This is a genomic window from Bacillus sp. 05T21, assembly GCF_056396785.1.
In genome coordinates, this window is record NZ_JBFTMD010000003.1 from 286,632 (window position 1) to 344,302 (window position 57,671).

64 protein-coding genes and 4 pseudogenes (1 of these 68 only partly in view) are annotated in these 57,671 nt (G+C 34.4%); 49 read left to right on the forward strand and 19 right to left on the reverse strand.

Annotated features, from left to right (window positions below; genetic code table 11):
• Positions 1–84 precede the first annotated feature (84 nt).
• From AC1DKZ_RS10055 to ltaS, 8 genes are all read left to right on the forward strand, one after another.
• Positions 85–1,248 (forward strand): GNAT family N-acetyltransferase, encoded by a 1,164-nt coding sequence (locus AC1DKZ_RS10055; RefSeq protein WP_431181840.1) that lies wholly within the window; start codon positions 85–87, stop codon positions 1,246–1,248.
• A gap of 110 nt (positions 1,249–1,358) precedes the next feature.
• Entirely contained in the window at positions 1,359–1,814 is a 456-nt protein-coding gene (locus tag AC1DKZ_RS10060) for an NUDIX domain-containing protein (RefSeq protein WP_476996130.1), read from the forward strand.
• Between the two features lie 126 nt (positions 1,815–1,940).
• Positions 1,941–2,507 carry a TetR/AcrR family transcriptional regulator gene (locus tag AC1DKZ_RS10065; protein WP_002084903.1) on the forward strand — a complete coding sequence of 189 codons (567 nt, stop codon included), beginning with the start codon at positions 1,941–1,943 and terminating at the stop codon, positions 2,505–2,507.
• Positions 2,508–2,666: 159 nt separating this feature from the next.
• Entirely contained in the window at positions 2,667–5,783 is a 3,117-nt protein-coding gene (locus AC1DKZ_RS10070) for an MMPL family transporter (RefSeq protein ID WP_476996131.1), read from the forward strand.
• A 312-nt stretch (positions 5,784–6,095) separates the two neighbouring features.
• On the forward strand, positions 6,096–7,721 hold the full coding sequence (locus tag AC1DKZ_RS10075) for an ABC-F family ATP-binding cassette domain-containing protein (RefSeq protein ID WP_002013447.1): 1,626 nt from the start codon (positions 6,096–6,098) through the stop codon (positions 7,719–7,721).
• Positions 7,722–7,881: 160 nt separating this feature from the next.
• Positions 7,882–8,040: an SRPBCC family protein gene (locus tag AC1DKZ_RS10080; protein WP_235661806.1), complete on the forward strand. Its 159-nt coding sequence runs from the start codon at positions 7,882–7,884 to the stop codon at positions 8,038–8,040.
• Between the two features lie 83 nt (positions 8,041–8,123).
• On the forward strand, positions 8,124–8,291 hold the full coding sequence (locus tag AC1DKZ_RS10085; RefSeq protein ID WP_242309510.1) for an ATPase: 168 nt from the start codon (positions 8,124–8,126) through the stop codon (positions 8,289–8,291).
• 383 nt (positions 8,292–8,674) lie between these two features.
• Entirely contained in the window at positions 8,675–10,648 is a 1,974-nt protein-coding gene (gene ltaS, locus AC1DKZ_RS10090) for a lipoteichoic acid synthase (RefSeq protein ID WP_476996132.1), read from the forward strand.
• 47 nt (positions 10,649–10,695) lie between these two features.
• Here ltaS and AC1DKZ_RS10095 read toward each other — a convergent pair whose 3' ends face one another.
• Positions 10,696–12,144 carry a DHA2 family efflux MFS transporter permease subunit gene (locus tag AC1DKZ_RS10095; RefSeq protein ID WP_113937536.1) on the reverse strand — a complete coding sequence of 483 codons (1,449 nt, stop codon included), beginning with the start codon at positions 12,142–12,144 and terminating at the stop codon, positions 10,696–10,698.
• 173 nt (positions 12,145–12,317) lie between these two features.
• Between AC1DKZ_RS10095 and AC1DKZ_RS10100 the strand changes: the two genes are divergently transcribed.
• The 5 genes from AC1DKZ_RS10100 to AC1DKZ_RS10120 all read left to right on the forward strand — a co-directional run bounded on the left by AC1DKZ_RS10100 (position 12,318) and on the right by AC1DKZ_RS10120 (position 17,601).
• Complete coding sequence (locus AC1DKZ_RS10100; protein WP_476996133.1) at positions 12,318–12,863, forward strand: TetR/AcrR family transcriptional regulator; 546 nt, start codon at positions 12,318–12,320, stop codon at positions 12,861–12,863.
• A gap of 405 nt (positions 12,864–13,268) precedes the next feature.
• Positions 13,269–15,374 (forward strand): BglG family transcription antiterminator, encoded by a 2,106-nt coding sequence (locus AC1DKZ_RS10105; protein ID WP_476996134.1) that lies wholly within the window; start codon positions 13,269–13,271, stop codon positions 15,372–15,374.
• Positions 15,375–15,387: 13 nt separating this feature from the next.
• Positions 15,388–15,657, forward strand: a complete 270-nt coding sequence (locus AC1DKZ_RS10110) for a PTS sugar transporter subunit IIB (protein ID WP_000757313.1) — start codon at positions 15,388–15,390, stop codon at positions 15,655–15,657.
• Positions 15,658–15,681: 24 nt separating this feature from the next.
• Entirely contained in the window at positions 15,682–16,953 is a 1,272-nt protein-coding gene (locus AC1DKZ_RS10115; RefSeq protein WP_000459912.1) for a PTS ascorbate transporter subunit IIC, read from the forward strand.
• Between the two features lie 222 nt (positions 16,954–17,175).
• Positions 17,176–17,601, forward strand: coding sequence for a WapI family immunity protein (locus tag AC1DKZ_RS10120; RefSeq protein ID WP_002084914.1), 426 nt, complete (start codon positions 17,176–17,178; stop codon positions 17,599–17,601).
• Positions 17,602–17,643: 42 nt separating this feature from the next.
• Here the strand turns inward: AC1DKZ_RS10120 and AC1DKZ_RS10125 are convergent, their stop codons facing one another.
• On the reverse strand, positions 17,644–18,471 hold the full coding sequence (locus AC1DKZ_RS10125; protein ID WP_002084916.1) for a peptidoglycan-N-acetylglucosamine deacetylase: 828 nt from the start codon (positions 18,469–18,471) through the stop codon (positions 17,644–17,646).
• Positions 18,472–18,689: 218 nt separating this feature from the next.
• On the opposite strand from AC1DKZ_RS10125, the gene AC1DKZ_RS10130 reads away from it, so the two are divergent.
• The 9 genes from AC1DKZ_RS10130 (at position 18,690) to AC1DKZ_RS10170 (ending at position 25,477) form a co-directional block, all read left to right on the forward strand.
• The gene (locus tag AC1DKZ_RS10130) at positions 18,690–19,346 is read left to right on the forward strand and encodes a hypothetical protein (RefSeq protein ID WP_476996135.1); all 657 of its coding nucleotides are present in this window, start codon (positions 18,690–18,692) and stop codon (positions 19,344–19,346) included.
• Between the two features lie 147 nt (positions 19,347–19,493).
• Entirely contained in the window at positions 19,494–20,177 is a 684-nt protein-coding gene (locus tag AC1DKZ_RS10135) for a DNA alkylation repair protein (protein WP_476996136.1), read from the forward strand.
• A 14-nt stretch (positions 20,178–20,191) separates the two neighbouring features.
• On the forward strand, positions 20,192–20,893 hold the full coding sequence (locus tag AC1DKZ_RS10140; protein ID WP_476996137.1) for a nucleotidyltransferase domain-containing protein: 702 nt from the start codon (positions 20,192–20,194) through the stop codon (positions 20,891–20,893).
• A gap of 15 nt (positions 20,894–20,908) precedes the next feature.
• Positions 20,909–21,454: a GNAT family N-acetyltransferase gene (locus AC1DKZ_RS10145; protein WP_476996138.1), complete on the forward strand. Its 546-nt coding sequence runs from the start codon at positions 20,909–20,911 to the stop codon at positions 21,452–21,454.
• Positions 21,455–21,488: 34 nt separating this feature from the next.
• A complete protein-coding gene (locus AC1DKZ_RS10150) occupies positions 21,489–21,989 on the forward strand; it encodes an N-acetyltransferase family protein (protein ID WP_476996139.1) in 501 nt (166 codons plus the stop codon).
• 87 nt (positions 21,990–22,076) lie between these two features.
• Entirely contained in the window at positions 22,077–23,015 is a 939-nt protein-coding gene (locus tag AC1DKZ_RS10155) for a DMT family transporter (RefSeq protein ID WP_002084924.1), read from the forward strand.
• A 61-nt stretch (positions 23,016–23,076) separates the two neighbouring features.
• Positions 23,077–23,493 (forward strand): GNAT family N-acetyltransferase, encoded by a 417-nt coding sequence (locus tag AC1DKZ_RS10160; RefSeq protein ID WP_476996140.1) that lies wholly within the window; start codon positions 23,077–23,079, stop codon positions 23,491–23,493.
• Between the two features lie 107 nt (positions 23,494–23,600).
• Positions 23,601–24,209, forward strand: coding sequence for a hypothetical protein (locus AC1DKZ_RS10165; RefSeq protein WP_219375856.1), 609 nt, complete (start codon positions 23,601–23,603; stop codon positions 24,207–24,209).
• A 20-nt stretch (positions 24,210–24,229) separates the two neighbouring features.
• A complete protein-coding gene (locus AC1DKZ_RS10170; RefSeq protein WP_476996141.1) occupies positions 24,230–25,477 on the forward strand; it encodes a glutathionylspermidine synthase family protein in 1,248 nt (415 codons plus the stop codon).
• Between the two features lie 96 nt (positions 25,478–25,573).
• Here the strand turns inward: AC1DKZ_RS10170 and AC1DKZ_RS10175 are convergent.
• A pseudogene (locus AC1DKZ_RS10175) lies at positions 25,574–26,024 on the reverse strand (hypothetical protein).
• A gap of 172 nt (positions 26,025–26,196) precedes the next feature.
• Between AC1DKZ_RS10175 and AC1DKZ_RS10180 the strand changes: the two are divergent.
• The 14 genes and pseudogenes from AC1DKZ_RS10180 to AC1DKZ_RS10245 all read left to right on the forward strand — a co-directional run bounded on the left by AC1DKZ_RS10180 (position 26,197) and on the right by AC1DKZ_RS10245 (position 39,924).
• Entirely contained in the window at positions 26,197–26,997 is an 801-nt protein-coding gene (locus AC1DKZ_RS10180; protein WP_427328276.1) for an AAC(3) family N-acetyltransferase, read from the forward strand.
• A 12-nt stretch (positions 26,998–27,009) separates the two neighbouring features.
• Positions 27,010–27,699 (forward strand): phosphopantothenoylcysteine decarboxylase domain-containing protein, encoded by a 690-nt coding sequence (locus AC1DKZ_RS10185; protein ID WP_476996142.1) that lies wholly within the window; start codon positions 27,010–27,012, stop codon positions 27,697–27,699.
• A gap of 183 nt (positions 27,700–27,882) precedes the next feature.
• Positions 27,883–28,356, forward strand: coding sequence for a tetratricopeptide repeat protein (locus tag AC1DKZ_RS10190; RefSeq protein ID WP_002013416.1), 474 nt, complete (start codon positions 27,883–27,885; stop codon positions 28,354–28,356).
• Between the two features lie 12 nt (positions 28,357–28,368).
• A pseudogene (locus tag AC1DKZ_RS10195) lies at positions 28,369–29,424 on the forward strand (hypothetical protein).
• Complete coding sequence (locus AC1DKZ_RS10200; RefSeq protein WP_476996143.1) at positions 29,417–29,914, forward strand: NUDIX hydrolase; 498 nt, start codon at positions 29,417–29,419, stop codon at positions 29,912–29,914. Before AC1DKZ_RS10195 ends, AC1DKZ_RS10200 begins: the two are co-directional and overlap by 8 nt.
• Before the next feature lie 846 nt (positions 29,915–30,760).
• Entirely contained in the window at positions 30,761–31,543 is a 783-nt protein-coding gene (gene rfbF / locus AC1DKZ_RS10205; protein ID WP_219302745.1) for a glucose-1-phosphate cytidylyltransferase, read from the forward strand.
• A gap of 317 nt (positions 31,544–31,860) precedes the next feature.
• Positions 31,861–33,099 carry a UDP-glucose dehydrogenase family protein gene (locus tag AC1DKZ_RS10210; RefSeq protein WP_476996144.1) on the forward strand — a complete coding sequence of 413 codons (1,239 nt, stop codon included), beginning with the start codon at positions 31,861–31,863 and terminating at the stop codon, positions 33,097–33,099.
• Between the two features lie 57 nt (positions 33,100–33,156).
• Entirely contained in the window at positions 33,157–34,257 is a 1,101-nt protein-coding gene (locus AC1DKZ_RS10215) for an NAD-dependent epimerase/dehydratase family protein (RefSeq protein ID WP_219302741.1), read from the forward strand.
• Positions 34,258–34,259: 2 nt separating this feature from the next.
• On the forward strand, positions 34,260–35,603 hold the full coding sequence (locus AC1DKZ_RS10220; RefSeq protein WP_476996145.1) for a glycosyltransferase family 2 protein: 1,344 nt from the start codon (positions 34,260–34,262) through the stop codon (positions 35,601–35,603).
• Positions 35,604–35,620: 17 nt separating this feature from the next.
• Entirely contained in the window at positions 35,621–36,493 is an 873-nt protein-coding gene (locus AC1DKZ_RS10225; protein ID WP_219302737.1) for a glycosyltransferase family 2 protein, read from the forward strand.
• Positions 36,494–36,714: 221 nt separating this feature from the next.
• A complete protein-coding gene (locus AC1DKZ_RS10230) occupies positions 36,715–38,250 on the forward strand; it encodes a glycosyltransferase family 2 protein (RefSeq protein ID WP_476996146.1) in 1,536 nt (511 codons plus the stop codon).
• A gap of 320 nt (positions 38,251–38,570) precedes the next feature.
• A complete protein-coding gene (locus tag AC1DKZ_RS10235) occupies positions 38,571–39,350 on the forward strand; it encodes an exosporium leader peptide-containing protein (protein WP_476996147.1) in 780 nt (259 codons plus the stop codon).
• 41 nt (positions 39,351–39,391) lie between these two features.
• Positions 39,392–39,565: pseudogene (locus AC1DKZ_RS10240) on the forward strand (alkanesulfonate monooxygenase); the annotation flags it as partial.
• A gap of 266 nt (positions 39,566–39,831) precedes the next feature.
• Positions 39,832–39,924, forward strand: a complete 93-nt coding sequence (locus tag AC1DKZ_RS10245) for a putative holin-like toxin (protein WP_087942988.1) — start codon at positions 39,832–39,834, stop codon at positions 39,922–39,924.
• A 228-nt stretch (positions 39,925–40,152) separates the two neighbouring features.
• On the opposite strand, the gene AC1DKZ_RS10250 is transcribed toward AC1DKZ_RS10245, so the two are convergent.
• Entirely contained in the window at positions 40,153–40,974 is an 822-nt protein-coding gene (locus AC1DKZ_RS10250) for an HNH endonuclease (protein ID WP_000189680.1), read from the reverse strand.
• Between the two features lie 149 nt (positions 40,975–41,123).
• On the opposite strand from AC1DKZ_RS10250, the gene AC1DKZ_RS10255 reads away from it, so the two are divergent.
• Positions 41,124–42,209 carry an AI-2E family transporter gene (locus AC1DKZ_RS10255; protein ID WP_002136851.1) on the forward strand — a complete coding sequence of 362 codons (1,086 nt, stop codon included), beginning with the start codon at positions 41,124–41,126 and terminating at the stop codon, positions 42,207–42,209.
• A gap of 222 nt (positions 42,210–42,431) precedes the next feature.
• On the opposite strand, the gene AC1DKZ_RS10260 is transcribed toward AC1DKZ_RS10255, so the two are convergent.
• Genes AC1DKZ_RS10260 through AC1DKZ_RS10290 form a run of 7 tightly spaced genes read right to left on the reverse strand, consistent with a single transcriptional unit; the run spans position 42,432 to position 43,589 of the window.
• On the reverse strand, positions 42,432–42,572 hold the full coding sequence (locus AC1DKZ_RS10260; protein WP_002013395.1) for a YrzI family small protein: 141 nt from the start codon (positions 42,570–42,572) through the stop codon (positions 42,432–42,434).
• Positions 42,573–42,599: 27 nt separating this feature from the next.
• Positions 42,600–42,740 carry a YrzI family small protein gene (locus tag AC1DKZ_RS10265; RefSeq protein ID WP_000672237.1) on the reverse strand — a complete coding sequence of 47 codons (141 nt, stop codon included), beginning with the start codon at positions 42,738–42,740 and terminating at the stop codon, positions 42,600–42,602.
• A gap of 25 nt (positions 42,741–42,765) precedes the next feature.
• Positions 42,766–42,909: a YrzI family small protein gene (locus tag AC1DKZ_RS10270; protein WP_476996148.1), complete on the reverse strand. Its 144-nt coding sequence runs from the start codon at positions 42,907–42,909 to the stop codon at positions 42,766–42,768.
• Between the two features lie 26 nt (positions 42,910–42,935).
• Positions 42,936–43,079 carry a YrzI family small protein gene (locus tag AC1DKZ_RS10275; protein WP_476996149.1) on the reverse strand — a complete coding sequence of 48 codons (144 nt, stop codon included), beginning with the start codon at positions 43,077–43,079 and terminating at the stop codon, positions 42,936–42,938.
• Positions 43,080–43,105: 26 nt separating this feature from the next.
• The gene (locus AC1DKZ_RS10280; protein WP_000668987.1) at positions 43,106–43,249 is read right to left on the reverse strand and encodes a YrzI family small protein; all 144 of its coding nucleotides are present in this window, start codon (positions 43,247–43,249) and stop codon (positions 43,106–43,108) included.
• Between the two features lie 28 nt (positions 43,250–43,277).
• Positions 43,278–43,421, reverse strand: a complete 144-nt coding sequence (locus AC1DKZ_RS10285; protein WP_000142704.1) for a YrzI family small protein — start codon at positions 43,419–43,421, stop codon at positions 43,278–43,280.
• Between the two features lie 27 nt (positions 43,422–43,448).
• Positions 43,449–43,589, reverse strand: coding sequence for a YrzI family small protein (locus tag AC1DKZ_RS10290; RefSeq protein ID WP_002065958.1), 141 nt, complete (start codon positions 43,587–43,589; stop codon positions 43,449–43,451).
• Between the two features lie 441 nt (positions 43,590–44,030).
• Between AC1DKZ_RS10290 and AC1DKZ_RS10295 the strand changes: the two genes are divergently transcribed.
• The 6 genes from AC1DKZ_RS10295 to AC1DKZ_RS10320 all read left to right on the forward strand — a co-directional run bounded on the left by AC1DKZ_RS10295 (position 44,031) and on the right by AC1DKZ_RS10320 (position 47,850).
• Positions 44,031–44,624 (forward strand): DUF4825 domain-containing protein, encoded by a 594-nt coding sequence (locus tag AC1DKZ_RS10295; protein ID WP_476996150.1) that lies wholly within the window; start codon positions 44,031–44,033, stop codon positions 44,622–44,624.
• Between the two features lie 169 nt (positions 44,625–44,793).
• Complete coding sequence (locus tag AC1DKZ_RS10300) at positions 44,794–45,174, forward strand: GntR family transcriptional regulator (protein ID WP_000805182.1); 381 nt, start codon at positions 44,794–44,796, stop codon at positions 45,172–45,174.
• Complete coding sequence (locus tag AC1DKZ_RS10305) at positions 45,171–46,043, forward strand: ATP-binding cassette domain-containing protein (protein WP_012261132.1); 873 nt, start codon at positions 45,171–45,173, stop codon at positions 46,041–46,043. The genes AC1DKZ_RS10300 and AC1DKZ_RS10305 overlap by 4 nt, the downstream gene beginning before the upstream one ends.
• A 2-nt stretch (positions 46,044–46,045) precedes the next feature.
• Positions 46,046–46,711 carry a DUF4052 family protein gene (locus AC1DKZ_RS10310; protein ID WP_476996151.1) on the forward strand — a complete coding sequence of 222 codons (666 nt, stop codon included), beginning with the start codon at positions 46,046–46,048 and terminating at the stop codon, positions 46,709–46,711.
• A gap of 32 nt (positions 46,712–46,743) precedes the next feature.
• Positions 46,744–47,223: a CcdC family protein gene (locus tag AC1DKZ_RS10315; RefSeq protein ID WP_476996152.1), complete on the forward strand. Its 480-nt coding sequence runs from the start codon at positions 46,744–46,746 to the stop codon at positions 47,221–47,223.
• A 117-nt stretch (positions 47,224–47,340) separates the two neighbouring features.
• Positions 47,341–47,850 (forward strand): 2'-5' RNA ligase family protein, encoded by a 510-nt coding sequence (locus AC1DKZ_RS10320; protein ID WP_476996153.1) that lies wholly within the window; start codon positions 47,341–47,343, stop codon positions 47,848–47,850.
• Positions 47,851–47,865: 15 nt separating this feature from the next.
• Here the strand turns inward: AC1DKZ_RS10320 and coaW are convergent, their stop codons facing one another.
• The 8 genes from coaW to AC1DKZ_RS10360 form a co-directional block, all read right to left on the reverse strand.
• Positions 47,866–48,687 carry a type II pantothenate kinase gene (coaW, locus tag AC1DKZ_RS10325; protein ID WP_476996154.1) on the reverse strand — a complete coding sequence of 274 codons (822 nt, stop codon included), beginning with the start codon at positions 48,685–48,687 and terminating at the stop codon, positions 47,866–47,868.
• A gap of 27 nt (positions 48,688–48,714) precedes the next feature.
• On the reverse strand, positions 48,715–49,113 hold the full coding sequence (locus tag AC1DKZ_RS10330) for a 3-hydroxyacyl-ACP dehydratase FabZ family protein (protein WP_429688363.1): 399 nt from the start codon (positions 49,111–49,113) through the stop codon (positions 48,715–48,717).
• 55 nt (positions 49,114–49,168) lie between these two features.
• Positions 49,169–50,368: an LL-diaminopimelate aminotransferase gene (locus AC1DKZ_RS10335; protein WP_476996155.1), complete on the reverse strand. Its 1,200-nt coding sequence runs from the start codon at positions 50,366–50,368 to the stop codon at positions 49,169–49,171.
• Positions 50,369–50,544: 176 nt separating this feature from the next.
• The gene (locus AC1DKZ_RS10340; protein WP_113937515.1) at positions 50,545–50,913 is read right to left on the reverse strand and encodes a hypothetical protein; all 369 of its coding nucleotides are present in this window, start codon (positions 50,911–50,913) and stop codon (positions 50,545–50,547) included.
• A 178-nt stretch (positions 50,914–51,091) separates the two neighbouring features.
• Positions 51,092–51,394 (reverse strand): hypothetical protein, encoded by a 303-nt coding sequence (locus AC1DKZ_RS10345; RefSeq protein WP_214933168.1) that lies wholly within the window; start codon positions 51,392–51,394, stop codon positions 51,092–51,094.
• Positions 51,395–51,559: 165 nt separating this feature from the next.
• Complete coding sequence (locus AC1DKZ_RS10350; RefSeq protein ID WP_219302716.1) at positions 51,560–52,762, reverse strand: MFS transporter; 1,203 nt, start codon at positions 52,760–52,762, stop codon at positions 51,560–51,562.
• 293 nt (positions 52,763–53,055) lie between these two features.
• Positions 53,056–53,490, reverse strand: a complete 435-nt coding sequence (gene exsC, locus AC1DKZ_RS10355; protein ID WP_002165595.1) for an exosporium protein ExsC — start codon at positions 53,488–53,490, stop codon at positions 53,056–53,058.
• A gap of 170 nt (positions 53,491–53,660) precedes the next feature.
• Positions 53,661–53,813, reverse strand: a complete 153-nt coding sequence (locus tag AC1DKZ_RS10360; RefSeq protein ID WP_078179002.1) for a YqbF domain-containing protein — start codon at positions 53,811–53,813, stop codon at positions 53,661–53,663.
• A gap of 484 nt (positions 53,814–54,297) precedes the next feature.
• On the opposite strand from AC1DKZ_RS10360, the pseudogene AC1DKZ_RS10365 reads away from it, so the two are divergent.
• The 6 genes and pseudogenes from AC1DKZ_RS10365 to AC1DKZ_RS10390 form a co-directional block, all read left to right on the forward strand.
• Positions 54,298–54,625: pseudogene (locus AC1DKZ_RS10365) on the forward strand (hypothetical protein).
• Between the two features lie 227 nt (positions 54,626–54,852).
• Positions 54,853–55,638 carry a class I SAM-dependent methyltransferase gene (locus tag AC1DKZ_RS10370; protein ID WP_476996156.1) on the forward strand — a complete coding sequence of 262 codons (786 nt, stop codon included), beginning with the start codon at positions 54,853–54,855 and terminating at the stop codon, positions 55,636–55,638.
• Positions 55,639–55,707: 69 nt separating this feature from the next.
• Complete coding sequence (locus AC1DKZ_RS10375) at positions 55,708–55,896, forward strand: DUF3970 family protein (protein WP_429688359.1); 189 nt, start codon at positions 55,708–55,710, stop codon at positions 55,894–55,896.
• A 77-nt stretch (positions 55,897–55,973) separates the two neighbouring features.
• A complete protein-coding gene (locus AC1DKZ_RS10380) occupies positions 55,974–56,939 on the forward strand; it encodes a nucleoside hydrolase (protein ID WP_476996157.1) in 966 nt (321 codons plus the stop codon).
• A gap of 124 nt (positions 56,940–57,063) precedes the next feature.
• Positions 57,064–57,306 (forward strand): GlsB/YeaQ/YmgE family stress response membrane protein, encoded by a 243-nt coding sequence (locus AC1DKZ_RS10385; protein ID WP_002013368.1) that lies wholly within the window; start codon positions 57,064–57,066, stop codon positions 57,304–57,306.
• Positions 57,307–57,398: 92 nt separating this feature from the next.
• Positions 57,399–57,671, forward strand: the 5' portion of a protein-coding gene (locus tag AC1DKZ_RS10390; protein WP_002084959.1) for a hypothetical protein. Its footprint extends 123 nt past the window's final position; only the first 273 of its 396 coding nucleotides appear in the window; it begins with the start codon at positions 57,399–57,401; its stop codon lies off the right edge, out of view.

A 57,671-nucleotide genomic window follows, 5' to 3' on the forward strand; every position in this document is an offset into this window, starting at 1 on the left:
TTGAAACATCCTCGTAATTTCACTTACCGAACTATAATAGTTTGAATTATGATATAATTCAAACGAGGAATGGAGGAGAAATATATGAACGTTATACAATTAAAAGAAGATAAGTTTAGAGAAGCATTACGTTTATCAGAATATGCTTTTCAATATAAAGCAAATGAAGAATGGATAGAGCAGAAAATTGCAAGAATGAAGGAAAGCCATCAAATATACGGTATTATGGAAGGAGAAGAGTTAGCTGCAAAGTTGCACTTAATTCCTTTTCATATTTACATAGGAAAAGAAAAGTTTAAAATGGGCGGCGTTGCGGGGGTAGCGACGTATCCGGAATATAGAAGAAGTGGATATGTAAAAGAGTTACTTCAGCATTCACTACAAACTATGAAAAGAGATGGATATAGTGTATCGATGTTACATCCATTTGCCGTTTCATTTTATCGTAAATATGGCTGGGAACTTTGTGCGAATCGAATCGTATGTCAGATGACAAAGAGCGATTTAATAATAAAAAAACAAGTGAATGGTACAGTGAAACGTTTTAGTAAAGATAATCATCCAGAAGAAGTAGAGAATCTATATGAAACATTTGCAGAACGATTTTCTGGTATGTTAGTTCGCGGACGTAAATGGTGGCTACAAGCGGTGTATCATGATTTAACATTGGCAGTTTACTATGATGAAAATAAAACGGCGGCTGGTTACATTTTATACAAAATAGAGAATTCTAAAATGAAAGTAGAAGAATTTGTCCCATTACATAATGAAGCAAGAATTGGTCTTTGGAACTTCATCTGCCAACATGATTCTATGATTAAAGATCTAGAAATGATACTAAGTGAGACAGAACCACTTCTTTACACATTACAAGAACCACGAGTAAAAGCAGAAGTAACTCCATATTTCATGGGAAGAATTGTAGATGTAGAACAGTTTTTCAAACAATATGAATGGAACTGGAACAACGAAGAGCAAGAAGTAATTTTACATATTACAGATTCATTTGCACCGTGGAATAACGTAACGGTTCAACTTAAAAATAATGAAATAACAATCGTTAAAGAAGAAACAGCAAAAGAAAATGGAATTCAAATCGATATTAATGCGTTATCTACTATTATGTTTGGTTACAAGCGACCGCTAGAATTAAATGAAATAGGCTTAATAAGCGGTAGCGAAGAGGAGATACGTGCATTTGAGAATGTAGTGCCGGTGCGTAAGCCGTTTATTTATGATTTCTTTTAATTAATGTCATGTGCTATGTATGAGTAACAAAGTACTATAATGATAAACTTTTTATTATAGTACTTTTCTATTTAATAGAGTGAAATCATTGTTTTAGGAGGAAAAGTAAAATGATTAGGCAAGCCGTAGGTGCGGTCGTATTCCAACACAGTGAATTTTTATTGGTACATAAGGTGAAAATTAGCGACATAGATGGAGAATATGCTATGTCAAAGGGGGAATGGGATTTTCCTAAAGGTGGAGTGAAACATACAGATAATGATTTAGAGAGTGCTATTTTGAGAGAGCTGGAAGAAGAAACTGGATCTACAAAGTTTAAAGTTATAAAACAATTTGAAGATAAAATTTACTTTGGCTTTCCTGAAGAACTCAAAATGAAAATTGGATATGAAGAGCAAGAAACTACTATGTTTTATGTAGAATATATAGGTGACAGAATAGATTTACATCCAAAAGATAATGAAATAAGTCAAGTTCAATTTTTTAAGATACAAGATGTATTGAGGGTTTTAAGTCATGATGATACAAAGAAATTTTTTGATGGGATAACGCAAAAAATGTATTAATATCTTAATTGAGTGTGTTATTTGATAAATGTTTCAATAGCGTATTTACACACTTGACTTTTAATTCATGTAATTTATAATTAAAAACGGAATGAATTTTCATTCCTGGAAATTGAGGTGAGAAAAATGGCTAAAAATAAACAAGAAGACATTTTTGAAGCGGCTATACAATTATTCGCAGAGCGTGGTTACGATGGTACGACAATTCCGATGATCGCTGAAAAAGCAAAAGTTGGCGCGGGTACTATTTATCGCTATTTTGAAAATAAAGAGGCACTCGTTAACTCATTATTTACCAAAAGTATGCTACAGCTATCTGAAACAATAAAAACTGATTTTCCTGTTGAAGCAAATATTCGTGAACAGTTTAGTCATACGTATAACCGTTTATTTGAATTTGCGAGAAACAATGTGAATGCTTTTCTTTTTACAAATTCTCACTGTGATAGTTATTTTCTTGATGAACAGAGTAAGAAAATATTTGATGATTTTATAGGCTTCTTTATGAATATTATTGAAGATGGAATCGAAAAAGGTTTTCTTCGTCCATTGCCTATAATTGCTTTAATTATTATTGTATATCAACCGCTTGAAAAATTAATAAAAGTAATGGCGACAGGGCAATTAGAATACTCAAAAGAATTAGTAAAAGAATTGGAAGAGAGCTCTTGGAATGCTATTAGAATCATTTGATTCTATAGCTTTATAAGGACAGGAATGAACATTCATTCCGCAGGGAGTGATTTGATAGAATTGAAAAATAATTTAATAGGATAATAGGAATGAACGTTCATTCCTAAATGATATTTTCAAAAATAGGGAATGAAACTCTAATAACAGGAGATGATTCAAATGAGCAAGCTAAAAAGTTGGAGAAGTTTATCTTTTCTATTATGGATAGTTATTACTATTGCAATGGTCGTAACGATGCCTAATATGGATCAGTTAGTGAAGGAAAAAGGGCAAATCACGATTCCAAAAACAGAACAAAGCAGTATTGCTGACAAGATGATAAAAGAAATGGATAAAGAAGGGGCTGAAAAGTATGAAATTATAGCCGTCTTTAATAGTGGAGATAAAAACGCATTAACGAATGAACAGAAAGAGGAAATAACAAAAACGATCAACGCGCTGCAAAATGGAAAAGAGCAATTAGGAATTAAGGAAGTCGTTTCACATTTAGATAATAAAGAACTGGAGAAACAATTAGTTTCTAAAGATAATACGACTATTTTAACGCAAATATCGGTAGATAAAAAACATGGTAAAATATCAAAAATTGCAAATAATCTTCATAAAAAAGTACAAACGAAAGGAGTTACAACGTACTTAACAGGAAGTGATTTAATAGCGGGTGATTTTCTTACATCCTCTCAAGAGGGCGTGAAAAAGACAGAAGTTATTTCGATCATTTTCATTCTTGTAGTATTAATCATTGTATTCCGTTCACCAGTTGTTCCGATTATTTCTCTTCTTACAGTTGGTGTTTCGTATTTAATTTCAATGGGGATTATTGCCCATCTTGTAGATCAATTTAATTTTCCGTTTTCAAACTTTACGCAAGTGTTTGTAGTAGTCGTCCTGTTTGGAGTGGGAACAGACTATAACATTTTATTATATACAAGATTTAAAGAAGAATTAAGTAAACAAGAAAATGCATTTTTGGCTACGAAAGAAACGTTTAAATCGGCAGGTAAAACCGTTTTATATAGCGGGATAGCAGTACTAATTGGCTTTGCATCTCTTGCTTTAGCGAGTTTTAAATTATATCAATCTACTTCAGCAGTAGCAATTGGTGTTGCAGTATTACTACTCGTATTAACTACTTTAAATCCATTTTTCATGGTGCTATTAGGAAAAGGAATGTTTTATCCAGTTAAAACATTTAAAGGACATGAGGATAGTCGTTTATGGGGATTCTTTGCGAAAAATTCAGTAGCAAGACCATTTATCGCTTTAATTATCGTATTCGTGATATCGATTCCATTCGTATTAAAATATTCTAACACGCTTAATTACAATGATTTATTTGAAGTGGATAATAAATATGAATCAAAAATGGGGATTAACGTAATAGAAGAGCATTTTCCGCCTGGTTTTTCTTCACCAAGTACGTTAGTTATTCAATCGGATAAAAAGTTAGATGAGGCGACTTCTTTACAAACTTTAGATGAACTTACTGATAAAATCTCGAAAGTTAAAGGAGTCTCAGAAGTATATTCACCGACGCGTCCAACTGGAGATAAGATTAAAGAATTATATATAAATAAACAAGCCGGAGAATTGAATACAGGCTTAGGAGATGCAAATGGTGGCATAAAAGAAATTAATGAAGGATTAACTGATGCGAAAGATAAAATGGGTAGTAATGACTCAAATAGTCTTGCAAATGTTCAAAAGTTAATTGATGGAACAAATGAAGCGAAAAATGGCGTATCAGCATTAGGGACAGCTTTAAATCAATTATCGAATGGAATAAACAATGGAGCACAAGGAGCGAAGCAAATAGAGGATGGGCTAGCATCATTAAACGGAAATATCAATGCCCTGTCAAATGCAACTTCACAGCTTCATGCTGGTTATGAGCAGTTAGAAAAAGGTTTAAGTTCTTACGATCAATATTTCGGAAGCATTTCTCAAGCAATTGATGGTGCGAAAAAAGGATATGAACAAATTGAAGTGTTAATGACTAATTTCATTCAAACGAAACCAGAATTAGCAAATGACCCGAACATACAGCAAACATTAGGAATTGCTAAAGAAGCTCAAAAACAATTAACTGGACTTTCAAAAGAATTAAATCAATTGGCGGTGCAGCATAAAGCAGCGATGAATTCGTTTAAAGAAGCAAATCAATCGTTACTGAAAGTAGATAACGGTTTAAAAGAAATGAACAATGGAGTTACCAAGTTACAAAAAGGAGCTGCTGAGCTGAACAAAGGATTGAGCGAAGGGGCTACAGGTTCAAAACAAATTGCGAACAAATCAACTGAGTTACAATCCGGATTAACGAAAATAAACGATGGGCAAGGGCAACTTTTAACAGGGCTTAAAGATTTGCAAGAAAAGATGGGGCAATTACAATCAGGCTTATCTAAAAGTACAGAAGGGCTTGGAAAGGTAAGTAACGGCCTAGGGGATGCTCAGAAATATTTAGGCGAGCTTAATGAATCAAAAAACTCTGAGAAATTTTATATTCCAAAAGAAGTTTTAGCGGGAGAAGATTTCCAAAAAGCATTGAATACGTACATGTCACATGATAGAAAAATTGCTAAAATGACAATTATTTTAGACGTAAATCCGTATTCAAAAGAAGCGATGCCAATCATACAAGAGATTAATAAAACGATAGATGGTACGTTAAATGGTACAGAATTAAAATCGGTGAAAAAAGCGATCGGCGGGACAACAGCTAGAAACGTTGATTTAAAAGAAGTAACCGGGCAAGATTTCTTACGTACTGCTACGATTATGTTATTAGGGATTTCGCTTGTATTAATCGTGATTACACGCTCATTCTTAAATTCAATCTTTATTATTGGATCATTAATATTAGCTTACTTTGCTTCACTTGGTATAAGTGAACAAATTAGTTCACACTTATTAAACGTAGAGTCATTAAGCTGGAATGTTCCATTCTTTAGCTTTATAATGATTGTCGCTCTAGGTGTGGATTATAGCATTTTCGTAATGATGCGATACAATGAGCTAGAAGGGGATTCAGTAACGAAAATTGTAAATGCATCTCGTCACATAGGGGGAGTCGTATTATCAGCGGCACTTATTTTAGGCGGAACATTTGCTGCATTAATCCCTTCAGGAGTATTGACGCTAATACAAGTGGCATTAGTTGTTGGCATTGCCCTTATACTATTAGCTTTAATTGTAATGCCGATATTGTTACCAGCTTTAATAGGATTGGCGAGTAAATTGAAGAGTTATAAAGAGAAAATAATAAATACGAAATAAGAAAAACCTGTAGGGAATGTTTTCTCTACAGGTTTTTTGTATATAAAATATGAAATGAAAAAATGATCTAATGTATTACAGAATGAGAAGCGAATGGGGATATTAGAAAGAGATCGATGATATACAAAAAATAACTAGGGGAATGGATAAAAACTATTCGATTTCATTGTAGAAAGCTAATCAACCGTTGCTATTCATCCAGCTTCTACTATATAATAGCTATAGTCTACAATAATTGAGTCGTAATATGCGATTTTTTAAGACAATCGGTGAGAAAACGCTGAAATAAGCGGTATTAGTAGGAGGACACAAATGATTACAGTAAGTAACGTTAGTTTGCGTTTCGCAGATCGCAAATTATTTGAAGATGTTAACATAAAATTCACGCCAGGTAATTGCTATGGTTTAATTGGAGCAAACGGTGCTGGTAAATCAACATTTCTAAAGATTTTATCTGGAGAAATTGACCAATCAACAGGTGACATACATATTACGCCAGGTGAGCGTCTAGCAGTATTAAAACAGAATCACTTCGAATATGAAGAGTTCCCTGCACTAGAAACAGTAATGATGGGTCACACACGTCTTTATAAAGTAATGCAAGAGAAAAATGCAATTTACATGAAAGAAGACTTTAGTGATGAAGATGGCATGCGTGCTGCAGAACTTGAAGGTGAGTTCGCTGAGCTAAACGGTTGGGAAGCTGAGTCAGAAGCTGCAATCCTTCTAAAAGGATTAGGTATCGGCGAAGATATTCATGATAAAAAGATGTCTGAATTAACAGGGGCAGAGAAAGTAAAAGTATTACTTGCTCAAGCTTTATTCGGTCAACCTGACATTCTATTACTAGATGAGCCTACCAACCATTTGGACTTAAAAGCGATTCAATGGTTAGAAAACTTCTTAATGAACTTTGATAATACAGTTATCGTTGTATCCCATGACCGTCACTTCTTAAATAAAGTATGTACGCACATGGCTGATCTTGATTTCGGTAAAATTCAATTATACGTTGGTAACTATGACTTCTGGTATGAGTCAAGCCAATTAGCATTAAAACTAACGCAAGATTCTAACAAGAAAAAAGAAGAGAAAGTAAAAGAGTTACAAAACTTTATTGCGCGCTTTAGCTCAAACGCATCTAAAGCGAAGCAAGCAACTTCTCGTAAAAAATTATTAGATAAAATTACATTAGATGATATTAGACCGTCATCACGTCGTTATCCGTTCGTTGGTTTCACACCAGAGCGTGAAGTAGGAAATGACTTATTAACGGTTGAAGGTATTTCTAAAACAATCGACGGAGAAAAAGTATTAGATAATGTGAACTTCACTTTAAATAAAGGTGATAAAGTTGCATTTATCGGCCGTAACGATATTGCAATGACAACATTATTTAAAATTCTTATGGGTGAAATGGAGCCAGATAGCGGTTCATTCAAATGGGGTGTAACAACATCTCAAGCTCATTTCCCAAGAGATAACTCTGAGTACTTCGAGAACAGTGATTACACTTTAATTGATTGGTTACGTCAGTTCTCTCCACAAGATGAATCAGAAAGTTTCTTACGTGGTTTCTTAGGCCGTATGCTATTCTCTGGTGAAGAAGTAAAGAAAAACGTTTCTGTTTTATCTGGAGGAGAAAAAGTTCGTTGTATGTTATCTAAAATGATGTTAAGCGGTGCAAACGTATTAACATTAGATGATCCAACGAACCATTTAGACCTTGAGTCTATTACAGCATTAAACAACGGTTTAATCACATTTAAAGGAACATTACTATTCACTTCTCATGACCATCAGTTCGTACAAACAATTGCAAACCGTATTATCGAAGTAACGCCAAACGGTGTAGTTGATAAGGTAGCGACGTATGATGAGTTCTTAGAAAATGAAGAACTTCAAAAACAAGTTGATGCAATGTACAAAGGTCAATAATGAATGATTAAAACCCCCGCTCTCTTTTATGAGAGCGGGGGTTTTTTAAGTAAACAAATATTCGTTTTAATATAAAGTGGGGGAAGGATTAAAATGAATAATTATTCAAAAATAACATTAGCGAAGGTAAGAAATTTTTGAAGCGTGGATAAACCCTGAAATGATCAAGAAATGGTTTTTTACATTGGAAGGGACGGATAAAGTAACGGGAAATACTCCTGAAGTAGGAGGGAGTTGGGAAATTATTGATCATCGTGGCGGAAAAGATTATCGAGCAATTGGGGAATATATCGAAATGAATCGTCCTAAAAAAAATTAGTATTTACATTAAAAACGCCGCAGTTTAGTGAATTATTAGATAAAAACACAGTTGAAATAAAAGAGAAACAACAAGGATTTAAAATGATATTTTCACAAAATATAATCGTTGCTCATGAAGAAGATTGGACAAAATATGATGTTGAAAAAGCTTTAAAGGGGTGTCATGATGGCTCTGAACATGGTTGGAATGTAATGTTCATGGGACTTAAAGAGTTGTTTAAAAGAAGAGGGAATAGCTACAAAGGATGATAAACGGTAGTCGAAAAAGTGTAGTTTGAGCAAATTGCCCAAACTACACTTTTTATTTTATGAAATTGGGTAGTTTACATGAATGTACCAAAATTGGAGATAGATTAGTTTGCAAATGAGGAAATAAAGGATTATAGTTTGTGGAGTCATAATTAGTGGATGAGCCTTGGGAGAAAACAGGAAATGTTACAAATGTATTTTGTAAAATAGAAACCAAAGTCAAAATGTTTAAAAAGAAATAGTTGAATAAATAAAAGCTACAAATTATAATTACTAATATTCTTCATATAGTTAAACAAATAAAATCTATTTGAAGAAGAAAAATTAAATAGAGAGACAGACTTATATAAAATAAGCCTTGGATGATCAAAAGAGGTGGAGAGATGCAACAATTTTTATTAAAGAGTAAACGAGTATTAAGTAATCATTTTGGATTTTTCGTATTTGCCGTTATTTTACTTTGGTTAAAAACATATGCAGCATATGTGACAGAATTTAATTTAGGGATATCGAACACAATCCAAAAGTTCTTACTGTTTTTCAACCCGTTAAGCTCAGCAGTTCTATTTTTAGGGCTCGCACTATTCGCGAAAGGGAAACGAGCTTACATTTGGTTAATTATTATTAATTTGCTAATGTCTATACTTTTATATGCCAACGTAGTATATTATCGCTTTTTCAGCGACTTTATTACGTTCCCGACATTAACACAAACGAATAACTTTGGAGATTTAGGTGGTAGTATTTTTGCATTGCTACACTTATATGACCCACTATATTTCTTAGATACAATCATTTTAATTGTTTTAGTCGCAACGAAATTTGTAAATCCTAAACCAATCCGTGTTGCGAAGCATAAATTATCGCTAGTATTTGTAGCAGGTATTTTATTCTTTAGCGTTAACTTAGGTCTGGCAGAATCTGACCGTCCTGAATTGTTAACAAGAACATTTGACCGCAATTATATCGTGAAATATTTAGGGGCGTACAACTTTACGATTTATGATGGTATTCAAAGTGCGAAAGCATCAACAGAACGAGCATTAGCGGATGGAGATAATATGACAGAAGTTAGAAACTATCTTACATCAACTTATGCAAGTCCAAATCCTGAGTATTTCGGTAAAGGAAAAGGAATGAACGTAATTTATATTCATTTAGAGTCATTCCAAAACTTTTTACTAAACTACAAGCTAAATGGTCAAGAGGTTACACCATTCTTAAACTCATTTACAAAAGATGCGAATACGTTATACTTTGATAACTTCTTCCATCAAACAGGACAAGGTAAAACATCTGATGCGGAGTTCATGTTAGAGAACTCAATGTTTGGATTATCGCAAGGATCTGTTTTTACAAATAAAGCTAATAACACGTATCAATCAGCACCAGCTATTTTAGGTCAACAAGGATACACATCAGCAGTGTTCCACGGTAACTACAAAACGTTCTGGAACCGTGATGAAATTTATAAATCGTTTGGTTTTAATAAATTCTTTGATGCGTCATACTATGATATGAACGAAAAAGATGTAGTAAACTATGGGTTAAAAGATAAACCGTTCTTTAATGAATCCATTCCATTATTACAAACGTTAAAACAACCGTTCTATTCAAAATTTATTACGTTATCGAACCATTTCCCTTATCCAATTGATAAAGCGGAAGCGACAATTGAACCAGCGAAAACAGGTGATTCATCTGTAGATACGTATTTCCAAACAGCACGTTATTTAGATGAATCTGTAAAAGGCTTCATGGATTACTTGAAACAATCTGGTTTATACGATAACTCAATTATCGTTATGTACGGTGACCATTACGGTATTTCAGATAATCATGGCGCAGCAATGTCTCAAATAATGGGTAAAGAAATGAACTCATTTGAAAATGCTCAATTACAACGTGTACCATTAATCATTCGCGTACCAGGAATGAAAGGCGGCATACAACATCAATATGGCGGAGAAATTGACGTTCTTCCAACTTTATTACACTTACTAGGTACAGATACAAAGAATTATGTCCAATTCGGATCAGATTTATTATCGCCAGATCATAAACAAGTCGTTCCTTTCCGTAACGGTAACTATGTAAGTCCAACAGTGACTGCACTGAACGGCAAATACTATGATACAGCGACTGGAAATCCAGTAGAATTTACAGACGAAATAAAACAAAATGAACAAATGGTTCAAAAATCACTAAAATACTCTGACCAAGTTGTTAACGGCGACTTATTACGATTCTACACACCAGAAGGCTTCACTCCAGTAGAGCGTTCTAAGTACAACTATAACCATCGTGATAAAAATAAAACGAAGGTGAAGACGACTGAAGACGGGGAAACAAAATAAATAATAAAAAATCCTACTCGTATAGAAAACGAGTAGGATTTTTTGTTTTAAGATTTACTTTCGGATTTTTGGAGTGCTACTTTTTTAGGCATGAAACATGCGATAATCAAAGCTACAAAAGATAAGACTAACATAAATACGTAGGCATCACTTGAGCTGAAGATAGAAGATAATTTCTTTACTTGCATAACTGAAATGTTTCCATTTTCACTAGATAACTGCGAAGCATGTGAAGTTGATTGAATTGTGTATACCGTGATAATAACTGCTGTTCCAATAGCACCTGCTAATTGACGTACGGTATTATTCACTGCAGAACCATGTGAACCCAGTTCTCTTGGTAAAGCGTTTAAACCTGCTGTATTTAAAGGCATCGAAATGAAACTTAGTCCAATGCGTAGAATAATGGTACGAACCATTAAATACATATAAGTGGTGGATTCGGTCAAATCAATTACACCCCACATAGATATAATGATACATATTAAACCTGTAATAAAGAGTGGTTTCGCCCCATATTTATCAAACATTTTACCTGTGATAGGTGATAAGAAGGCATTAATCACAGCTCCAGGTAATAGAAGTAAACCTGATTCAAAAGCAGTAAAACCTCGTCCATTTTGCAAGTAAATCGGTAAAAGAATTAAATCAGCATACATAATCATCGTAATGAGTACGTTAATGACTGATGTAAGAGTGAAAATTTTATATTTAAATACGGATAAATTTAATAGTGGATCGCTAGACTTTATTTGACGTAAACAGAATAGGGTTGTAACAATTATTCCGATGATAATTGTAGTAATAACAACTGGATGATCCCATCCTTTACTTCCTGCACTACTAAATCCAAATATAATACAACCAAAGCCAATCGTTGATAAAATGACACTTACGATATCTAATTTTGCTTTTGTTGTCTCAGCAACATTCATTAAATATTTTAGCGCGAGAATAATAACGATTAATACAAATGGAGCTAATCCAATAAATAACCATCTCCATGATACATATTCAATAATAAAGCCAGATAATGTTGGAGCGATGGCTGGCGCGAAAATTATGGCGAAACCGATGGTTCCCATAATACTTCCACGCTTTTCACTAGGGTATAAATATAAAATAACTGTCATCATTAGTGGCATAATAATTCCTGCCCCAACTGCTTGAATCATTCTTCCTGTTAACAAAATGCCAAAATTCATGGCGCATGCGCAGAGAACAGTCCCAATAAACAAAGAGAGCATCGAGCTAATAAATAGCTGCCTTGTTGTAAATCGCTTCATTAAAAATGCCGTAATTGGCACGAGAACACCATTTATGAGCATAAAGCCTGTTGATAGCCATTGAACTGTAGCGGCCGTAACATCAAATACTTCCATTAAATTACTCATCGCTACATTTAATAGCGTCTGATTTAATGTTGATAAAAAACAACCGGAAATGAGCACAATTAATATAATTTTTTTATTTCTTTCTGATATTTCCTTTTGCATTGGTAAACTCCTTCATTGTTGTCTTGATTTATCGACATTGTGTCGATAAAATTAATGGTAACAAAATAAATTTTCTTTGACCATGAACAGTTTTGTTGAAAATGTTCACTACTCGACATAGAAGGTATGCACTGTCGAGTAAGTAAAGAGAAAATCTATAAAGGAGTTTCAAAATGTCTACACCTAAAAAAGAAGATCCTCGTACAGTTCGTTCAAGAGAAATGTTTAAAAATGCTGTTTTTTCTCTCCTATGTGAGAATCCTAGTATTTCAAGTTTAACGGTTCAGAAAGTCGCAACAAAAGCAGGATTAAACCGAACAACCTTTTACTTACATTATCAAGATATTCAAGATTTACTAGACCAAATCACGAATGAGATTTCAAATGAACTTTCAAATAAAATAACCGATTTAATACATGCAAAAGATTTATCAGAAAAACAAAAGCTAACACAATTACTTGATTATTTATATATCCACCGAAATTATTTATTTATATTATTTAAAATGAATCAATTTGAGGAGCAACTATTTTTATTTTTAAAAGAGTTAATAGAAACGAGAAGAGAGAATACGAAAAAGGATTTGCCTAATGATTATGTTGCGGTTGATATTAAAACAGCTTCATTGGTAGGTATTATCATGTGGTGGATAAGGAATGGACTTCACTTTAGTTCAGATTATATTGCAAATCAAATTTATTTCATGTACAGAGGGTAATGAGTTAAAAATATTTTATGTATCGACACATTGTATTATTAAGTGCGACACCTAAAGAAAAAAGCCCATATCGCTTCGTATAAAGTAGAAGTTATCACATCACTTACTTCATACAGAAAACTGCCCATGAAGGGTTTCAGGAAGAACTGTCGCACTTAGATTGACAAATTGTCTTTAAAATAAAAAATCGTATTGTATAATTTCATATGCCGCATGTATATAGTAAAATTTTTAAATGAAAGTACAATCATTGCACTATGCATAAACAAGAATTTGGACTTAATTTTAGAAGAGATACAAGATAAGATATTAATAGAAAGCGATTTCAAACTCTAATTTTGCAAAGTTAGTATCTATACTTGCAATTCTATTTAAGAACAAGTATAGAAAGGGTGTATATCATATATGATATTAGATAATCGAAGTATAAGTATTTTACAGCAAATTATTCAAGCAGATAGCTATGTTTCTGTATCTCAATTAATGGAAGTCATACAAGTTTCAAAGCGAACAATTTATTATGATATGAAGAAAATAGAAGATTGGTTAGTTGCAGAGGATTTAAATTCATATGAATATATTCGCCCTTTAGGCTACTGTTTTGATAATGAAACGAAGCAAAGAGTGATAAAAAAGTTAAATGGATTTACAACAAGCCAATATGAATATTCTCCACATGAACGAAAAATATTGCTGGTTCTTTATATACTAACAATGGAGAAAAGGATTCTATTAGAAGACTTAATAGAACTTGTGCAAGTCAGTCGAAATACTGCTCTTGCTGACTTAAAAAAAATAAAAGCAGAGTTAGTGAAGTTTAAGCTCGCATTAAACTTTAATCGTAAACATGGCTACAATATTATAGGGAATGAACATGGAAAACGAAATATATTAATCTTAAATCTTTCACAAATAATTTCAAAGCATGGATGGGAATATTTAATATCGCATGTGAAATATATTACGAATGATAATAAAAATGTAAAAGGTAATAAAGATCACGAGGAACTTCTTATAATAAAAAATATTTTATCAAATTGTGAAGAGCTTTTAGGGGTCCAGTACACAGATGAGGTACTTGAAAGTTTAAGCGTTTACATGTATTTATTCCGCAATCGTATTGTAAATGGAAAATGTGTTGAGATGGAAGATGCTGAAAAGGATGTACTAAGAGAAACAAAACAATTTGAAGCAGCAAAATATATTGCAAAACAGTTTGAAAGAGTATTTTTCGTGGGTTTTCCAATAGATGAAATTTATTATATTACGACTCATTTGTTAGGAGCAAAAGTAAATGCTCAACAAAAAGACTTTGAAAAAAGTGAGATTGATGGAATACATTCAATGGTCGGGTATATGATAAAGGATTTTCAACATTATGCTTGTGTTATATTTCAAGATTTTAAAGGACTTGCTTCAGACCTATATCTGCATATGAAACCGGCATATTATCGTGTAAAGTACGGGATTGAAATAGAAAATCCATTACTTTATACAATCCAGCAAAATTATGAAGAAGTATATACTCTTACAAAAAAAGTAATTCATCATTTTGAAGAATATGTTGGAAAAATAGTTTCAGATGATGAAATGGCATATATTACTATGCACTTTGGTGCTTGGATGAGGAAAGAGGGAATCGTTCCCAGCCCAAGAAAAACCGCGCTACTTGTTTGTCCAAATGGTATTGGTACATCACGTATGTTGCAGTACCAATTAGAGCAAGTGTTTTCAAGTGTAGATATTTTAAAAGCCATTTCAAAGCGGGAATATGAATCAAATACATTTGATGTAGATTGTATTATTACTACAACTGAACTGGAGAAGGGGAAAATTCCTATCTTTATGGTAAATCCAATTTTGACCGATTCCGAAAAAGCATCGTTACTACGAAAAGTCAATGTAGCTTTATATGGCGAAAATCAAAATGATTCAGTTGATATGATGATGGGTATTATCCAAAAATACACAGACATTTTAGATGAAAAATCTTTGAAAAATGAATTGAGAGAGTTTATGAGTGGTCCGGTACATATTGATAAGGAGGAGAAATATAAGCCTATGTTAAACGAGCTATTAACTAGAGAATTTATAGAGCTTGAGAATCACGTTGAGACGTGGGAGGAAGCAATTCGTGTTGCGTCGGAACCTTTATTACAAAGTGGACATATTTCTGAAGCATATATTTCTGAAATGATTGCGAATGTAAAGAAGTTAGGCCCGTATATTGTAATTGCACCTAAAATCGCTATACCTCATGCTCGTCCAGAAGCAGGTGTCAAAAAATTAGGGATGAGTTTATTACAACTAAAAGAGGGTGTGTTATTTTCAGAAAAACAAGAGCATGCTGTAAATTTAATTATTGTATTAGCAGCTATAGATAACGAGACACATTTGAAGGCATTGGCACAATTAAGTGAGATGTTATCTGAACCAACGAACATAGAAATGTTAATGCATTCAAATTCAAAAGATAAAATGCTAGAAATGATAGCTAAATATTCTAATTAAAGGGGAGATTGAAATGAAAAAAGTATTAGTTGTATGTGGAAATGGATTAGGAAGTAGTTTTATTATAGAAATGAATGTAAAGAAAATATTAACTGAACTTGGTATGCAAGCTGAAGTTTCTCATACGGATTTAGCATCAAGTAAATCAGAACAAGCAGATCTATATTTAGGTGCGAAAGATATCATTTGCAACCTTGAAGATGGTACTCGCACAGTTGCTGGATTAACAAACATTCTAGATTTAAATGAAATTAAAGAAGCATTACAAAAACACCTGATGTAGAAACGGTGAAAGGGGAGTAGTGCTATGTTTGATTTAATAATGAAAGATATTTTGGGACAGCCTGCAATATTAGTTGGATTGTTTGCTATGTGTGGTTTACTATTGCAAAAAAAGAATTTTGCAGATACAGTTTCAGGAACATTAAAAACAATTATGGGCTTCGTCGTTTTAGGAGGCGGAGCCACTATATTAATAGGGGCTTTAGATGTTTTTGGTAAAATATTTGATAAAGCATTTCATATTAAAGGGATTATTCCAAATAACGAAGCTGTTGTTGCGATAGCACAGCAAACTTTAGGAACAGAAACGGCATTAATTATGGTATTTGGGATGATTGCTAATTTACTAATTGCACGATTTACAAGATTTAAATATGTATTTTTAACTGGTCATCATACCTTATTCATGGCATGTTTAATTTCAGCTGTATTTTCAACTACAGGGATGAAAGGCGCTTCACTAGTTATTAGTGGGTCTATTATTTTAGGATTACTTATGGTCATTTTTCCAGCTCTACTTCAACCGTATGTTAGAAAAATTACGGGAATGGATGATATCGCAATTGGCCATTTCGGTTCAGTTGGGTATTTAGCAGCAGGATTTGTTGGTAGTAAATTTGGAAATAAGGAAAAATCTACAGAACAAATTAAAGTACCGAAGTCATTAGGGTTTTTACGTGATACATCAGTTTCTATGTCATTAACAATGGCTGTGTTATTCTTTATTGTTGCACCATTTGCTGGGAAAAACTTTATCGAAACAGAATTAAGTAACGGACAAAATTATCTCGTGTATTCATTCATGCAAGCAATTACATTCGCTGCGGGTGTATATATTATTCTAGCTGGTGTCCGTATGTTGATTGCAGAAATTGTCCCTGCATTTAAAGGGATAGCAGATAAACTTGTACCAAATGCCAAACCAGCATTAGATTGTCCAACAATCTTCCCATTCGCGCCAAATGCAGTTATTATTGGCTTTTTAACAAGTTTTATTGCTGGATTACTATCTATGTTTATTCTTCCGTTTATCGGATTAAGTGTAATAGTGCCAGGATTAATCCCTCATTTCTTCACAGGGGCAACAGCTGCTGTATTTGGAAATGCAACTGGAGGAAGACGAGGAGCAATACTTGGAGCTTTTGTAAATGGATTATTAATCTCATTCCTACCAGCTATATTATTACCTATATTAGGTGGATTAGGATTTGAAAATACAACATTCGGTGATTCCGACTTTGCTGTTGTGGGTATTTTAATTAGTGAAATTGCGAAATTGCTAGGGAATGTTTTCTAAATAATAGAGCATAAAAAGACTTGAATTCTAATTATGAATTCAAGTCTTTTTATTTAAATATTAAAGTGTAAGAAAGTGAGGGGATTTGAATAAAAGAAATAGGGATTGGTTTGAAAAAAATGTGTTATGATTGTTTGTAAAATCTTTTGATTTTCCTTGAGGATCAATATTGAAACAGAAAAGTATATTTTCAAAATAGGGTAAAATAAAAGGAGTCTATGCATGAATTTTCAAAATGAAAAAATATCATTACATTTAGAGGTTGTAAATTACCAATATAAAGATGCAAAAGACGAGTGTGATAGAAATTGGTTAAGAGTAAAAGCGAAACTATCAGAAGAAAATAAAGTTTTTGAAACGATGGATCCTTTTTTACAAACATACGATTTACAGTACATGATAAAATGGTTTGAATCTTTACCAAACCCTACATATAACGAACTAGATTTCATAGAACCAAATTTAGCGTTTGAATTTATGGGAGAAAAAGAAGAGGAGTTTCACCTTGTTATTCGCTTATCGCTGGAACTTAAACCCGAATGGTGTAAGGAAGAGGAGTACGAATTTTCTATCAGTATAACTCAAGAGGATAGAGAGAATATGATTCGTTCTATTGAAGAGCAACAAAGGAAATTCCCAAAACGATAAAAAAAGACTTGATAACCTACAAGAGGGAATCAAGTCTTTTTATTACATACGATTATCATGCCAGAAGTTTAATGGGAAGTGTTCGTTCTCATTATAGGCTTCTAATTCATATCCTCTTTCTTTCAGCCCTTTAATAATTCCAGGTACTGCTTTAACTGATTGTGGATGAATATCGTGCATTAGAATAACTTCTGTTGGGTTTGTAGCACCATGTAGAACGTTTTCTACGATTTTAGCAGATGCAGCGTCTACTGGCATTTTGTTGTATTTCCAGTCTAATGAATCAATTGTCCAGTCCCAAACTTTTAAACCATTTTCTACAACTTTGTTGCGAAGGGCTTCATTTAATCCTGGCATTGAGCCGTAAGCTGGACGAGTTAATACTGGTGATTTTCCTAGAACGCCAGCGATTAAGCCTTGGTCTTCTTTCATTTCATCAACGTAATGACCTTCTGTGTAAAGCTTCTTGTAGTTATGAGTCATACTGTGCATCCCAACGTAGTGGCCTTCAGTATTTTCACGTTTTACAAGATCAGGGAAAGCTTTCACGTTTGAACCAATTAGGAAAAATGTTGCTTTTGCATTTTCACTTTTTAACATATCTAAAAGCTCAGCTGTGTATTTTCCAGGACCATCGTCAAATGTTAAGTAAGCGACTTTTCTAACTTGCCCGTTATAGTGCTTTGGAGCTTCTTTCGGAGCAAGGGACGTTTGAATTTCACTTACAAGTTGAACAGATTTCGCTTCATCCTCTGTACTTGCTAGAGCGATATGTGTTGATCCGTAAGCAGCTTCGTATGTAAATAATACCCCAGCGCAAATCAACAGAGCCCTTTTCACTAAAGTTGTCATCCGAATTCCATTGTGCATAATTTTCCTACTCTCTATAAAAGTTCTACTCTACTATATTAGCAATTTTAGAGGGGGAAATGCAAAAAAACTTTTTTACAAGCGCAAAAAAGTTTGTTAAAAAGTATGTAAGATTTCACTGTTTTGCAGGTTTGAAAAAATGAAACAAGAATTAAATGAATGGAACTGCATGTAAAATGGTTCATTCACGTTTTTTGTTTTAGAAAGGGTGGATAAGTATGAAAAAATTAGCTTGTTTACATGCTCATCATTCAAATATTGAATACATTGACCGAGCATTGCAATCTTTTGGAATCGAAATACTCCATTTTGTAGATCCAATCTTATCACACAGACTAAAAATAGAACGAGAACAAGCACGAAATAATTTAAAAGATATTATAAAGTATATAGCTGAAAGTGATGTGGATACACTTTTAATAACTTGTACAGATTATATCACGTTATTAGATGAGAATTTCAAAATAGACATACCTATATTGAAAATTGATGAGCCATTCTTTGAAATGATTTGTCAGGTTGAAGAGCCACAGACAATACTATTTACAAATAACCGTACTGTTTCAGGAACGATGGAACGTTTAAGACTATACGCTCAGCAGAATAATAAATCCATACAAGTAAAAGTAGAAGTGATAGAAGGGATATTTGAGTTAATTATGCAAGGGCGTAAAGAAGAGCATGATGTTAAATTAGAAAAGTATTTATATGAAATTATGAAAGATAGAAACGAAATGCTTTCAGTTGCACAATTATCTATGGTAGACGCTACTACAAGGGTAGAAAATATAATAGGAAGGAACATAATAAATCCGTTGAATGCGCTTGTGGAGTATTGTATACAGAGTGTGAATGAACAACCGTGTGAAAAATAAGGAAGAGGATGTTTTTTATTTTAAAGAACATCAATAAAATTTCACATACCGTATTTAAAAAATAAATATAGGAAAACCAAAAAATAATGTAGAATATATCGTACATACATATGTGAAGGCAACAAAATATATAAAAGAGGTGGATCTATGTTACTTGAAGAAGTAATGCAGCAACTAGAAGAGTATGGGACAGAACAAACTCGTAAGACGTATAAAAACCACGGAGCGAAAGAGCCGTTATTTGGAGTTAGTTTTGCAAATTTAAAATTGTTGAAAAAGAGGATAAAAAAGGATCATGATTTAGCAATTTCATTATGGGAAACGAAAAATATGGATGCAATGACTTTAGCAGCGATGATTTTAGATCCGAAGAAACTAACGTCAGAACAACTAAATAGATGGGTTCAGGATGTTGATTACTATTGTTTAATGGACGTTCTTATGACAGCTATATGTACGTCACCAATCGCGATAGAAAGAATGGAAGAATGGACGAAGTCTGATGATGAATGGATTGGAAGAGCAGGTTGGTCTTTATTAGCAAATATAGCGATTAAAAATAAAACGTTACATGATGAATTCTTCACTCCGTATCTAGAAGAAATTAAAGCAAATATACATAATGAAAAAAATAGAAAAAAAGAAGCGATGAATAGTGCTTTAATCGCGATAGGAATTCGTAATGAAGACTTAGAGCGAAAAGCGATTGAAATTGCACGTGAAATTGGGAAAGTACAAGTTGATCACGGGGCAACGTCATGCAAAACACCAGACGCAGAACCGTATATAAAAAAAGCGAGAGAAAGAGCTGAAAAAAAGAAAGTGAAATAAAAAGGGGAACGGTTATGAAACCAATGGAAGCGGCACAAAGCATAATTACATCACAATTTTCGAATTGTGATGTTGCTTTACTAGGGGGAAGTGTTGCTAGAGGAGAGGCTACGAAAACATCTGACCTTGATATTGTAATATTCGACCAAAGTTTGTCATCTTGTTATAGAGAATCTTTCTATAGTAATGGTTGGCCTGTTGAAGTATTCGTACATAATTTTGAAACGTATAAAACCTTTTTCAAAAGTGATTGTGAGCGCGGACGACCTTCATTACCTCAATTAGTTTCAGAAGGTATTGTGTTAAAAGGAAACGATGAACTTGTAGAGATACTCAAAAGAGAAGCGAATGATTTATTAAATAAAGGACCAGAAAAATGGACAGAAGAAACGATGAAGCAGAAGCGTTATTTTATTACGGATACTTTGGATGACTTCATTGGTGCAACAAAGAGAGAAGAAGAATTGTTCATCGCAAATTTATTAGCTGATTTAGTACATGAATATGTTTTAAGGGTAAATGGTCAGTGGCTTGGAAATTCAAAATGGTTTATTAGAGTGTTAAGAAGGTATGACGAGCAATATGCAGAACATTTTGTAGCGGCTTTTGATCATTTTTATAAAACAGAGGAGAAAAATGAATTAATTAGTTTTATAGAAAATACGCTAGATCAATACGGAGGAAGAGTTTTTGAAGGATTTTCTATAGGGAAATGAAAAGGGGATAGCAAAGTGAATGTACCATTCGTTCAATTAAGAGAACTGACAATAGATGATGTAGAAGATCGATATCAATGGTCATTAGATACAGAAGTAACAAAGCATTTAGTTGTACCAGATCAATATCCACCGTTCACTCGTGAAGATACGGGAAGGTGGATTGAAGCATGCATAAGTCGAAAGAATGGTTATGAACAACGAGCTATCGTTACAAAGGAAGGTATACACATTGGATGGATAGACCTAAAAAACTTTGATCAAACAAATAAAAATGCTGAACTAGGGATTGCCATTGGAAATAAAGAATATTGGGGTAAAGGATATGGAATGGCAGCACTATACAGTATGTTACAAATTGGCTTTTCTGTATTCGAATTAGAAAAAATTTGGCTACGAGTAGACGAAGATAATTTACAAGCTAGAAAGAGTTATGAAAAAGCAGGATTTGTTTGTGAAGGAATAATGAGAAATGATCGGTTACGTAAAGGGAAGTTCATTCATCGTTATCGCTATAGTATGTTAAGAGAAGAACACCAATCTTTAAATAGTAGTTTATAAAAATATTATGTTAACTTAAAGGGGCAGGATGAATATGATTCGATTACTTACGAAAGAAGATGCGGAAAAATATTGGGACTTACGTTTACAAGCTTTACAAGTAAATCCAGAGGCATTTGTAACAACTTATGAAGAGGCGATTCGCCAGGAAAATCCTATTAAGCGAGTGGAAAGTAATTTAACAGCTACTACTAGTTGTACATTTGGTGCATTTAATGAAGAAAATCATTTAGTTGGAGTTGTCACTTTACTAACAGAAGAGAGAGAGGCGTATAAACATAAAGGTCATATCGTTGCGATGTATGTAGATGCACAAAACAGGCGGAACGGATTGGCACGTGAGTTAATAACAAATGCCATTCAAAGAGCGCGAGATATAAAACTAGAGCAATTGACATTAGGTGTTGTATCTACAAACGAACCAGCAAAAAAATTGTATGAATCAATGGGCTTTAAAACGTATGGAATTGAAAAAAGAGCTATAAAGGTGAATGGTGTGTATAGTGATGATGAAAATATGATGTTGTTTCTTTAAAGAATACATATATAATAAGAATTGCGAATTTTAATTATATTCATTTTGTTGTATCGTATAACAAGAAACTAAACAAGGGGTTTTAAAATGAAAGCTATTGTAATAGGGATATTGGCATCATTTTTCTTTGCCTTTACCTTTGTGTTAAACCGGTCGATGGACTTAGGGGGCGGGAGTTGGATTTGGAGTGCATCACTACGGTATTACTTTATGGTTCCAATGCTACTACTTATTGTCATGTATAGAGGGAATTTAAAACAACTCTTGCAATATATGAAAAACAATCCGAAAGAGTGGTTGTTATGGAGTATTGTAGGGTTTGGTCTCTTTTATGCACCGCTTAGTTTCGCGGGTGCGTTTGGACCGGGGTGGCTTGTCGCTTCGACTTGGCAAATTACAATAGTTGCAGGGATTTTGTTAACACCATTTTTTGCGGTAGATCCATTACATAAAAAACTTCCAATGAAAGAATTAGTAATGTCAGGCATTATTTTATTCGGTGTTGTTCTTATGCAAGTAGAACACGCTTCTTCTTTAGGGATTCGTGAAACCATTTTATGTGTGGTTCCTGTACTCATTGCTGCGTTTGCATATCCACTTGGAAATAGAAAAATGATGCAAGTATGTAAGGGCGAATTAGATGTCTTCCAACGAGTTCTCGGTATGACATTAGCAAGTTTACCATTTTGGTTTTTACTATCTGGTTATGAAGTATCAACAGGCGGACTACCGTCAAGTAGTCAAGTTTTCCAATGTTTTATTGTAGCAGTTAGTTCAGGGTTAATCGCAACGGTATTATTCTTCTTTGCGACAGATCTTGTAAAAGATGATCCGCAAAAATTAGCAACAGTCGAGGCGACACAGTCTGGTGAAGTTTTATTTGCATTAGTAGGAGAGCTGATCTGGTTATCGGCTCCAATTCCGTCTTCTTTATCGTGGGTTGGAATGAGTCTTGTAATTGTCGGAATGATACTTCATAGTTATGTAGCTGTAGTTGTGAAAAAAGAAGAGAAAATAACGGCATAAAAAGATTAGCTCTTTTTCAATAAAGAGCTAATCTTTTTTCATGAGAAAGGATGGAGATAGGATGTTACAACGTGTTGAGCATTTAGAAATAGATACCATTAAAAAAGTATTAAAGCATGCGACCGGTCCGAGTGAAGCAAGCTTATTTAAAGCAGTTTCAATGTATAAAAATGATCAGGCAGTGCTATATAAATATGGGAATAAGGGTTGCATAGGTATAGCGCTAATTCATACAAATAGAGCGAGAATGTGTCACATAGCTGTTGATGAAAAATATCGCAATCAAGGAATTGCACTTCAAATGATTAAAGAAATAATTAGGGAATATGAGTTAACATATATTGAGGCTGAGACAGATACAGAGGCAGTCGGATTTTATAAAAAGTGTAAGTTTAAGATTAAAAGTCTAGGAGAAAAACATCCAGGGGTGGAAAGATTTCATTGCTATCTCGAGAATGAACAGTTTAAAAGTATGTGAAATATGTAATTTTACATATTTAGTTTAGTTTGAAAAAAATGATATATACAGTATATAATAAAGATAATTGGAAAAATATAGATAAATAGAAATTAGGTGTATAACCCATGAGAATGGATAAAAGCAAATTTGTGAAAATTGCAGCTTCAATAGGAGTGTCATCTTTTTTATTAACAGGATGTGCTGATAATGATGAAGAGAGTGCACAAAAAGAAAGTAGTGCGGTAAAAACAGATGGTACGAAGCAAGAAAGCGAACAAGAAAAATTAAATTGTGATGATAAAGCGCCAACGAAAGGAAATATAGAAAAAGAAGAATTATGTAGAGATAATAATTCACCCGCTTCATTTAATAATGAGAGTTCCCATTTGCCAATACTTCCGTTCGTTGCTGGATATTTATTAGCAAGTAAGACGTCGAATATGTATAATACTGCGAAACCAGATCTTACAAAGAAACCATATGCAAATAATATTATCCCATACCGTGAAAAGGATGAGCGAAGAAGTGGTGGCAGCGGTGGTGGTGGATATTACGGTGGCACTAGTAGTAATAATGATTCTTCAAAGAAAGTGGATTTGAATAAGCAACAGCCGAACAGTTCAACTAAAGTGACGCCAGATTCAAATACGTCAAAATCATCTACTACACAAACGCCAAAAGTGAATTCTGGTTCAAATGGAATTGGAAACGCAAAAGCACCAGCTGGATCCTAATTTGAAAGGATAATGGAGAAATGTATACAGTAAAAGAACAGGAAGAGTATATGAAAATCTGGTTTTCTCTTGCAGAAGAGGCTGGTAGAAATGGATTTACATGGCCGAGTTTGTTAGAGAGTGAAGAATGGAATCAATATATGGCAACTAGTATGTATCGTATGCCAGTACATACATATACTGCAATTTCTAAAGCGACAGAAGAAATTATGTATGTGTTATATAAAACATATCAATACATTACAAATACACCAGCACAATTTCAAAAACTTGGTTTTCCACCAGAGACGTGGGAAATTGCAAGAATGAAACATACTGGTTTATTTTCATATTTTACAAGGCTTGATTTCATCGTAAATCATGATGATATTAAATTAATTGAAGTAAATTGCGATACTCCGACAGGTTATTTAGAACCATCTGTCGCTAATGAAGTATTGTGTCGATATCACGATGTGAATCATCCGAATCATATTGAAGAACACGTCGTTCAAGCTTGGGAACAAATTAAACATGATTACAAAATAAGTCCTCACGAAACGATTTATTTTACAAGCTACGATTGGCATGATGAAGATCATCAAACCGTACAGTTTTTAAGAATTTATTGTTTACAGCAACAAACCGATTATGTAGGAATACAAGATATCGTTGTTGCAGATGATGGAATATACACCCCGGCAGGCGATAAAATTAAATACTTATATCGTTTATATCCAATTGAATATTTAGTTTCAGATACTGATAAAAATGGTAAAAGAATCGGTCTGCAATTTTTAAATCATATCGCACAAGGAAAGGTGCAAATTATTAACCCGCCGGCTGCTTTTGTTATGCAAAATAAAGGTATGCTCGCATTAATTTGGCAACTTTATGAAGATGAAGTTTTCTTTGAAAAAGAAGAGCGAGAGATCATTAAGAAATACTTCCTTCCAACGTATTTCACAAATAAACGATTCTTAGAAAGAAAAGAATCATATGTTTCAAAACCGTTATTTGGTCGCGAAGGCGGCGGAGTATCTATTTATGACAATGATGAACTATTAGCTGAAGATCAAACAGAGTATTATTTTGAACAACGAAAAATATATCAGCAATATGTAGACATGCCTGACTATACAATTGATACGTGGGATGGACCGTATACTGGTAAACTACTTATCGGTTCTCATTGTATTAGCGGAAGAGCCGCTGGACTGTTTTTACGAGTAGGTGAAAGAATAACAGGGAATTTATCGATGTTTACTGGAGTTACGATTGAAGGGTAGCAACATTTGAATTAAAAGGTAATTAACAAAGAGCGCATCATTTGTGATGGGCTCTTTCATATGAGTATAAAGCTTGAATTAAGAGTGCTAGAGTGATCATTGCTTTGATATAACGCTTTCATTTTGTTCCATTTCTAAAATTTTCATACCATCTTCATCTACAATGTTAATAGAATCTCTAAGTTTAGGCACACCGATATACATAACAGGGTTTTTTATCTTTTCCTTTGTTTTTTTCAATACGTAAGACGATAACTGATGTATCTTTTTCGTCTGTAACTTCTTTTACTGTAATTTTATCGTTTTTATACTTTTCTCCATATGCTAAATATACCATCCTTTTTCCTTCACTAATGCTATCGTTTGAGTAATGAATCATAGTTGGATCTTCCTGTGCCTTTTCATATAAGTTTGAAGGGCCATATCCACCTTCGTTATATCTAGATTTTTCTAACACCCAAAAATCTTCATATTCATTATTAGAAAAAGTACAGCCACTTAAGCTAATAATCCATAATATGAAAAGGGGTAATATAATTTTCTTCATTGTGTGCACCTTCCTTTATTAATTTTAAATAAATACACCATAATTTAACTGTTTCCGATATGATAAAAACGACAGAGGTATAGTAATTGAAATGATTAAGTTAAAAATTAAGAAAAATATGATAATATATGTATGTATTAGTTTAAAGCAAAATGGGGGAACAATCGTGAAAATGAATGACATAGTGGCGAATACACAATTTCCAAATACAATCGAAACAATTACAAATGATTTAAAAGCATTAGGGATAGAAAAGGGAATGACAGTTATTGTACATTCTTCATTAAGTTCAATCGGTTGGATATCAGGCGGTGCAGTTGCCGTAGTAGAAGCGTTAATGAAAGTTGTTACAGAAGAAGGAACGATAATTATGCCCACGCAATCTTCGGATTTATCCGATCCAAAACATTGGTCAAGACCACCTGTACCAGAAGAATGGTGGCAAATTATTCGGGATAACGTCCCAGCATTTGATTCACGTATAACACCAACAAGGGCAATGGGAGAAGTAGTTGAATGTTTTCGTACATATCCGAATGTATTGCGCAGTAATCATCCACTCAGTAGTTTTGCAGCATGGGGGCAACACGCAGAAGAAATTACAGCGAATCATTCACTTTCCATAAGTTTTGGTGAAGAATCGCCATTACGAAAAATATACGATTTAGATGGATACATATTATTACTTGGTGTTGGTTATGACTCTAATACGTCTATACATTTATCTGAGGTACGTACAGGTGCACGCGAGTTAATAAAGGTAGGAGCACCTATTATAGAAGAAGGTGTAAGAGTATGGAAAGAATTCGTTGAAATGGATTACGATTCTGATACGTTTGTAGAAATCGGAGTTGAATATGAGCTTAAAGGAACAGTTACGCGTGGGAAGATAGGGAATGCGACGTGCCGTTTTATGAGGCAGCGTGATGCAGTTGACTTTGGAACAGAGTGGTTTCGTGCGAAAAATCAGTAAGGGATGGTTATTATGCAGGAGAAAAAAGTATTAATTACGAGCGGCGGCTGCCTAGAAAAATGGGATCAAGTACGTGGGCATACAAATTTAGCAAAAGGTACGATTGGAAGAATTATTGCGGAAGAGCTAATGACAAAGGGCGCACATGTAATATATTTGCATGGCTATTTCGCTGAGAAGCCAATGGATGTAAATAACCAATTAGAATTGCACCCATTTGAGGGGATTATTGATTTACAAGATAAGATGAAAAGTATTATTACACATGAAAAAGTAGATGCAGTTATTATGGCTGCTGCTGGCTCAGATTGGGTTGTCGAAAAGATTTGTGATCAAGATGGAAATATTCTTAATATGAACGGAAAGATTTCAAGTGACATCGCTCCAATTATTCATTTTCAAAAAGCGCCAAAAGTATTAAAACAAGTAAAGAGTTGGGATCCAGAAATGATACTCGTTGGCTTTAAACTTGAAAGTGACGTAAATGAAGCAGAACTTATTGAAAGAGCAAGTAAAAGAATGGAAGATGCAAAAGCAAGTGTAATGGTAGCAAACTCACCGCATTCTTTATATTCTCGCGGTGCTGTGCATCACGTTATTGGACAAGACGGTAATGTGAAGTTATGTAATGGGAAAGATGAAACTGCAAAAGAAATTGTTAATATGTTAGAGCATTTATGTAATCGTATCACTGCGATGTAAATTTAAGCTTTTAGAAAGAGATGCAGTCGCATAGTATGTAATGGAGTTAATATTAAATTAGTGGGGGAACTTAGCCCTCACTAATTATTAAATTGAGTCAATGGAATAAATAGGCCATTAGCTGCTCGTAAATGTGTAATACATGATATATGCATAATGAACATTTTGTGAGGAGTGGATTGTATGGAACATTTATTAAAGCAAGCTATTAAACTTAGAAATGAAAAGAAATATGCGCAGTCTAGAGAGATACTTATAGGATTAACAAACTTTACGAGGGATGCAGAAGTACTATATCAATGCGCTTGGATACATGATGTAATGGGTCTTGAAACGGAGGCGGTTCCGTATTATGAACAGGCAATTGCGAACGGACTTGATGGTGAATCCCTTTGCGGTGCGTATATCGGTCTTGGCAGTACGTATCGTTGTATAGGGGAATATGATAAAGCGATTACTTTATTAGAAGCAGGGATAAAGAAGTTCCCGGAAAATGACGTGATGAAAGTGTTTTTATCATTAGCAAAATATAACGTAAACGAACATGAAGAAGCGATGAAATTACTGTTAGAGACAGTTGTGAAAGTAGATGAGATAAAAGAATTTGAACGTGCTATTTCATTTTATAAAGACCATTTAAATGAAGTTTTTGAATAGAGGAGAGAAGGAATGAATCCATCAATTTCACGAAGAAAAAAAGGCATTTGGATTGGACTCGTATCTTTAATTATGTTATCAAACTATTTATTGTATGCCCTGCCAATAGTGCCAGCTGCCCCGAAAGAAGTAGTCCTCGGTTCATTATTAGATTTTATGTTTGTAATTCCAGTCATCACATATTTCTTTATTATACGGAAAAGATATTCGTTAACGTATATGTTTCCTGTAGTTATAGCTGGATATGTATTCGCAAGATTTATAATTCCTAGTGATTATTTACAAGCTTTTTCATTTGTTTCGTATGTAATAGTTGCTTGAGAAATTGTGTTCGTATGTTTTGAACTGTTTCTTATATATAAAATTATAAGAGTACTTCCTAAAATAATAAAACGATATAAAGAATATAGAAGTGAGTATTCTTCATTTTCTTATGCGATTGATGCAGCATTTGATGCTAATATGAAGAGAAGTAAGACAGTAAATATCATTCTAACAGAGTGTAAATTACTCTATTATGCTTTTTTATCGTGGCGTGAAAAAGTATTAGAAAGTGAATCCACATACTCATATCATAAAAAGACCGGTGCAATAGGTGTTTATATCATGATTATTCATGCAACATTAATTGAAAGTATCGGTTTTCATTATTTACTTCATCAATGGAATCCAGTAATAGCTTGGGTTTTACTCATCTTAAACATATATGCGATGTTTTATTTTTTAGCTGAAATACAAGCGATGCGTAAAAATCCAATTATCGTTGCGGAAGAAAAAGTGATTATTCAAATTGGATTAGGAAAGAAAATCGTTATATCATTTACACAAATTGATAACATTGCGTTTTATAAAGGCGAACCTTTAAAGAAAGAAGAAGAGAAAGAGGTTCTTGACGCAACTGTTATGGAATTTATAAAGGAACCTCCAACTTTTGAAATAACGTTAAAAGAGCCAATTAAAGCGCAGTTGTTATATGGATTTTCTAAAACAGTAAGTCGTATTCACTTAAATGTAGACGATGAACGGAAATTTTATGATGTAGTTAAGGGAAAGTTAAAACATGAGTAAAGTTCCTAAATATCATCGTGCGTTTGGTGTACGGCATTTTTATCGATTACTAATAATAGTATTATTAGTAATCGATAAAATTAAAGGGCCATACAGAAACCGATATGATCTACCTGATGGTAGTTTAGAAGATGGGGAATCATTATTAGCTGGACTTCATAGAGAAATAGAAGAAGAGACTGGGCTGAAAGTGAAGGTAGTAAAACAAATAGGTACCATTGATTTTCAATTCCCATCAAAATTTGAGGAGTATACTCATGTACATCATATCGCAGTTCTATACTGCGTTGAAAAATACGATGGTGAATTCATTGTACCTAAACAATTTGAAGGACAGGATTCATTAGGAGCGAGTTGGGTTCCTATAGTAAATATTTCAGAAGAAAACTCATCTCCACTTGTGTGTAGAGCTGTGGAGTGGTTAAAAACGAATGAGCTTCCGTTAGAAGTTAAAAAATATGAATCATGGTTAGTGAAAAGCTCCTTCTAGATAAGAAGGAGCTTTTTTATGAATGGAAATTATATTGTTGTTTTGACAAACTTAACAAAATAAGCAACATAATAATTTTTAATTACTATAATAAGGGGATGCAATTAAAAGCAGAACTGAATCATACAAGGGGAAACAGAGAACATGAATAGATTACGAACATTAGGAATTTAGATTATAGAAAAGGAAATCTGATATGCTTCTACAACAGTTGCTCACACTTGTTCATTACTAGAAAAGCAAGCGCGAAATATAGTTTTATTTCATAAAGTACAGTATCCTTTTACAATGACTGTGAACGATGTAAAACTAACAATCTTTAGAGGAAGTTATACAGTTGCGTGTTATAGGGAAGATCGTCCGTATAATTTCTAAAATGCATAAAATATATAAAATTTCATAGAAATAATTTAAGAATAATTGAATTTATCGGCAGAATCTAATTTTATGTGTTCCACACTGACCTTTGACCACATTCATACTTTTGTAATGTTTGTCGTTGGCCTCACCAAGCCCCTATTCACGGTCATTACATCTGTCAACGCTATTTTTATCAACATGCTCAGAGTGGGATATAAAAAAATTTCTTTGAACTAAAGTATAAGGGAGCAGACATTGACGGAATCATCATACATTTAACGAGAAGCTAAAACTATGATTAGCTTTCGTTCCTTAGACCCACTAACTATGATTCTTACACTGTTTTAAATTGAGAAGATAGCTTGCATGCACCTTCCTGGATTTTGTAGTTTATCTTCTCCAAAAGTAAATTATACAACTATTTAGGTGGCCCGGTAGTTTTCTTTCATTTCTATTTGTGCTGGCAAGGCTGGAATGGAGGTTTATATGAAAGTAGTAATTCTCGCGGGGGGTTTTGGTACTCGCATAAGTGAAGAATCGCATTTACGACCTAAGCCGATGATAGAGATTGGCGATGCACCGATTTTATGGCATATTATGAAGATTTACTCTCATTATGGCTTCAATGAATTCATAATTTGTTGCGGTTACAAGGGACATATGATTAAAGAATACTTTGCCAACTATTACATACACCACAGCGATATGACATTTGACTTTACAGCCGAGAACAAGATGATTGTACATGCAAACGTTGCGGAGCCGTGGAAAGTTACCGTTGTTGATACGGGGTTACACACACAGACTGGTGGACGTATTAAGCGCATCGCGCCCTATATCGGCAATGAGCGATTTATGATGACTTACGGCGACGGAGTCAGTGACATTAATTTGACAAAACTCGTGCAGACGCACGAAAATTCAGGGAAGATTGTCACATTATCCGCGATTCAACCAAGTGGACGGTTTGGCATTCTTAACATCAACGACCGTGACGGGACAATAACTGGGTTTCATGAAAAGGCGCAAGAAGACGGTGTTTGGATAAACGCAGGGTTCATGGTGATGGAACCCGAAGTCTTTGATTATATAGATGGAGATTCAACGATTTTTGAGCGTAGCCCACTTGAGCGCTTGAGCGCGGATGGCAAGCTTGGTGTATATAAGCATAACAAATTCTGGTCCTGCATGGATACGGCTCGGGATAAAGGGGTACTTGAAGCGGATTGGGCGAGTGGCAAGGCAAAGTGGAAAGTGTGGGTGGATTAAAGCATCAATCTTTTCGGTGATAGTGCGGAGATAGTATAAAGTACCGTATATGTAATTATGAACTGGTGGCTGTCCGTCCCAAAAAAATGTCACACTGGTGCCAAAGGGACTGCGGAATCGTCACTTATATACAGCGTAACTAGTATAGAGGAATATAGCGTTTCGATATTTCACTTGACTATTATTTTGAAGACAAGGAATACCGAGAATTGCTGAAGACAATGCTCGGTATTCAGAATGATTATATATTTGTGTGCTGTGAACATGGGAATAGCTATTATGACACCATATTGTATGTGGGATAGGAGGAGGAGAAAATGCGTATTGCCGTATTTGGACTTGGATTTGTCGGGCTGACCACTGCGCTGGGTTTTGCAGACAAAGGTTTTTCTGTGTACGGATATGACATTGACAAAGAGCACTGTGCAGAGATATCCCGCGGAAAAATCCCGTTTTTCGAGCCGGGATTGGATTCCGCGCTCGCGCGGAATCTTGGAAAAACATTCAACTTAGTGAACAGTGTAATAGATGCAGTGTATAAGAGCGACATCTGTTTTTTCTGCGTTGGAACGCCGAGTCTAGCTGACGGTAGTGCGGATTTGGAACATTTGCTCTTTGCAATTGACAGAGTTCTTGAAACAGTTTCCCAAGCCTGTGTGCTTGTCGTAAAATCCACGATTCCACCGGGAACGCTTAGCGAACGAGTTACGCCGTATGTCCGTGCGAAGGGGGCAAACAATCCAGTTGTGGTAAACCCGGAGTTTTTGCGTGAGGGTAGGTGTTGGGATGATTTTATGAACGCTGACAGAATTGTCTGTGGTGTGACTGACGATATGGCAAAGAATGTGCTCACAGAGCTCTATATGCCGTTTGGCGCACCGCTTCATTTTGTAGAGCCTAACACGGCAGAGTTTATTAAATATTTATCAAACTCCTTACTTGCAACGCTAATCAGTTACTCGAATGAGATGGCTCTACTCGCAGATGCAGTTGGCGGTATCGAAACGGCAAGGGCGTTTCGCATTCTGTATGAGGACAGCCGGTTTGCTGGTGCAGAAATCAGTACCTACATATATCCAGGCTGTGGTTACGGTGGGTATTGCCTTCCAAAAGACACAGCTGCCCTTGACGCTGTAGCATTAAGCCGGGGATTCACGCCGCGAATACTGGAAGGTGTAATTTCTCTTAATAATGAAATGCCGAACTTGACTGCTCGGAAAATTGCCCGTACGGCAGGCAAGAAAACTGAGAAAATCGGTATACTCGGTCTGTCGTTTAAACCAGGAACTGATGACGTTCGTGATAGCCCAGCGGTGAAGATCATCAGAGCGTTGATACGCGACGGTTATGTTAATATCTATACCTATGATCCACTTGCCATGCGGGAATTTCAAAACACGTACAGACTTTCCATTACTTATTGCAAGTCGGCGCACGAGGTGTGCCAAGCTTGCGGCACGGTCGCGCTTGTAACTGCTTGGGAAGAATTTAAAGGAATTGATAAGACCTTTTCGGATACACGCTTCGTCGATTGCAGATATTTCTTAGAAAATTGAGTGTTAATTGGACTGGAGTGGCAAAACATTTGGTATAGATAAGGAATGGTGAACAATATGCCGGATAACAGAATTCTACTAGATGATTTACGGCGTATCATGGATGGATTAACAGAGTACGAGCGCAGCGCTTTGAAAGGAAGGAAAATATTAATAACAGGCTTTGCTGGCTCTCTTGGATTTATGCTGGTACAGTTTTTTGCCCAATATGGGCAAAGCCTTGGTGTGAAACGCATATACGTGCTTGATAATTATATTTTCAGAAAGCCCAATTGGATTCATGCAATAGAAAGCTACCCCCTGTTTACGGTGCACGAGGGCGACGTCACTCGAGAGGATTTTTCGTTTGCCGGCGACGCGGACCTTATTTTTCATATGGCGTCGCTGGCATCTCCCGTATACTACAGATTGCATCCAATCGAAACGATGGATGCCGATGTTGTCGGGCTTCGGCGCCTGCTTGACTTTTATAGTGGCAGAGGCATTTTCAATTTATTGTTTTACTCCACTAGCGAGATTTATGGCGATCCTGAACCTAAAATGGTGCCAACGCCAGAAAGCTATTGGGGCAACGTTAACAGCTCCGGCCCGCGCTCCTGCTATGATGAATCAAAGCGGTACGCCGAAACGCTCTGTTATAATTTTCATTATCAGAAAGGCTTCCCAGTGACGGTGTTACGCCCGTTCAATAGCTTCGGCCCCGGACTGCGTACAAATGATAAACGTGCCCCAGCGGATTTTGCGATGAATATTTTGCAAAATAAACCGATTGTCTTGTACAGCGACGGTAAAGCGACTCGTACCTTCTGTTATGCTTCGGATACCACACTCGCGTCACTGAAATGTGCGTTGTACGCGCGATACGATATCTTCAATATCGGTAACGACACGGAAGAAATGACAATTCTGGAATTAGCGGAGATATATCGTTCCGTTGGGAATTGTATCTTTGGATATAACGGGAGAATCATATTTAGTGAGCATACAGACAAACATTACAATACGGACAGCCCACAGCGCCGCTGTCCGGATTTGAGCAAAATAAAAACAGTACTGGATTACACGCCATCAGTGGATACCCGTACGGGGGTAGAACGGTATTTGAGGTATTTAGAGATGAACGGAAATAATGAAAAAGGTATCATAAAAGAGGTGTAAATATGCGGATATCTGGGCAGAGGCCGCTTGTAAGTTTTATCGTAAGTGTATACAATTTAGAGCGTTATATTGGCGCGTGTTTGGACAGCATCATTATTCAGCCCTTTGATGATTATGAAATCGTTTTGGTCAATAACAACTCTACTGACAGGAGCGATGCTATTTGCAGAGAGTACGCAGTACATAATAAACAGATACGATATTACGCGCTAACTGGTGAGCCGCTTTTTGGCAAGGCGGTTATATACGGAACAAAGAAAGCACGGGGGCAATACATACATTATGTAGATGGCGACGATATGTTGGCCCCGGGCGCATATGAGGAAATCGTAAGAATTTTACGAAACAGTGCTCCAGATGTGCTTTTCGGACGATTCAGTACGGTTTTAGAGGATAATGTCATCAATTTTACTGATACAATTTATCAAACTAATCGTATTAACGGTCAAAGTAAAGATCAAGTTCTTAAATACTTAACTGAAGCTCAGCCGTTTAATGTAGCAACGTGGCGACTGATTTTTTCACGAAAATTACGGGAGCATTATAATGTGCCCATAAAACGTTTAAAGACGCCATCAAATATTTATCATGATGTCTATATATCTGTCCGTACTTTGCTATCGGCACAATCGGTACACTACGTTGACACGTTGGTTTACTTGTACCGTGTGCATTCATCATCAATTACAAGGATAACTCCATCCAAGGCTATTTCGGAGTGCTTCAAGCTTTGGCTCTCCTTGTCGTTGTTGATGCGCCGTGTGGCAAAAACGGAACAAGAGCGCGGTTTTGTCCACGTCTATATGGAACAATTTCGCTACCAACTCATTGCTGCGTTATGCACCATGAGTAATGAACAAATAAGCGAAAGCGCTGCCGAGATAGATAAATACTTGAACCGAAAAGATTTGAAAGATACGATCACACCCTCAGAAAGGAACGGTTGTTCTGAAATTAGTACTCTGTTATCAGAGGAGGCTACGGTGGGTCTTGCCTGTTTGCAGGTACAATACCGTAGCATAATCGAGCAAATAGCCAGGAAAGTTTTAGCTAAGGGGGGCAATATATATATTGCTCCAACCGGCCATATTGGTTTATATTTAAAAACTGCTTTTGAGGCAAGTGGCCTTTCTTTTTCTGGTTTTTTTGATAACGATGTACAAAAAAATGGAATGTTAGCTGATGGAGTTCCTGTTTGCCTCCCTACCGCTGTAACGAAGATAGTTGACGATAAGCCAATAACAATCTTGATTGTATCTGGATACCAAAATGTGAGGGAAGAACTTCGGAGACAGTTTATAGGGCTTGGTATTGACGAAAGCGATTTGCTTTTCGTTGAATTTTAACATCTGGAGAGGTGTCTATGCCATTTATTAGCGTTATATTGCTTACATACAACCGTGAGCAGTATCTGCCAGTCATGCTGGAATCCTTGCAGAATCAGACATTCAGTGATTATGAGCTGATTCTAGTCAACAATGGTTCAACCGATGGTACAGCGGAACTCTGTACTGGTTACGCGGAAGTGGATGCGCGGGTGAAATTATTAACAATTTCGAAAAACATCGGAGCATCGTATGGACGTAACAGCGGTCTTGCTGCCGCTACGGGCGAATATGTTGTATTTGTGGATGACGACGACCGATGCGAGCCATCGATGCTCTCGTTTCTCGCCGACCTTGTACGTGAAGAAAATGCCGATATTGCGATGTGCGGTAGCTATAATGATTTCGGGGATAGGCTAGAGCCATACTTTGTTTGCAATGGGAGGTTCGTTTTTGACCGATTGCAGGGATTACGAGAGCTATTAAAACGTCAGCTTTACAACGCCGCGCCGCCGACCAAGATCTTTCGGCGCGGTTTGTGGATGGGACTTTCATTTCCGGATAATGTACTGGTGGATGACATTCACGTTATCTACAAAGTATTTGAGCGGGCGGGGCGAATAGCTGTATGGAATATCGCGATGTATTATTTCAGGAAGCACTCGTCCAACATGACGGCGTTTATACACAACAAGCAGATGACTCCAGAGTTACTCGATGAGTATTTGGTGATGTATCAAACGAGGGCTAAATACCTATCAAAACGCGCACCGGAAATTGCTGAAGATATTGAAAAATCTTTGTTCGCTTTTATGCAAAGTATGTGTGAGAACATCACATCAAACCGCTTTAAGGGCTTTGAAAGGCAACTAGAATATATGACGAATTACCTAGCTCATAAGAGGCAGTAATATAATGAGGTCGCCAGAAGATATGCGAATCATCCGAATTAATATAGCCAGCGCCTGCACGCTGGCCGCTTTAAATTGCACACGCTTTTTCGGGAACTACAAGAAGTCCTTCTTTATGGACAAAGAAACATTCTGTATAAATGCACATAATCTATAATAACTGGGAAAAACCCCCATGAATTCATGAAAAATATTTTTATATGATTAGGGGATGATGTTGCTTGAAAAAATGTATTTTCTACACATATGCATATAATGCGGAAAAAACGATGGCGCGTGCGATTGAAAGTGTTATTGCCCAAACTGAGCAGAATTGGGTGTGGTATTTATTGGATAATGCTGCGACAGATGGAACAGGAGAAATCATAAAACAATATGCTTCCAAAGATTCGCGTATTATTGCGCTTAGAAACAAGCAGAATCATGTTCATGAAAGAGAGCACAGCTGGACAGAAATTATTGAGAATTACGATGAAAGTGATTATTTCTGTTTTCTCGATGCAGACGATGAATATAAACCGAACTTCTTGAAGAGCATGGTGCAATTTATATCGAATTACGATCTCGATGTTGCCGCTTGTGGACATGATTTTATCGATGAAACAAGCAAGGATCTAATTGCTATTCGCAGATTGGGTCAAAACCTCATATTAGATACACCAGAAATGTTTAACACATATTTTTCGGATTATCATCAGTTTATGAGGACAGTATGGTGCAAACTTTACAAAGTATCGGTTTTACGAAAATTTGATTTTTCACGTATGCCAGATATGCACTACGGTGCAGATACACTGTTTGCAATTGAAAACTTTCGTAATGCCAGACGTGTAGGTATCCTAGCAGACTCGTTACATAAATACTATATGAATCTACAATCTTCTTCGTATCAGTTGGATGCTACTCGTATTACTTGCGACCGTATACTTGACGATACAGCACGTGCATTTCTGATTGATAAGTGCGGATTCATCAGCCCACAGAACAACCAGTTTATTCATGCTGTCTACTATAACGGAATAAACGACACGATAACCGTTATACTTCAAGAAACCTTGACGAGCTATGCAAAACTACAAAGTCTGTATGATGTATTAACCCACAAAAAAACGAAAGAATTATTCCAACAAATCGATATTTCTGATGAAGAGCTGGATTTAAAGCTGCGTACGCCAGTTATAAACTGGCTTCTTGCACAAAAAAAATATCGAGCCTACAAAAGCGCTGAAATGACTGTTGAAATACTTGTGACCATATATCCACACTTATCTCAATTTATTAAAAAAGAAACGCTGAAGTATTTACTATTGAAAATTCCTGATATAATCCCATATGTTCTACGAAAAGATTACAATAGCATTATTGAGCGTTTTCAGTCTTGGTATAAAACTTGTAATGTAGACGATCCTTCGTTAACTGAAATGGAAATTATTGCTTATCAAGCCATAAATAAGCCGGATGACCAGCTACTTTTGCTTTTTTTAGATATCAAAAAGAAGCGACCTTTGTCGTTAAAAAAATTGAATATTAACTCGCAAATTGCTAATCTACTCACAAAGTATCCGTTGCTCCAAAATATCAATGCCGACTTAGTAGCTATTTTTCCGCATACGGTTCGTTGGATAATGAAGGGAGATCTTACCCGTGCGTTTGATGAGTATATTTCTACTTCACAGAGCACTGAAATACATGACGCTGACGCCGAAGCTTATATTTTGCTAGGTCAAAACTTGTCAGCTGCTGTAGAAAATGTCTGAGGCATTTGTATTTCAAAAAACATAGATATCCTATTTTCCAAAGAAATAGCAGTGAATCAAAATACAAATGAGTAGGGGTACCGAAATAGTACCTCTTTTGTTGTTTCAAAAGTTCCTTTAATATGATGTTATGTCAATCTTAGATGTATTCGATAAAATAAAAGGAGTTTCATTCTTTGAATGCGGATCTAATACATATAAGGGGATAAATGAATTAATTATGGTGTTTTTTGGTTTTTCTCTTATTGTACATGCATTCTTTTACCCTTGATTATTATTATGTAGAGAGATGTAAAAACATGTAATACGAGGTGAGTATTTTGAAGCGATTTGACAAACACAAATGTCATTTCCCATGTGCTTTTCCGCCTCTTGTTGTAGGTCCAACCGGTCCAACCGGCCCATGTTGCACAGGCCCAACCGGCCCAGCTGGACCAACGGGGCCAACTGGGCCAACAGGAGATCCTGGACCAACGGGACCGACAGGACCAACGGGACCAACAGGAGCGACGGGACCAACGGGATCAACCGGACCGACAGGACCAACAGGATCGACGGGACCAACGGGACCGACAGGACCAACGGGACCAACAGGATCGACGGGGCCAACGGGATCAACCGGACCGACAGGACCAACGGGACCAACCGGAGTAGTTGCAGCTATTTTACAACCATTCGCAAATAGTAGTATTAATACGCAAACAATTGCTAGTGGGGGTCTTGTAGTACTTCCTACGGCCCCTGGGCCAAATATACAGGTTGTCGGAATAACTTATAATAACGTAGATACCTTTACAATAGTTACACCTGGTCTTTATTATCTTAGTGCCCAATTAAACTTTAATGTAGGCACAGCACCAAATTCTAATTTTGCAATTGCAATTAATGGTGTTCCTATTGTGCCAGCTTCAAATGCAAATGGTGCAGGTATGATTACAATATCACAGGTAGCTAATTATGCTGCTGGCACTACAATAAGCATTTTTAATAATTCACCAACTTCAGTAACTATAGAAAATGGTGTAAATACAACTGGAGCAATACAAACTTTTAGTGCAGGTAGTTTCGCTCTGTTTAGATTTGCTGACGGACCAATATAATGAATGAAACGAAAGAATTCGCTTTCCTCAAGGGAGTGGAGATCCGTGAATATGAAGCGTTAGAAATTGATACGTTTGTTTTATTAGGATATCCGCATTTAGAAGAAGTGTATGAAGTAGCAGAATTATTATTTCCATTATTGAAAGACGAAAAGGAACAAGAAAATAAAATTGTTGGTGAAATGATTGCGGATGCATATGCATTAAAAAAATAGTGAGAAATAAAGTGAAATTTTAATCCTTTGGGTGAATTGTCCCAAAGGATTATTGGTTGAACCAATCGGGCATTTACAGGCAGTTTCACCAATGTTTTGCTTCATTTTGTTTACTGCCTGTTAATACGGGATAAAAAACCCGCAAGTATTTCACTTGCGGGTTTTCATCGTAAACTATTAGAAAATATGGTAAAATTAAATAGTAACTTAAGGTACGGTTGGTTGTTCAATTATCACTTCTCCGAGTAGGAGGGGGGTGATAATAAGTGAGTGAAATTTCGTTGTTATTGCAAGGTGGACTGTTTCTCATTGCATTGTTAACGTTTATTGTCGTCTTAATTGACAAGCTCAAAAAATAACAACCCACCTATGCCTATAGAATGTGGGTTGTTGTGTTTGTACGAAACAAATAGGATAAATGAACAATCCAATCTGCTAAGTTACGTGGACTAGTGTGTAGCCGCACACTAGTCTTTTTTATTTATATACAGGTTTCAATTGTTTTATGTGATTGTATTGTTCTTTTCATACTCATTATAACACAGTGTCTTTTCATGAAGAAAGGAGACCGTATGTTCTGGTTTCAATTAAATAGAACGTGTAGTTTCTTTAAATAGCCCATCCATATACTGTTTTAAACTTTCCACAAAAAATCCTTTTTTGTCTACATTATTTACGCCGACAATTGGTGATGGAAGATTGTATCTTTTTTCTGATAAATGAACAACAACATCAAAAATATCAAATAGGCGAATGAAGCAGAATAGACCGTCTTTATCACTAAGTAAAATAAAGTAATGGTTTTCGCTCGTTGTATTTAATGTATTCCATAAAGAGCTTTTGCTTAAGTCACGAACGATACTCTTTTCCTTTAATTCCATGAAATCGGCATTTAATAGAATGGTAGAAATATCAATCGCATCTGGATCGTCAAAGTAGCCATCAATTGTTTGTACAGCAAAAGTATAAGCCATTTTTAATACACTCATTTTATATTTACGGTTATCTAAAAGCAATTCACGTTGAATAGAACTAGCTACTTTTGTTACGCGCTCTTCTTTCCAAATTTCATTATGTAATGAAATATCGTGCTTTTTACATAGTTTCATAATTAATGCATTGGAATAAAGTATCTCATCACTTACTTCGACTACATCTGTCTCAGCGGCTGCTAGCTCCTCACCATGCTCATTCGTATAGAGAGGGGAATCGATTTGTTTTTTCATTTGCTCAATCTTATATTGACTTAATTTATGTCTAATTAAAGGACGATCAATATTTGTTGTCATATGTTCATGACATGAATCACAAATTGAGTTTATGAAATAATATCCACATAATATCTCTGGAATGACATATTGTTCACTAAGTTCTTTCGTATCTTTTCTGCAAATGATGCATTGTGTCATATTTATCACCTTTACCTGCAAATTTGTCTGTAATCTCATTGTAGTGTATTTAATGGGATTTTGGAATATTGTAAAGGAAAATATTATGTGAAATCTAAGTTTAATTTGGTACAATGAAGAGAAGTGCTAGTTTAAAGGAGGACGTTTTTTTGAAATCGAAAGTGCACTTTTGGACATTAGAAGTGCTGATGGTTGTAGGAATTATATTTATTTGCACAAAAATATCGTTTCTATTTCAACCGATTGGTATCTTCATATCAACATTATTTTTCCCAATTTTAATCGCGCTATTTTTATACTTCATATTTAACCCTGTGTTAGTCTTTTTGGAGAATAAAAAAGTACCTAGAGGTTTAGCGATCTTACTACTGTACCTTTTTATCATTACATTAACTGGAGTTGCTATTGGAGTAGTCGTTCCAACCATCTCACAACAGTTAATGGATTTAGTAAAAAATATGCCGACTTACATAAAAGAGGGAAAAGTATACATACAAGATCTATCCCATCATAGATTATTTGAATGGCTATCTACACAAAACTACGTTTCCATTGAGACAATTGAGAAAAATGCAATTGAATACTTAAAGGAAATACCAAACACACTTACGTCGAGTGCAACGGCTTTATTTGGTATTATCACGAACGTGGCGTTAGTTATCTTTACAGTACCGTTCATTTTATTTTATATGTTTAAAGATGGACATGCATTTCCAGGAAAAGCTGTTAGTGTATTACCAGAGTCTTACCGTGAAGAAGGACTTCGTATCATAAAGGAAACGAACGAAACATTATCTGCATATATTCAAGGTCAAGCGCTAGTTTGTATGTTTATTGGTGCCTTTACATTTACTGGTTATTTAATCATCGGTTTACCGTATGCTTTCGTTTTAGGAATTATCGCAGCATTTACAAATATAATTCCGAACTTAGGTCCATTTATCGGAGCAGCACCAGCTGTCATTATAGGTCTGTTCGTATCTCCGATGCAAGCTCTGTACGTAATTATTATAGTAACTATCGTACAACAGTTTGAAAGTAACATCATTTCACCGCGTATTATGAGTTCAAAATTAAACATCCATCCGTTGACAATTATCATCCTTATTTTAGGGGTAGGTAATTTCGCGGGAATTATCGGAATGATTTTAGCAGTACCAGCTTATGCGGTAACAAAAACAGTTGTTTCGAACTTAGTGAGATTGTTTAAGACGAAACGAAGTAAACGGAAATAGAATATGTTGAGAAAGATACACCGCTTAATAAAAAGGGGTGTATCTTTTATTTTTTAGTGTATGAAATACTTATTATTGTATATTTTTTACACATCAAATCAGGCGGTGAATTTTTGTTAAATGAACTATGTGGAATCCCTCTGAACTATCCAAATCATTTCTTTACACCGCGTTATTAACATCATAATCGACTCCTTTCATTTCTAATATAAGTTCAAACAATTATAGGTGAGTGTAGTACTTGCTTCTACGATCACGAATTTCATCTATAATCTTTTTATACTGTTCCTCTTGTTTTACTTCATTTGCAGATATAGTTTCTTTTTGAATCGTAATGGTTAAAAAGAAAAGGTGAAACCTCATACATGAATTCCTCCTTTCGAATAGGAATTACAGGTGACTACAATAATGACTTTGTCGTTCTTTTACGTTGTACATAGCCTGCTCAATTTGTCGGTCATGAAGCATATCAGACTCAGACAGTTTATTTTTTTGAATGGTAATTGTTAAAAATAATACTCTGAATTTCATTGGATATTACCCCTTTATAATKTATTTAGTAAAGACGATTGTAATAAGAGGACTGACGCTCTTTCACATCATCCATAATATTTTTAATTTGTTGTTCACGAGAAATTTCATCTYTTGAAAGTTTRCGYTTTTGAATGGTAATCGTTAAAAAGAAAGCCTTAAATTTCATTAGGAWATTACCCCTTTATAATTTATTTAGTAAAGGCGATTGTAATAAGAGGACTGACGCTCTTTTACTTCGTCCATAATAATTTTAATTTGTTGTTCACGAGAAATTTCATCTTTTGAAAGTTTGCGTTTTTGAATGGTAATCGTTAAAAAGAAAGCCTTAAATTTCATTAGGAAATTACCCCTTTATAATKTATTTAGTAAAGRCGATTGTAATAAGAGGACTGACGCTCTTTTACTTCGTCCATAATAATTTTAATTTGTTGTTCACGTAAGATTTCAGCTTTTGAAGATTTACGTTTTTGAATGGTGATAGTTAAAAAGAAAGCTTTGAATTTCATTAGGATATTGCCCCTTTTAAAAATATTTTTAGTACATTTGTGTATAATACGAACTTTTAATGTCCGTTATTTTATCCATAGTTTGTTTTAATTGTTGTTTACGAAAGATTTCAGCTTCAGATAACGTTTTTTTCTGAAGTGCTGTCGTAAAAAAGAAAATATGAAAAGTCATAGACGAATTCCTCCTTTCGAAAAGGAATTACAGGTGATCGCAATAAAGCACTTGGCGCTCCTTAACATCATTCATAGCTTTTGTAATTTGCTCATTATGAAGAATTTCAGCTTTGGAAAGTTTATTTCTTTGAATCGTAATACTTAAAAACAATACGCTAATAGTCATCGAATGTTGCTCCTTTCTTTAAAAAATAATGTATGAGACTAAAAAATCGCACAAAAAAGCCACAGGAAGATATCGTTTTCCTATGGCTGGGCGTGAAAAAGCCACAGGAAAGTATACGACCTCCTGTGGCGAATTTATGAATTAAAAGAAATAAAGTACGATTTTTAATTCTCCATTAGGGTGGTCGAATTCATATTTAATTGTCCGAAAAACACAGATACAGTTAACGCTAAAGTTAAAGCATGCAATTGTAATTTCATCATTTCCTTCGACCTCCTTTTAGAATATTTTTCTTACGTTAGTAATTATATACAATTAATGGATAATTGTAAACATAAAAAGTGAAAATTTTTAATTTTGATTAAAATGCGTATATTTAAAAGGGCTTTTTAAAGGATACATTGTATGGATTGGATAATAAATAGAACGTGGGGGTGTCTAATGAAGTATATGAATAGAATAGCAGGTGTTATGCTAACAATTTTATTAGTTGTTACTGCTTGTTCTAATGGGGAGCAAATAAAAGAAATATCACATATTGAACCTGGGGCTTTTAAAAAATATACGGGGACATACGTTGGAAATAATTCCGACGTTATTGCGATTGTTACAAACTTACCTGGTGGTGAAACAGTTCAAAGTTTAAATTTAGAAAATGAAAATATTAAAGTGGAATATGGTGCAAAAGAGAATGGAAATCTTACAGAAGAAATGATTGAGACGTATTGGTTTGATGGGAAGGATACGATGAAGAAGAATTTACTCTTTAATGCTATTTATCTTGCAGTTTTAGTACCAAATGCGAAAGGGTATGAGTTTCGGGTTGAAAATCAAAGTTTTGCATTAAAAAGAGAAGAACTTTTACCCATACTGTATAAAGAATTTAATGATTTACCAAAGGATAATCTTATATGGAATAAGGGAATCGTAATGAATTTCTTTTACGGTAATCAAGAAAAAATAGAAAAGCTAGTTAATAATAAAGATTTTCGAAAGCAATTTTTTAATGAACATCCTGTGCGGGAATCTAAGTGATATGGAGGAAGATATGGTTATTTAACGATTGAAAATACGGACATTTTTTAAAGGGAGTCATTCAGTATCGAATGATTCTTTTTTTGATGAAAATTATGGAAAAAAATATAACGTTGTGCTATGGTTAATTACATAAATAATGAACCTATGAACCTAAGGTGGTGAAATCGTGAAACCTACTCTAGAACAAAATAAGTTAATATACATACAAATTGCAGAAACAATTGAATCTGATATTTTAAAAGACATATTACTTGAAGAAGAACAAGTCCCGTCGACAAATCAATTTGCGAAGATGTTACAAATTAATCCGGCTACAGCTGCAAAAGGAGTAAATCTACTAGTAGATGAGGGGATCTTATATAAAAAGAGAGGGATCGGGATGTTTGTTACAAAGGGAGCAAAAGAAGTCGTACTAAAAAAAAGACAAAATACTTTTATGACTGAGTATTTACCTAAAGTGTGGGAAGAAGCAAAAGTACTAGAAATATCAAAAGACGAATTGATGGACATGATACACAAAATTACGAAGGAGGGGAAAGAGGGATGATTGCACTTGAAACGAAAAACTTGTCTAAAAAATATAAAAAGAAATTAGCTGTTAACGAAGTAACTATTTCATTGGAAGAGCATAAAATATATGGTTTGCTTGGAAGAAACGGAGCGGGGAAAACAACTTTATTAAACATACTCGCAGGTCAGATTATTTCAAGTAGTGGAAGCGTATCTGTATTTGGTGAAAATGTATTTGAAAATAGTAAAGCGATGCGAAATATTTGTTTCGTAAAGGTGAAAGAAAACATTAATTTAAGTAGTAAGGTAAAAGATGTTTTTTATTTGTGTAACATGTTTTATGAAAATTGGGATCAAGAATATGCTGAGGAACTTATTAAAAAATTTCAATTGAATGCAAAAGAAAAATATTATGATTTATCCCATGGTATGCAAACAATTGTTGGTATTATTAAAGGTTTAGCTAGTAGAGCACCAATTACTATTTTTGATGAGCCGACTACCGGTTTAGATGCAGCACATCGAGAGTTGTTTTACGAATTATTATTGGAAGATTATAGTGAATATCCACGAACAATCATCTTATCAACACATTTAGTTGAGGAAGTGTCCCATGTTATAGAAAATGTAATCATATTAAAAGAAGGATCGTTAGCTGTTCAATCCTCTGTGGAAGATTTTTTAGAAAAAGGACACATAATATCAGGACATAAAGATAAAGTGACAAATTTTTTAATGGGGAAAAATGTTGTAAAACAAGAGTTGTATGGGAATAAAGAGATTTCTGCGATATGGGGAGATCTTTCTGCTAGAGATTATGAGCTAATAGAAACTGAAGGGTTAGAAATAGGCAGAGTAACACTGCAAAAACTATTTATTTATCTAACAGATAATGAGGTGAAATGAAAATGCTTTTAAAACAATTAAAGTTACATATGAAATTTCATTATAAGGCTATTCTTATCTTTTGGTGTGTGGCATTATTTATAAAATGGACAACAACTGTAACTGATATAAAGGGACTAAAGGTAGCATTTTTACATGATATCTTCAATAATTCATCTATTGCAATTGCAATATTTATTGTGGCAAGTGTTTTTCTTGTTCAAGATGACATATTTCGTACAGTTGTCTCATTTGGCGTTACTAGATTACAATTCTTTATTGGTTCAGTATGTTTTATCATATTACAATCAGTAATTTTTTCATTTCTACAAGTTTTGCTTTTACAAGGTACATTTTATGAAACGAAACATATAAATTTAGGAGCACATACAATTGAACAATTCTTTGCACAGTTCGTGTTCTATCTATTATTAGCTAGCTTATTTCAATTAACAACTATTTTTCAGAAAAGATTTAATTGGATAGGCTTTGCTTTTAGTGTGATTTTTTTCTTGGGGTTGACGAGTACAATTTATGGTAAGGTAGGTTTGAAAGAATTGGTATTTATTGATAGTAAATCGTTACTTGATATACCCAATTTTATATCAATTTCGATAGTGCTTATTTTAATATACTTTATAATTAGCGCTCTATTTATTCGTAAAGTTTCTTTTGAGGATACGATTTAAGCACAAATACTTTAAGAGAGAAGGAAGACTGTATGGGAGATACTTCTTCACTAATAACCGTCTTTTTATGCGTGGCACTGCTAATTTTTTGGCGACGATATCGTTCTATGTATAAGCCGATAAAGGGAACGGGAAAACGTATTTTGTGGCCATTACTATTTTTAACACCGGGTATTTTATTGTTTTTTGGTCCAGTACATCCAGCTATATTACAAGTGACTATAGCAGCATCCAGTGGGGTGATTTTCGCAATCCCACTTATATTTCTAACAAACTATGAGCGAAGAGAAGACGGAAACATTTATACGAAAAAAAGTGCTGCCTTTTTAATTACTTTTATCGGAATTGTTATTTTAAGATATAGTTCAAGACAATATATCGTTGGCTTAGATCCGCAAACAATAGGTTTATTATTTTACGTTATTGCAATATCATATATTATTCCGTGGAGGATTGCTTGTTATATAAAGTTTAGGAAAGTTTGGCGGGAAAATAATAATCATGCTATATGAAAACTTCTCATTTGAGAAGTTTTTTATTTTTCTATGTAAGTGAAATAACTTGTTGAAGTGCAAACTACCATGCAATATGATAAATATAAAAAATTGAGGAGAGTGGGGGATATAAAAATGCGTACAATTTTACTTTTTCTAAATAACATGTCTACTGATGAGATAGAAAGTATTCGAGAAATACACGATCCTTTATTTGGTTTAATTCCTCCCCACATAACAATTGTATTTCCTTTTGAAGGTAATATTTCAAATGATGAATTGAAATCGCATATTTCGAATCTAGCAAAAGGGATAGGTACAATTGAGATTAAGTTTGCAAGTGGTGTAACTAGTATAGGAGACTATTTATTTTTAGAAATTGAGCAAGGAAAAGAACAAATAGAAAAACTACATGATAAATTGTATACAGGCCCCTTATTACGATTTTTGAAAAGAGACATTCCGTACATACCGCACGTAACAGTCGGAAGAGAAAGTAGCCCTGAGTTAGCAACTGAAATAGCGAAGGAGATTCCTAGTTTTCATGAGAAGTTGAACTGTGTAATCAATAGGATTAGTGTGGAACGAATTGGTGAGAATGGAAAATCAATTATTGAATTTGAAGTACCATTGCAAAAAAGCTGACAAAAGTCAGCTTTTTTATTTCATACCATGAAGTAAAGTACCAATCGCACCACTATAACCGCCGTCTTGTAAAAAGACAGGTATTTTGTTTTGATATTTTGTATAGCTACTTATAATATTTTGAAGATGTACGTTATTACATAGAGTAGAACCGATGTAAATGATATGGTCAATGTTTTTTGCTTCGGCGAATTGAAGGCTTAATGCTGTGACGACTTCACCGACAAGTCCTTGAACGGTAGCTAGTATATCTGAACTACTATAATTTGAGTCTGTAATGGTCGCTTTTCCGAAATTGCTAGCAGTTAAGTTATTATCAAGAGGGGAGAGAATCCCACCATAAATATCTCCAACTGTAATATCTAGACTGTTTCTTGAACCAATTTTCGTAAGAGGAATCACGTCTTCAAAATGATCTATATTTGTTAATAGTTTTGAAAGACCCATAATAGTACCACCGCCAACTCCAGTTCCACCAGCGCGAACATATTGCTTGTCATGAACATAGTGAATGGAAGTGCCTGTACCAATATTTGTTAATAAAAAGTTGTTTATAGCACGTTTTTCTTCTTTTAGTATGTAGCGTACTCCTACTAAAGTTGCTTCAAACTCGTTTAATTCTACTATTTTATATGAACTTGAAAGGAGTTGTTCTAACTGTGTAGCTTTACCACCTGTAATGCATAATTGTGTAATTGAATTATTATTATGAAGCCATTCTTTAATTCTTTCTTGTTCATATGAATAAAATTTTTTAAAAACTAATTTGTTCATTTCGTTAAAGTAAGCAATTTTTGTTAATGTTCCCCCAGCATCAATACCAACAACATTCCGCATTTCCCTACCCCTTACTATGTAATCTGTTTAATCAGCTTGATATATTAATAGCTTTTCAATGGTAACGATTGATTGACCGTTTACAGAGGCAATTCCTTTCCCAAGAACAAAACCTCGTCTGTTACGTGTTAATTCATAATGTAAGTCAAGTTTATCACCGGGATACGCATTTTCATGAAATTCCACCCTATCTAAAGAGGAGAGGAAACCAAGTCCCTCAGATTCACCTGTACTTACAAAAGCACTAAGTTGAGCCAGTGCTTCTACAATTAGCATATGAGGCATATAGTTTTGATTTTCATTAATAAACCACTCGTTATTTGTGATCAGTTTGTATCCTGTAGCTGATTGAGATTCTTTAACGTTTGTAATTTTATCAATCATTAAAAATGGATAGCGATGGGGAAGAGTATCTTTAATATTCATATCGTACCTCCAGGAATAATAATACCCCTGCTAAAGTTAAGCAGGGGAGTTATTATTAATTCTTAACTAATTCTTCTATTTTTTCAATAGAGAAAATACCGCTATTTTTAATGTTTTCAACTACTTCTTGTAATACTACTTTATCTTGAACAAGTGCAATACGAACAAAACCTTCGCCATGAGGACCAAATGCATGGCCTGGTGTGACAACGACATTTGCACGATCCATAAGTGCATAAGCGAACTCTAGCGAAGTCCATCCTTTCGGAATTTCAGCCCAAACGAACATACTTCCAGCTGGTTTATCGACATTCCAACCGAATTTGCGGAATCCGTCCACTAAAGTATCTCTACGTTCTTGGTAAATTCCACGGTTTTTTTCGCAAAATGCAGCGCCGTGTCGTAATGCAGCGGATGCAGCTTTTTGAATTGGTAAAAACACACCGTAATCTGTATTAGACTTAAATTGCGTAAGCGCGCCGACAATTTCTTCGTTACCAATCATATAACCAATACGGCTACCAGCTAAACTATAACTTTTAGATAAAGAATTAATTTCAACGCCAACTTCTTTTGCACCAGGTACAGATAAGAAGCTAATTGGCTTTTGACCATCAAAATAAAATTCAGCATAAGCAAAATCATGGACAACGATAATATTATGTTTTTTCGCGAATGCGATTACCTCTTTAAAGAAATCTTCATGTGCCATTGCTGGAACTGGATTTCCTGGGAAGTTCAAAATCATCATCTTTGCTTTATTGGCGATTTCTTCAGGGATAACTTCCAAGTTAGGTAAGAAATCATTTTCTTTTTTTAATGGCATGTAGTAAGATGTTGCACCGGCCATTTGAATTCCTGTTTCATAAGCCGTATATCCAGGATCAGGAACTAATATAATATCTCCCGGATTTGCAAAAACCATCGGTAAATGAACGAGTCCGTCTTGTGAACCCATTAATAATAAAACTTCTTTATCGGCATTTAAAATAACGTTATGAGTGTTGTTGTAATATTCAGTTACAGCTTCGTGAAATTCTTGAATACCAGATAATGTATATCTGTAACTTTCTTTTGCACTTGCTGTATGTACCATTTCTTCTCTCACAAAATCAGCAGGAGGCATATCAGGATTCCCGATACTTAAATCGATCATTTTATGACCTGTTGTAATTTTCTCTTTTTTATAGGCGCCTAATTCACTAAATATAGAAGATTGGAATGCTTTCATTCTAGTTGCTAAAGTGTAAGTCATCAAAACCCCTCCTAAAAACAGTGTTTTCTTTCTGTATTTTTAATTATTCTGAAAACACATGTTTACATTTTATCATTTTTTTATGAAAATTAAAACGATTGACAAATTTAGAGGGAGGATAATAAGGGGGAATATAAAAATAACGTAGAAAATATTTTCTACGTTATAAATGAAGATTAATTGTTTGTTTTTTTATATGTACATGTTTTTTCAGTTGTAAAAAAGTATACATTTAATTCATTATCGACAACTTTTAAAGATTGATCTGATGTAAACGAGTTACCATAATCAATACGATACACGTTAGAATTTTTAACAAACGATCCTTTAAATAAATCCTCTTTTTTAGTTGTTGTTTGCATTTCCACTAAATTGTGAACAACCTTTTCTTTCTTTTCTTCTTTTACAACTGTTTCAAATTTATAATACACAGGGCATTCACCTTTTTTATTATCAATGACTTCCCAAGAACCGTATATATCATTATTGCTACATCCACTAAGTAGAACGATTAATATAGGGAAAATAAATAGAAGCTTTTTCATTGTGTACTCCTTTCTTATTAGTTTTTATAAATGTGCGAATACGATAGGAATATTGTAATGAATAAAGTTTAAATTTTTATAAAGAATTAATAAATTTCACATAAAAATTTGGAGAAGGGTGGGATTTCAAAATAAAAAGGCATGAATCTAGTGTAATGCCAGATTCATGCCTAATGGTCTATCTTATGTTATGTCTTTTGAGGATAAATGAAGCGGAAAGAAGAATGACAATTCCATTTACAACATACATATTTGCAATAATAAAGGCTAGGTTAGCTGCGCCAAATCCACCTTTATCGAATATAGAGGTGAATGCTGTAGTAGTCAAAAAGATAATGGGAGTTAACAGTAAAAATAAGAAACCTGCAACAATTCTTCTTTTAAAGTTATTTTGGGATAGGGAAATGGCTAAAAAATTAAGGGCGCCAAACATAATGAATGAAAACAGAAGGGTAATTAATAATTGGATGCCATCAGACATTTCCACAGCTCCTTTTTGAAAAATCTGTAATTTATTTTATTCGAAAGTAGTAGGGGATAATCCTTTAAATATTTGAACTACATAAAGAGAATAGATTTTAATCCTTGAAATTCAAAAAGAATGGACCCAGTAAAATACGGGATCCATTCTTAAGAAGTATTAGTTTTATAAATTTGCAGATTGCGACGTTTGTTTTTCAAATCGTTTCTGTTTAGATAGGGAAATAAATATAATTAACAATGAAATGACTCCGAAAATTAGAACCATATACTGTAATCCAATCGTATCTAAGAAGAAGCCTGTGCCGAGTAAGACAATTTGGAACATAATTCTTTCAAACATATTACGGAATGAGAAGAGACGGCCGTGATAGCTTTTTTCGACTTTCGTTTGGAAAATTGTCGACATAATAGGGAAGAAGCAGCCAACACTAAATCCAAACAAACCAAATGAGGCAAGTGCCATCCATTTAATATCGCTAAAGAACAACGAAAGGTGTGCAAAAGCGGTACAAAATGCGAAGAAATATAGTAACTTTTCAGGTTTGAAATGATCAGATAAACGTTTAATAACGAATGCACCTAACATAAACGCTACACCTTCAATTGTATATATGAATCCTTTAATTGTTGGGTCATGTTGCATTTCGCTAATGTTAATAACCATTAAATTGAATCCAGCTATAAATAAAAGAGGGATAATACTTAATATAAGTGCTTTAAAAGCAATAGGGATTCCTTTTAAAATACGAAATACTTCCATAAAACTATTATCTTTAGCTGATTGTTTACTTGATGTAGCGGATTTTTTATCTTCAAATTGTAGGAAGAAAGTTGAGAGGAATAATAAAGCGTATGCTGCCATTGAGAAGGCATACATATACTGTAAACTCATTACAACTAAAAGAATGCCACCTAGTGAAGTACCTGCAATACGAGCGATTGTACCGATATTCATATGTACACCGTTCATTTGTAATAGCTCATGTTCATTAACGATGAGTGGAATTACAGATTGTAATGCAGGGAAATAAAATGCCGCGGAAATTTGAAGTGCAATCATAAATGCAATCATGAAAGCGATACTTTCATATTGAATAGCGAAAAACATGAAAATAACACTAATAACACGACCAAATCCAGCGTAAAGAAGAACTTTCTTTTTTTCATATTGATCAATGACACGCCCAGCCATTGGACCGACTAGAACACCAGCTAACAGTCCGATAAATAATATAACGGATTTCATAAAATCAGAAGGGACGTATTTTTGCATAAATTCAAGATTACCAAGAATACCAAGCCATAACCCTAGACCAGCAATAAACTCCCCAATTAACACAATCCAAACATTTTTATTACGCCACATAATGTAAAACCTCTCTGTCTTTTAAAATGAAAAACTCGTATATAAAACCTCCTTATTTTATGTATTATTTTTAACGAACTTTTTTAGAGTCAGAGTCTATATTACGTGTTTCATTAATGGATTTCAATCTTTTTGATTTGTAAAAAAATGATGAATTAAGTGATACAATGGGTAACTAAAAATACAAAAAATTCACAAGTAAATTCAAAGGGAAGGTAAGTGTGGGTAAAATAAAAAAAGTAAGAACGCAGATAATACGTCTTACTTTTCTCAAAAAACCAAAATAGATTAAATTAGCAACACTTATGATCTTGTCCAATAGCTAAGCCGCTAAAAGACAGAGGACCAACAATGTCTGCACTTGCACCACTAGTAAGGTTTTCTACAGTTAATGAATACTCGTGAGTCCCGCAGCTAACATTTTGATCTATAGCTTGAAATGTTTGCGCGTAAAATTGCTCAGAATCTGTAGATTCAATCCCTACTTGAGCGTTGAAGATTTCTGTATTGTCACGGAAAATTCGGAATAAAACTTGTGAAATCTCAGTTATACCTTTAACCCCAACTGTAGCAATTAATTCTACTCGATTATTACGTGAATCTCTTCTTGAAATTTTTAATTTAATACTTGCTAGAATTGCTTTTTCTGGGGAATGGGGAATTACAAAAGTTGTTTCACCTGTTTTATTTAAAGGTTGAGTAGCTTGATAATCAATGATATGAGTCATATTCGTCACCTCCTCATATACTAAAATATGAAGGTAACGATGAATTAGCTTGGACATATATTATAAGATTTTAAGAGAATTGAGGAGTAATGTTGAATAAAGGGAGATAATATAAAAGCATCAAGAAAAAATCCCAATTATGAGAGTCATTTTTTGATGCTTTTCATACTTTAGGCGGAATATTCTTCTTTACGTACTTCGAAGAATTCATTCCGGCGTAAGTAATTAAAAATTTTTTCCGAAACCTCTTCTTCATGAGACACTAAGAATCGTTGATCAAAAGCATAGAAAGATTGACCTTTAATTAATTTTACGTAGTATATTTTACACGCCTCCTTTAAATTAGGATTCTTAAATACTTTATATTATGATGACCTATCTGGTTGTTAATAATACTTAAAGTTTCAAAGGGGAGAAGTATAAATTCAAAAAAACATTGAAATAGCTTACAAATCTGTAATGTTTTTGTCACCTTTGCCGATAGTTAAAATTAACCAGTATCTTCTATACTACAAATAGGTTCCATAAAACAAGGGGGTAGAAAGATGGAGGAAGTAATTGGAGAAGTTGTAGCAGGGATTTGTGAATTTGTAGTTGAAGTTACGGTGGATGTTTTAGGAGATTTAGTTTCCGGAAATGATGAAGAGAAAGAAACATTATAAAATTTGTAAAAAGTTTAAAGATAAACAATGTGTAAAAGCTGATTTCTAAAGGGAAGTCAGCTTTTATATTTTTTACATTATATTAATAATATCTAAATATTAACCTGTTATGATATTAATGAAATCAATAAAGGAGCTGACCGATATGAATATGCCGAATTCTAGATGTGATGTACCTGATTCTAGTACGATTGTAGCGAATATAAATGAAAAAGAATATCAATTTATTGTTCGTATACATCCACTTGCAGGAAAGATGATAGCGCTATTTGAAAATGGGAAAGAATATGGCTTGCTTGATAAGGAAATCGCTAGTAGGGATAAATTTATTAGGTCAGAGCTTACTAAGTTGAAGCATTTCAACATAGATATGTCCTGGGTGGATATGGATTGGCATGGACCAATATGGATTGCATGCAAGAGAGGCTACTAATAGCGAAGTAGAAATTATTGTGAAGTTACAGGGGGATTAAGTTATTTAGACGTGTAAGAAGATCCTCAAATATAAGAGATACTTTGGGGGGGTGTGGGATAATTCCCCATAACTTTTTTTGTTTTGTGCTTAAAAATAAAAGAGTTAAATTTTTTTGATAGAAGGTCTCTAATACAAGAGACGAGACTAAACTAAAAGAGGATTTGAAATTATATAAAGAGAACTTATAAATTAAATATAATACTTTATAGAAAGAAGATGATAGAAGTGAGTAAAGAAGAACTTGTGAAACAACAATTTGGTAGTAATGCAGAGAAGTATGTGAAAAGTAAAATTCATGCAAAAGGACTGGATTTACAATATGTAGTTCAGCAAGTTGAAACTCGTCATAATACTCGTCTTCTTGATATTGCTACCGGTGGTGGACATGTTGCTAATTTGTTAGCCTCAATGTTCAAAGAGGTAGTCGCTCTTGATTTAACAGAAAAAATGTTAGAAAAAGCAAAAGGTTTTATAGAAGGGAACGGACATGAAAATGTATCATTTGTAGCAGGACATGCAGAAAGGTTACCATTTGCTGATGAATCCTTTGATACAATTACATGCCGAATTGCAGCACATCACTTTGTTGATCCTTTGCAATTTATTTTTGAAGTAAATCGAACGTTAGAAGATAATGGGTTATTTATATTAATTGATAACGTTTCACCAGAAAATAATGAGTTTGATACATTTTATAACTTTATCGAAAAGAAGAGAGATCCAAGCCATGAACGAGCTTTGAAAAAAACAGAATGGATTACTTTATTAGAAAAACATGGTTTGCAAATGCAGTCATGTCATACTTTTGACAAGAAGTTCGATTTTGATTGGTGGTGCGATATGATGGATGTTCCTATGCAAAAACGTGTAAAGTTAACAGAGTGTATGATGAAAACATCAAATGAAATGCAAGAATTTTTCAAAATTCAATTTGGAAACAATAAAATTGAATCGTTTTATACTGAAATGGCACTGTTCGTATGTAAAAAAAGTTCAACATTAAAAAGATAAATTTCTTGCAGTCTTTCTGATGTACGATATACTTAGTACAGAGAAAATGAGAATTGAGGAATAGTAATAATGATTCGTGTACGTATTGAGGGAACTGAGGAAGATATGCTTGAATTTTTAGAGAAAATGCCTGACATTCCTGGGTTTGAAAAAACACATATGAGAGAACCGAGAAAAGGGAATAATCCGAAATATGATTCAAGCAAAAGTGTACTAGCATATTTATCTTATAAAAAGATTGAAGTCGCCAATAAATAGGTGGCTTTTTTAATTATCTCTGTTTCACCGCCTTGTCTTTTTCGCATAATAATAATAGTAGATTATGCTGGAGAGGGGTGAGGAAAGTTAATAAAAAAATAATCTTTTTCGGAGATTTTGGTATTGATGATGCAATAACGTTAATCTATGCGAATAAAACATGCAAATTAGATATTATCGGTATCGTTGCAGAGTATGGAAATGTATCAAGAGAAATTGTTACGGAAAATGTTTATTTTTTAGAAAGATACTATGCTACAAAAGTGAAGATTATTGAAGGTGCCAGTAGACCAATGACAGCTGAAGAACCTTTGTTTTTCCCTGAAATTCATGGGGATCACGGTTTAGGTCCAATTATTCCACCGAAAATGAGAATTTGTGACAGAGAAAATTTTTGTGAATTGATTAAATTAATTGAGCCTTGTCCAGAAGATATTATTATAGTCGCGACGGGACGATTAACAACACTTGCAACATTATTTTTATTGTACCCCAATTTAATGAATCGAGTATGTTCTTATTATATAATGGGCGGTGCTTTTCTATTTCCGGGAAACGTTACACCTGTATCAGAAGCTAATTTTTACGGCGATCCAATTGCCGCGAATATCGTTATGAAATATGCGCAGAATGCTACTATATATCCGTTAAATGTAACGCAGCGTGCTCTTATTACTCCTGAAATGGTCGATATTATTGATAAAGAAGGAACCGGGCAGGCGAAACTTATTAAGCCAATGATCGATTTTTATTACGAGAACTTTTACAAAAAAGAATATCCAGGTATTGCTGGGAGTCCGATTCACGATTTACTTCCGTTCATTTCATTAATAAATGATGATATTTTTGAATATAAAAAATCAGCAGTTTGGATTAGTACGACGAATGATGTAACGAGAGGTCAAAGTGTTGCAGATTTTAGAAAAATAGCTGAGCCAACGACGTTTGATAATCGTCCTATACAAAAAATTGCCGTTGAATTTAATTATCAAGCGTTTAAAGACGAATTTATGAGAACAATATTGAAGCCAGATTGTCCTTAAAAGGGTGCGCAGATTTGAATGATTTTCATAAGACGAATAACTTACGAAAAATGTAACATAACTAATGGTAAGCAATTGTTTCTGATTATAATTTTTATTGGTCAATTATAAAGGAGGAAATGATATGATTTGGTCTTTAATCGTTGGTGGTATATTAGGATGGTTTGCAAGTTTAATTACTGGGAAGGATGTACCTGGCGGTGTAATCGGTAATATTATTGCAGGTATTGTCGGTTCTTGGCTTGGTACAGCGTTACTTGGTAAATTCGGACCTGTTATAGGCGGATATGCGATTGTTCCGGCTTTAATAGGCGCGATTGTTTTGATTTTCATCGTAAGCTTTATATTCCGTGCAATGCGGAAATGAATACAGGGGACTGTTTACATTTGTAAGCAGTCCCTTTGTATTATGTTGTCTAATCTGTTATGCTACTGTTATACAAACAGGAGGTGTCAGCATTGAAATCATTTACAGTAAATTTTCATCAAGAGGATAATGCAAAGGCAACAACAGTACATAAATTAAGTGAAGAGGACTTCGAGAAAGCAACAGAAAAAGGTACTCGTCATCTATTTGATTTAGATACAAACGTTGGTTTCTTCGTATTCTTTGATGCTGAAGATACAGAAGGAAACGAGCAATACTTAATGTTACAATATGAAGGAGATCATGAAGAACCAAGTGCTTGCTACGGATTTGATTTGAAATTGTTCTATCAATTTTTAGCACTA

Bases quoted from the DNA above. Each gene is read 5' to 3' on its own strand.
- AC1DKZ_RS10055 (WP_431181840.1), top strand. From the start codon at position 85: ATGAACGTTATACAATTAAAAGAAGATAAGTTTAGAGAAGCATTACGT.
- AC1DKZ_RS10060 (WP_476996130.1), top strand. From the start codon at position 1,359: ATGATTAGGCAAGCCGTAGGTGCGGTCGTATTCCAACACAGTGAATTT.
- AC1DKZ_RS10065 (WP_002084903.1), top strand. From the start codon at position 1,941: ATGGCTAAAAATAAACAAGAAGACATTTTTGAAGCGGCTATACAATTA.
- AC1DKZ_RS10070 (WP_476996131.1), top strand. From the start codon at position 2,667: ATGAGCAAGCTAAAAAGTTGGAGAAGTTTATCTTTTCTATTATGGATA.
- AC1DKZ_RS10075 (WP_002013447.1), top strand. From the start codon at position 6,096: ATGATTACAGTAAGTAACGTTAGTTTGCGTTTCGCAGATCGCAAATTA.
- AC1DKZ_RS10080 (WP_235661806.1), top strand. From the start codon at position 7,882: ATGATCAAGAAATGGTTTTTTACATTGGAAGGGACGGATAAAGTAACG.
- AC1DKZ_RS10085 (WP_242309510.1), top strand. From the start codon at position 8,124: ATGATATTTTCACAAAATATAATCGTTGCTCATGAAGAAGATTGGACA.
- ltaS (WP_476996132.1), top strand. From the start codon at position 8,675: ATGCAACAATTTTTATTAAAGAGTAAACGAGTATTAAGTAATCATTTT.
- AC1DKZ_RS10095 (WP_113937536.1), bottom strand. From the start codon at position 12,144: ATGCAAAAGGAAATATCAGAAAGAAATAAAAAAATTATATTAATTGTG.
- AC1DKZ_RS10100 (WP_476996133.1), top strand. From the start codon at position 12,318: ATGTCTACACCTAAAAAAGAAGATCCTCGTACAGTTCGTTCAAGAGAA.
- AC1DKZ_RS10105 (WP_476996134.1), top strand. From the start codon at position 13,269: ATGATATTAGATAATCGAAGTATAAGTATTTTACAGCAAATTATTCAA.
- AC1DKZ_RS10110 (WP_000757313.1), top strand. From the start codon at position 15,388: ATGAAAAAAGTATTAGTTGTATGTGGAAATGGATTAGGAAGTAGTTTT.
- AC1DKZ_RS10115 (WP_000459912.1), top strand. From the start codon at position 15,682: ATGTTTGATTTAATAATGAAAGATATTTTGGGACAGCCTGCAATATTA.
- AC1DKZ_RS10120 (WP_002084914.1), top strand. From the start codon at position 17,176: ATGAATTTTCAAAATGAAAAAATATCATTACATTTAGAGGTTGTAAAT.
- AC1DKZ_RS10125 (WP_002084916.1), bottom strand. From the start codon at position 18,471: ATGCACAATGGAATTCGGATGACAACTTTAGTGAAAAGGGCTCTGTTG.
- AC1DKZ_RS10130 (WP_476996135.1), top strand. From the start codon at position 18,690: ATGAAAAAATTAGCTTGTTTACATGCTCATCATTCAAATATTGAATAC.
- AC1DKZ_RS10135 (WP_476996136.1), top strand. From the start codon at position 19,494: ATGTTACTTGAAGAAGTAATGCAGCAACTAGAAGAGTATGGGACAGAA.
- AC1DKZ_RS10140 (WP_476996137.1), top strand. From the start codon at position 20,192: ATGAAACCAATGGAAGCGGCACAAAGCATAATTACATCACAATTTTCG.
- AC1DKZ_RS10150 (WP_476996139.1), top strand. From the start codon at position 21,489: ATGATTCGATTACTTACGAAAGAAGATGCGGAAAAATATTGGGACTTA.
- AC1DKZ_RS10155 (WP_002084924.1), top strand. From the start codon at position 22,077: ATGAAAGCTATTGTAATAGGGATATTGGCATCATTTTTCTTTGCCTTT.
- AC1DKZ_RS10160 (WP_476996140.1), top strand. From the start codon at position 23,077: ATGTTACAACGTGTTGAGCATTTAGAAATAGATACCATTAAAAAAGTA.
- AC1DKZ_RS10165 (WP_219375856.1), top strand. From the start codon at position 23,601: ATGAGAATGGATAAAAGCAAATTTGTGAAAATTGCAGCTTCAATAGGA.
- AC1DKZ_RS10170 (WP_476996141.1), top strand. From the start codon at position 24,230: ATGTATACAGTAAAAGAACAGGAAGAGTATATGAAAATCTGGTTTTCT.
- AC1DKZ_RS10180 (WP_427328276.1), top strand. From the start codon at position 26,197: ATGAATGACATAGTGGCGAATACACAATTTCCAAATACAATCGAAACA.
- AC1DKZ_RS10185 (WP_476996142.1), top strand. From the start codon at position 27,010: ATGCAGGAGAAAAAAGTATTAATTACGAGCGGCGGCTGCCTAGAAAAA.
- AC1DKZ_RS10190 (WP_002013416.1), top strand. From the start codon at position 27,883: ATGGAACATTTATTAAAGCAAGCTATTAAACTTAGAAATGAAAAGAAA.
- AC1DKZ_RS10200 (WP_476996143.1), top strand. From the start codon at position 29,417: ATGAGTAAAGTTCCTAAATATCATCGTGCGTTTGGTGTACGGCATTTT.
- rfbF (WP_219302745.1), top strand. From the start codon at position 30,761: ATGAAAGTAGTAATTCTCGCGGGGGGTTTTGGTACTCGCATAAGTGAA.
- AC1DKZ_RS10210 (WP_476996144.1), top strand. From the start codon at position 31,861: ATGCGTATTGCCGTATTTGGACTTGGATTTGTCGGGCTGACCACTGCG.
- AC1DKZ_RS10215 (WP_219302741.1), top strand. From the start codon at position 33,157: ATGCCGGATAACAGAATTCTACTAGATGATTTACGGCGTATCATGGAT.
- AC1DKZ_RS10220 (WP_476996145.1), top strand. From the start codon at position 34,260: ATGCGGATATCTGGGCAGAGGCCGCTTGTAAGTTTTATCGTAAGTGTA.
- AC1DKZ_RS10225 (WP_219302737.1), top strand. From the start codon at position 35,621: ATGCCATTTATTAGCGTTATATTGCTTACATACAACCGTGAGCAGTAT.
- AC1DKZ_RS10250 (WP_000189680.1), bottom strand. From the start codon at position 40,974: ATGACACAATGCATCATTTGCAGAAAAGATACGAAAGAACTTAGTGAA.
- AC1DKZ_RS10260 (WP_002013395.1), bottom strand. From the start codon at position 42,572: ATGAGGTTTCACCTTTTCTTTTTAACCATTACGATTCAAAAAGAAACT.
- AC1DKZ_RS10265 (WP_000672237.1), bottom strand. From the start codon at position 42,740: ATGAAATTCAGAGTATTATTTTTAACAATTACCATTCAAAAAAATAAA.
- AC1DKZ_RS10275 (WP_476996149.1), bottom strand. From the start codon at position 43,079: ATGAAATTTAAGGCTTTCTTTTTAACGATTACCATTCAAAAACGCAAA.
- AC1DKZ_RS10285 (WP_000142704.1), bottom strand. From the start codon at position 43,421: ATGACTTTTCATATTTTCTTTTTTACGACAGCACTTCAGAAAAAAACG.
- AC1DKZ_RS10290 (WP_002065958.1), bottom strand. From the start codon at position 43,589: ATGACTATTAGCGTATTGTTTTTAAGTATTACGATTCAAAGAAATAAA.
- AC1DKZ_RS10295 (WP_476996150.1), top strand. From the start codon at position 44,031: ATGAAGTATATGAATAGAATAGCAGGTGTTATGCTAACAATTTTATTA.
- AC1DKZ_RS10305 (WP_012261132.1), top strand. From the start codon at position 45,171: ATGATTGCACTTGAAACGAAAAACTTGTCTAAAAAATATAAAAAGAAA.
- AC1DKZ_RS10310 (WP_476996151.1), top strand. From the start codon at position 46,046: ATGCTTTTAAAACAATTAAAGTTACATATGAAATTTCATTATAAGGCT.
- AC1DKZ_RS10315 (WP_476996152.1), top strand. From the start codon at position 46,744: ATGGGAGATACTTCTTCACTAATAACCGTCTTTTTATGCGTGGCACTG.
- AC1DKZ_RS10320 (WP_476996153.1), top strand. From the start codon at position 47,341: ATGCGTACAATTTTACTTTTTCTAAATAACATGTCTACTGATGAGATA.
- coaW (WP_476996154.1), bottom strand. From the start codon at position 48,687: ATGCGGAATGTTGTTGGTATTGATGCTGGGGGAACATTAACAAAAATT.
- AC1DKZ_RS10330 (WP_429688363.1), bottom strand. From the start codon at position 49,113: ATGAATATTAAAGATACTCTTCCCCATCGCTATCCATTTTTAATGATT.
- AC1DKZ_RS10335 (WP_476996155.1), bottom strand. From the start codon at position 50,368: ATGACTTACACTTTAGCAACTAGAATGAAAGCATTCCAATCTTCTATA.
- AC1DKZ_RS10340 (WP_113937515.1), bottom strand. From the start codon at position 50,913: ATGAAAAAGCTTCTATTTATTTTCCCTATATTAATCGTTCTACTTAGT.
- AC1DKZ_RS10345 (WP_214933168.1), bottom strand. From the start codon at position 51,394: ATGTCTGATGGCATCCAATTATTAATTACCCTTCTGTTTTCATTCATT.
- AC1DKZ_RS10350 (WP_219302716.1), bottom strand. From the start codon at position 52,762: ATGTGGCGTAATAAAAATGTTTGGATTGTGTTAATTGGGGAGTTTATT.
- exsC (WP_002165595.1), bottom strand. From the start codon at position 53,490: ATGACTCATATCATTGATTATCAAGCTACTCAACCTTTAAATAAAACA.
- AC1DKZ_RS10375 (WP_429688359.1), top strand. From the start codon at position 55,708: ATGATTCGTGTACGTATTGAGGGAACTGAGGAAGATATGCTTGAATTT.
- AC1DKZ_RS10385 (WP_002013368.1), top strand. From the start codon at position 57,064: ATGATTTGGTCTTTAATCGTTGGTGGTATATTAGGATGGTTTGCAAGT.